General features: G+C 63.6%; 53 protein-coding genes (2 of these 53 only partly in view). 23 read left to right on the plus strand and 30 right to left on the minus strand.

The features are described 5' to 3' along the window. Window positions 1-965, minus strand: the beginning of a protein-coding gene (locus KFF05_05130) for an NADP-dependent malic enzyme (GenBank protein ID UTW52747.1). It extends 1,315 nt beyond the left edge of the window; 965 of the gene's 2,280 nt are visible here — the first part of the coding sequence; its start codon is at window positions 963-965; its stop codon lies beyond the left edge, outside the window. A gap of 139 nt (window positions 966-1,104) precedes the next feature. Here KFF05_05130 and ugpQ point away from each other — a divergent pair, with 139 nt between their 5' ends. From ugpQ to KFF05_05150, 4 genes are read left to right on the plus strand one after another with little or no spacing between them, the layout of a single operon-like run. Further along, complete coding sequence (gene ugpQ, locus KFF05_05135) at window positions 1,105-1,827, plus strand: glycerophosphodiester phosphodiesterase (protein ID UTW53593.1); 723 nt, start codon at window positions 1,105-1,107, stop codon at window positions 1,825-1,827. Window positions 1,828-1,861: 34 nt separating this feature from the next. Next, window positions 1,862-2,809, plus strand: a complete 948-nt coding sequence (locus KFF05_05140; protein UTW52748.1) for a DMT family transporter — start codon at window positions 1,862-1,864, stop codon at window positions 2,807-2,809. Next, a complete protein-coding gene (locus KFF05_05145) occupies window positions 2,806-4,101 on the plus strand; it encodes a spore maturation protein (protein UTW52749.1) in 1,296 nt (431 codons plus the stop codon). Before KFF05_05140 ends, KFF05_05145 begins: the two co-directional genes overlap by 4 nt. A gap of 34 nt (window positions 4,102-4,135) precedes the next feature. Next, complete coding sequence (locus KFF05_05150) at window positions 4,136-5,077, plus strand: DMT family transporter (protein UTW52750.1); 942 nt, start codon at window positions 4,136-4,138, stop codon at window positions 5,075-5,077. Between the two features lie 8 nt (window positions 5,078-5,085). Here the strand turns inward: KFF05_05150 and KFF05_05155 are convergent, their stop codons facing one another. The 3 genes from KFF05_05155 to KFF05_05165 form a co-directional block, all read right to left on the minus strand. Next, on the minus strand, window positions 5,086-6,324 hold the full coding sequence (locus KFF05_05155) for an SEL1-like repeat protein (GenBank protein ID UTW52751.1): 1,239 nt from the start codon (window positions 6,322-6,324) through the stop codon (window positions 5,086-5,088). Between the two features lie 128 nt (window positions 6,325-6,452). After that, window positions 6,453-8,138 (minus strand): thiamine pyrophosphate-binding protein, encoded by a 1,686-nt coding sequence (locus tag KFF05_05160; protein ID UTW52752.1) that lies wholly within the window; start codon window positions 8,136-8,138, stop codon window positions 6,453-6,455. A 33-nt stretch (window positions 8,139-8,171) separates the two neighbouring features. Next, window positions 8,172-8,375: a hypothetical protein gene (locus KFF05_05165; GenBank protein UTW52753.1), complete on the minus strand. Its 204-nt coding sequence runs from the start codon at window positions 8,373-8,375 to the stop codon at window positions 8,172-8,174. 167 nt (window positions 8,376-8,542) lie between these two features. Between KFF05_05165 and KFF05_05170 the strand changes: the two genes are divergently transcribed. The 5 genes from KFF05_05170 (at window position 8,543) to KFF05_05190 (ending at window position 13,578) form a co-directional block, all read left to right on the plus strand. After that, window positions 8,543-9,238, plus strand: a complete 696-nt coding sequence (locus tag KFF05_05170) for a dienelactone hydrolase family protein (GenBank protein UTW52754.1) — start codon at window positions 8,543-8,545, stop codon at window positions 9,236-9,238. Between the two features lie 228 nt (window positions 9,239-9,466). After that, window positions 9,467-9,829, plus strand: a complete 363-nt coding sequence (locus KFF05_05175) for a hypothetical protein (GenBank protein UTW52755.1) — start codon at window positions 9,467-9,469, stop codon at window positions 9,827-9,829. A gap of 358 nt (window positions 9,830-10,187) precedes the next feature. Next, on the plus strand, window positions 10,188-10,622 hold the full coding sequence (locus KFF05_05180; GenBank protein ID UTW52756.1) for an acyl-CoA thioesterase: 435 nt from the start codon (window positions 10,188-10,190) through the stop codon (window positions 10,620-10,622). Window positions 10,623-10,936: 314 nt separating this feature from the next. Further along, window positions 10,937-12,880 carry a hypothetical protein gene (locus KFF05_05185; GenBank protein ID UTW52757.1) on the plus strand — a complete coding sequence of 648 codons (1,944 nt, stop codon included), beginning with the start codon at window positions 10,937-10,939 and terminating at the stop codon, window positions 12,878-12,880. Between the two features lie 68 nt (window positions 12,881-12,948). Next, the gene (locus KFF05_05190; GenBank protein ID UTW52758.1) at window positions 12,949-13,578 is read left to right on the plus strand and encodes a flavin reductase family protein; all 630 of its coding nucleotides are present in this window, start codon (window positions 12,949-12,951) and stop codon (window positions 13,576-13,578) included. Window positions 13,579-13,608: 30 nt separating this feature from the next. On the opposite strand, the gene KFF05_05195 is transcribed toward KFF05_05190, so the two are convergent. The 3 genes from KFF05_05195 to KFF05_05205 form a co-directional block, all read right to left on the minus strand. Beyond that, the gene (locus KFF05_05195) at window positions 13,609-16,518 is read right to left on the minus strand and encodes a hypothetical protein (protein ID UTW52759.1); all 2,910 of its coding nucleotides are present in this window, start codon (window positions 16,516-16,518) and stop codon (window positions 13,609-13,611) included. A 204-nt stretch (window positions 16,519-16,722) separates the two neighbouring features. Next, window positions 16,723-18,336: a GMC family oxidoreductase N-terminal domain-containing protein gene (locus tag KFF05_05200; GenBank protein ID UTW53594.1), complete on the minus strand. Its 1,614-nt coding sequence runs from the start codon at window positions 18,334-18,336 to the stop codon at window positions 16,723-16,725. Between the two features lie 91 nt (window positions 18,337-18,427). Next, window positions 18,428-18,826, minus strand: a complete 399-nt coding sequence (locus KFF05_05205) for a PilZ domain-containing protein (protein ID UTW52760.1) — start codon at window positions 18,824-18,826, stop codon at window positions 18,428-18,430. A gap of 181 nt (window positions 18,827-19,007) precedes the next feature. Here KFF05_05205 and KFF05_05210 point away from each other — a divergent pair, with 181 nt between their 5' ends. The 4 genes from KFF05_05210 to KFF05_05225 all read left to right on the plus strand — a co-directional run bounded on the left by KFF05_05210 (window position 19,008) and on the right by KFF05_05225 (window position 21,769). Continuing rightward, window positions 19,008-19,529, plus strand: coding sequence for a glycine cleavage system protein R (locus KFF05_05210; GenBank protein UTW52761.1), 522 nt, complete (start codon window positions 19,008-19,010; stop codon window positions 19,527-19,529). Between the two features lie 26 nt (window positions 19,530-19,555). Continuing rightward, window positions 19,556-20,332, plus strand: coding sequence for an SDR family oxidoreductase (locus tag KFF05_05215; GenBank protein ID UTW52762.1), 777 nt, complete (start codon window positions 19,556-19,558; stop codon window positions 20,330-20,332). 125 nt (window positions 20,333-20,457) lie between these two features. Next, window positions 20,458-21,153, plus strand: coding sequence for a hypothetical protein (locus KFF05_05220; protein UTW52763.1), 696 nt, complete (start codon window positions 20,458-20,460; stop codon window positions 21,151-21,153). Window positions 21,154-21,187: 34 nt separating this feature from the next. Continuing rightward, on the plus strand, window positions 21,188-21,769 hold the full coding sequence (locus KFF05_05225) for a 2,4'-dihydroxyacetophenone dioxygenase family protein (GenBank protein UTW52764.1): 582 nt from the start codon (window positions 21,188-21,190) through the stop codon (window positions 21,767-21,769). A gap of 128 nt (window positions 21,770-21,897) precedes the next feature. Here KFF05_05225 and KFF05_05230 read toward each other — a convergent pair whose 3' ends face one another. From KFF05_05230 to KFF05_05240, 3 genes are read right to left on the minus strand one after another with little or no spacing between them, the layout of a single operon-like run. Further along, window positions 21,898-22,572 (minus strand): acetate--CoA ligase family protein, encoded by a 675-nt coding sequence (locus KFF05_05230; GenBank protein UTW52765.1) that lies wholly within the window; start codon window positions 22,570-22,572, stop codon window positions 21,898-21,900. Next, window positions 22,569-23,984: a CoA-binding protein gene (locus KFF05_05235; protein UTW52766.1), complete on the minus strand. Its 1,416-nt coding sequence runs from the start codon at window positions 23,982-23,984 to the stop codon at window positions 22,569-22,571. Before KFF05_05235 ends, KFF05_05230 begins: the two co-directional genes overlap by 4 nt. Before the next feature lie 5 nt (window positions 23,985-23,989). Further along, window positions 23,990-24,805: a crotonase/enoyl-CoA hydratase family protein gene (locus tag KFF05_05240; GenBank protein ID UTW52767.1), complete on the minus strand. Its 816-nt coding sequence runs from the start codon at window positions 24,803-24,805 to the stop codon at window positions 23,990-23,992. Between the two features lie 102 nt (window positions 24,806-24,907). Between KFF05_05240 and KFF05_05245 the strand changes: the two genes are divergently transcribed. Beyond that, window positions 24,908-26,059: an acyl-CoA dehydrogenase family protein gene (locus KFF05_05245; protein UTW52768.1), complete on the plus strand. Its 1,152-nt coding sequence runs from the start codon at window positions 24,908-24,910 to the stop codon at window positions 26,057-26,059. Next, window positions 26,059-27,120 (plus strand): acyl-CoA/acyl-ACP dehydrogenase, encoded by a 1,062-nt coding sequence (locus KFF05_05250; protein ID UTW52769.1) that lies wholly within the window; start codon window positions 26,059-26,061, stop codon window positions 27,118-27,120. Before KFF05_05245 ends, KFF05_05250 begins: the two co-directional genes overlap by 1 nt. A gap of 4 nt (window positions 27,121-27,124) precedes the next feature. Here KFF05_05250 and KFF05_05255 read toward each other — a convergent pair whose 3' ends face one another. From KFF05_05255 to KFF05_05265, 3 genes are read right to left on the minus strand one after another with little or no spacing between them, the layout of a single operon-like run. After that, window positions 27,125-28,264: a low specificity L-threonine aldolase gene (locus KFF05_05255; protein UTW52770.1), complete on the minus strand. Its 1,140-nt coding sequence runs from the start codon at window positions 28,262-28,264 to the stop codon at window positions 27,125-27,127. Next, window positions 28,203-28,637: a M67 family metallopeptidase gene (locus KFF05_05260; GenBank protein ID UTW52771.1), complete on the minus strand. Its 435-nt coding sequence runs from the start codon at window positions 28,635-28,637 to the stop codon at window positions 28,203-28,205. The genes KFF05_05255 and KFF05_05260 overlap by 62 nt, the downstream gene beginning before the upstream one ends. Before the next feature lie 21 nt (window positions 28,638-28,658). Further along, window positions 28,659-29,009 (minus strand): hypothetical protein, encoded by a 351-nt coding sequence (locus tag KFF05_05265; protein ID UTW52772.1) that lies wholly within the window; start codon window positions 29,007-29,009, stop codon window positions 28,659-28,661. A gap of 132 nt (window positions 29,010-29,141) precedes the next feature. On the opposite strand from KFF05_05265, the gene KFF05_05270 reads away from it, so the two are divergent. Further along, the gene (locus KFF05_05270; protein UTW52773.1) at window positions 29,142-29,465 is read left to right on the plus strand and encodes a hypothetical protein; all 324 of its coding nucleotides are present in this window, start codon (window positions 29,142-29,144) and stop codon (window positions 29,463-29,465) included. On the opposite strand, the gene KFF05_05275 is transcribed toward KFF05_05270, so the two are convergent. Then, window positions 29,462-30,055, minus strand: coding sequence for a hypothetical protein (locus tag KFF05_05275; protein ID UTW52774.1), 594 nt, complete (start codon window positions 30,053-30,055; stop codon window positions 29,462-29,464). The genes KFF05_05270 and KFF05_05275 overlap by 4 nt on opposite strands. Window positions 30,056-30,183: 128 nt before the next feature. Between KFF05_05275 and KFF05_05280 the strand changes: the two genes are divergently transcribed. Both KFF05_05280 and rpoH read left to right on the plus strand, forming a co-directional pair. Further along, complete coding sequence (locus tag KFF05_05280) at window positions 30,184-31,152, plus strand: RluA family pseudouridine synthase (GenBank protein ID UTW52775.1); 969 nt, start codon at window positions 30,184-30,186, stop codon at window positions 31,150-31,152. Between the two features lie 139 nt (window positions 31,153-31,291). Further along, the gene (gene rpoH / locus KFF05_05285) at window positions 31,292-32,182 is read left to right on the plus strand and encodes an RNA polymerase sigma factor RpoH (protein ID UTW52776.1); all 891 of its coding nucleotides are present in this window, start codon (window positions 31,292-31,294) and stop codon (window positions 32,180-32,182) included. A 54-nt stretch (window positions 32,183-32,236) separates the two neighbouring features. Here the strand turns inward: rpoH and KFF05_05290 are convergent, their stop codons facing one another. The 5 genes from KFF05_05290 to KFF05_05310 all read right to left on the minus strand — a co-directional run bounded on the left by KFF05_05290 (window position 32,237) and on the right by KFF05_05310 (window position 38,446). Further along, window positions 32,237-32,875 carry a hypothetical protein gene (locus KFF05_05290; protein ID UTW52777.1) on the minus strand — a complete coding sequence of 213 codons (639 nt, stop codon included), beginning with the start codon at window positions 32,873-32,875 and terminating at the stop codon, window positions 32,237-32,239. A gap of 2 nt (window positions 32,876-32,877) precedes the next feature. Further along, complete coding sequence (locus KFF05_05295; protein ID UTW52778.1) at window positions 32,878-34,980, minus strand: hypothetical protein; 2,103 nt, start codon at window positions 34,978-34,980, stop codon at window positions 32,878-32,880. 174 nt (window positions 34,981-35,154) lie between these two features. Continuing rightward, entirely contained in the window at window positions 35,155-36,447 is a 1,293-nt protein-coding gene (locus KFF05_05300; protein ID UTW52779.1) for an adenylosuccinate synthase, read from the minus strand. Window positions 36,448-36,489: 42 nt separating this feature from the next. Next, complete coding sequence (locus KFF05_05305; GenBank protein ID UTW52780.1) at window positions 36,490-37,665, minus strand: ATP phosphoribosyltransferase regulatory subunit; 1,176 nt, start codon at window positions 37,663-37,665, stop codon at window positions 36,490-36,492. Window positions 37,666-37,831: 166 nt separating this feature from the next. Next, window positions 37,832-38,446, minus strand: a complete 615-nt coding sequence (locus tag KFF05_05310; protein ID UTW52781.1) for a hypothetical protein — start codon at window positions 38,444-38,446, stop codon at window positions 37,832-37,834. A gap of 364 nt (window positions 38,447-38,810) precedes the next feature. Between KFF05_05310 and KFF05_05315 the strand changes: the two genes are divergently transcribed. The 3 genes from KFF05_05315 to KFF05_05325 all read left to right on the plus strand — a co-directional run bounded on the left by KFF05_05315 (window position 38,811) and on the right by KFF05_05325 (window position 41,464). Next, window positions 38,811-39,509, plus strand: coding sequence for a Crp/Fnr family transcriptional regulator (locus tag KFF05_05315; protein ID UTW52782.1), 699 nt, complete (start codon window positions 38,811-38,813; stop codon window positions 39,507-39,509). A 164-nt stretch (window positions 39,510-39,673) separates the two neighbouring features. Continuing rightward, the gene (locus tag KFF05_05320; GenBank protein UTW52783.1) at window positions 39,674-40,039 is read left to right on the plus strand and encodes a response regulator; all 366 of its coding nucleotides are present in this window, start codon (window positions 39,674-39,676) and stop codon (window positions 40,037-40,039) included. A 21-nt stretch (window positions 40,040-40,060) separates the two neighbouring features. Next, the gene (locus tag KFF05_05325) at window positions 40,061-41,464 is read left to right on the plus strand and encodes a PleD family two-component system response regulator (protein ID UTW52784.1); all 1,404 of its coding nucleotides are present in this window, start codon (window positions 40,061-40,063) and stop codon (window positions 41,462-41,464) included. 107 nt (window positions 41,465-41,571) lie between these two features. Here the strand turns inward: KFF05_05325 and rpmG are convergent, their stop codons facing one another. The 7 genes from rpmG to KFF05_05360 form a co-directional block, all read right to left on the minus strand. Beyond that, window positions 41,572-41,739: a 50S ribosomal protein L33 gene (gene rpmG / locus KFF05_05330; GenBank protein ID UTW52785.1), complete on the minus strand. Its 168-nt coding sequence runs from the start codon at window positions 41,737-41,739 to the stop codon at window positions 41,572-41,574. Between the two features lie 101 nt (window positions 41,740-41,840). Continuing rightward, window positions 41,841-43,430, minus strand: coding sequence for a PDZ domain-containing protein (locus KFF05_05335; GenBank protein ID UTW52786.1), 1,590 nt, complete (start codon window positions 43,428-43,430; stop codon window positions 41,841-41,843). 98 nt (window positions 43,431-43,528) lie between these two features. After that, complete coding sequence (gene rnr, locus KFF05_05340; protein ID UTW52787.1) at window positions 43,529-45,829, minus strand: ribonuclease R; 2,301 nt, start codon at window positions 45,827-45,829, stop codon at window positions 43,529-43,531. A 15-nt stretch (window positions 45,830-45,844) separates the two neighbouring features. Next, window positions 45,845-48,526 (minus strand): type I DNA topoisomerase, encoded by a 2,682-nt coding sequence (gene topA, locus KFF05_05345; GenBank protein ID UTW52788.1) that lies wholly within the window; start codon window positions 48,524-48,526, stop codon window positions 45,845-45,847. A 50-nt stretch (window positions 48,527-48,576) separates the two neighbouring features. Further along, the gene (dprA, locus tag KFF05_05350; protein ID UTW52789.1) at window positions 48,577-49,719 is read right to left on the minus strand and encodes a DNA-processing protein DprA; all 1,143 of its coding nucleotides are present in this window, start codon (window positions 49,717-49,719) and stop codon (window positions 48,577-48,579) included. A 77-nt stretch (window positions 49,720-49,796) separates the two neighbouring features. Further along, window positions 49,797-51,359, minus strand: a complete 1,563-nt coding sequence (locus tag KFF05_05355) for a DHA2 family efflux MFS transporter permease subunit (GenBank protein ID UTW52790.1) — start codon at window positions 51,357-51,359, stop codon at window positions 49,797-49,799. Then, window positions 51,349-52,509, minus strand: a complete 1,161-nt coding sequence (locus KFF05_05360) for an HlyD family secretion protein (GenBank protein ID UTW52791.1) — start codon at window positions 52,507-52,509, stop codon at window positions 51,349-51,351. The genes KFF05_05355 and KFF05_05360 overlap by 11 nt, the downstream gene beginning before the upstream one ends. Before the next feature lie 517 nt (window positions 52,510-53,026). Here KFF05_05360 and KFF05_05365 point away from each other — a divergent pair. Beyond that, window positions 53,027-53,371 (plus strand): hypothetical protein, encoded by a 345-nt coding sequence (locus KFF05_05365; GenBank protein ID UTW52792.1) that lies wholly within the window; start codon window positions 53,027-53,029, stop codon window positions 53,369-53,371. Here the strand turns inward: KFF05_05365 and plsY are convergent. The 4 genes from plsY to ruvX all read right to left on the minus strand — a co-directional run bounded on the left by plsY (window position 53,368) and on the right by ruvX (window position 57,102). Then, entirely contained in the window at window positions 53,368-54,012 is a 645-nt protein-coding gene (gene plsY, locus KFF05_05370) for a glycerol-3-phosphate 1-O-acyltransferase PlsY (GenBank protein ID UTW52793.1), read from the minus strand. The genes KFF05_05365 and plsY overlap by 4 nt on opposite strands. 3 nt (window positions 54,013-54,015) lie before the next feature. Continuing rightward, on the minus strand, window positions 54,016-55,332 hold the full coding sequence (gene pyrC, locus KFF05_05375; protein UTW52794.1) for a dihydroorotase: 1,317 nt from the start codon (window positions 55,330-55,332) through the stop codon (window positions 54,016-54,018). A gap of 19 nt (window positions 55,333-55,351) precedes the next feature. Continuing rightward, complete coding sequence (locus KFF05_05380; protein ID UTW52795.1) at window positions 55,352-56,323, minus strand: aspartate carbamoyltransferase catalytic subunit; 972 nt, start codon at window positions 56,321-56,323, stop codon at window positions 55,352-55,354. A 320-nt stretch (window positions 56,324-56,643) separates the two neighbouring features. Then, window positions 56,644-57,102 carry a Holliday junction resolvase RuvX gene (ruvX, locus tag KFF05_05385; protein ID UTW52796.1) on the minus strand — a complete coding sequence of 153 codons (459 nt, stop codon included), beginning with the start codon at window positions 57,100-57,102 and terminating at the stop codon, window positions 56,644-56,646. Between the two features lie 339 nt (window positions 57,103-57,441). Here ruvX and KFF05_05390 point away from each other — a divergent pair, with 339 nt between their 5' ends. Beyond that, window positions 57,442-57,671, plus strand: partial view of an SH3 domain-containing protein gene (locus KFF05_05390; GenBank protein UTW52797.1) — the start only. 460 nt of this gene lie beyond the right edge of the window; 230 of the gene's 690 nt are visible here — the first part of the coding sequence; its start codon is at window positions 57,442-57,444; its stop codon lies beyond the right edge, outside the window.

A 57,671-nucleotide genomic window follows, 5' to 3' on the forward strand; every position in this document is an offset into this window, starting at 1 on the left:
CAGAGCACGTTGTTGACCTGGTTGGGATAATCCGATCGGCCGGTGCAGATGATGGCCTGCGGGTTTGCGGCGCGCGCATCCTCGGGCAGGATTTCCGGATCGGGGTTGGCCAGCGCCATGATGAACGGCCGCTCGGCCATGGTTTCGACCATTTCCTTCTTCAGGATGCCGGGGGCCGACAACCCTAAGAACACGTCGGCGCCACGCACGGCCTCGGCCAGGGTGCGGGCATTGGTTTTGGCCGCGTATTCGGCCTTTTGGTCGGTCATCTCCTCGGTGCGACCCTCAAACACCACGCCGACATGGTCGACCAGGGTGATGTTTTCGCGCTTCAGGCCCATGGAGACCATCAGGTTCAGGCAGGCGATACCGGCGGCGCCGCCACCCGTGGACACCACCTTGACCTTCGAAATGTCCTTGCCGACCAGGCGCAGGCCGTTGGTCAGCGCGGCGCAGACGACGATCGCGGTGCCGTGCTGGTCGTCGTGGAACACGGGAATCCCCATGCGTGCCTTCAGTTTCTGTTCCAGGATGAAACAGTCGGGCGACTTGAAGTCTTCCAGATTGATAGCGCCGAAGGTCGGTTCCATGGCGGCGATGATGTCGACCAGCTTTTCCGGATCGGTTTCGTTCAGTTCGATATCGAACACGTTGATCCCGGCGAACTTCTTGAACAGGACGGCCTTGCCCTCCATCACCGGCTTGGACGCCAGGCCGCCGATGTTGCCCAGGCCCAGAACGGCGCTGCCGTTGGAGATCACGGCAACCAGGTTTTGGCGGCCGGTCAGCTTGGCGACCTGTTCGGGGTCTTCCTTGATGGCCAGGCAGGCAAAGGCGACGCCCGGCGAGTAGGCCAGAGCCAGATCGCTCTGTGTCGCCAAGGGTTTTGTGGGGGTGATTTCCAATTTTCCGGGTACGGGCTCCGCGTGAAAACGAAGCGCCCGTTCCTTCAGGGTGTCATCCATCCCAAACCTCTTTTCTTATTCATTACGTGTTGATTGCGAGAAAGGTCTTGTAAGACTGCTCGCTGATCGGCAGAAAGACAACGAATTTCATGTTAGGGGTCCTCCCTTGAACGCCGACCACCGCCTTGAGCCCAATGCCGTGCTGCCAAAGGTCATCGGTCACCGTGGTGCTGCCGGCCATGCGCCGGAAAACACCCTGTCCAGCCTGCGCAAGGCCCATGAACTGGGCGCGACTTGGGTTGAATTCGACGTCATGCTGACGGCCGAAGGCACCCCCGTCTTGATCCACGACGAAACCCTGGGGCGCACGACCGATGGTAAGGGGCGCCTGACCGATCATCGCTGGGAAGACCTGCGCGGCCTCGACGCCGGGGCTTGGTTCGGTTCGGCGTTTCGGGGGGAACGCGTGCCGTCCTTGCATCAAGCCCTGGCCGTGCTTGGGCATCTGGGGCTCGGCGCCAACGTGGAAATAAAGCCGGCCAACGATCAGGACGCAACCACGGGTGTCATCGTTGCGAAGACCCTGCAGGAAAGCTGGCCGGCGAATCTTCCGGCCCCCTTGTTGTCGAGTTTTTCCGAAAAGGCCCTGACCGCGGCCGCCGATCAGGCGCCGGAATTTCCCCGCGCCCTTTTGGTGGGCAAGGTTCCTGACGATTGGCAGGCACGCTGCGATTCGCTGGGGGCCACGGGGCTGCACGCCGGCGCCCGGCATCTGATCGAGAAACAGGCGCGGCGCGTCATCGACGCGGGCTATGCGCTCCGCGTCTATACGGTCAACGACCAGGCCCTGGCGGACCGTCTTTTCGCCTGGGGCGCGGAAAGCGTGTTCAGCGATTATCCGGATAGGATAACCCCACCATGACGGTCGGCGGCTGGGTGTCGGCGGGGGTCTGCTGATGGCGATCATGTCGGCCATGCAGGGTTCCACGGCGCCAGGCCGCGCCATCGCGCTGGCGGTCGCCGGCGGCGCGCTTCTGACCATTTCCGATGCGGGCCTGAAGTATCTGGCGGGTGATCTGCCGCCGGGTCAGATCATGTTCATCCGCGGCGTCATCGCCGGGTTTGCCTTGATCATGGCGACTTTGGGAACACGCGGGGCGGCGGCGCTCAAACCCCAGAAATGGGGGCTGCACGCGGCGCGGGGCCTGATGGCGGCCGTGGCAACCTTCACCTATCTGGTCGGCATCGGCAGCCTGCCGCTGGCCACCGCAACCTCGATCCTGTTCGCCAGCCCGATCCTGCTGACGGCCATGGCGCCGGTGTTTATCGGCGAGAATGTCGGCTGGCGGCGTTGGTTGGCGGTCATCGTCGGGTTCATCGGCGTGCTGATCATCGTGCGGCCGGCGGGCGACGCCTTCCAGTGGGCCGCGGTGATGATCCTGCTGGCGGCGTTCGGCGAATCGGTCCGCGACCTGATCACCCGGGGGGCATCCGGGCGCGAGACGACGCATTCGATGCTGTTCTCGATGATGGTGGTGGTCGGCCTGGCGGGGCTGTTCGTGCCACCCTACGACTGGCCGCCGCTGTCGGGCGAACACTGGCTGATGATCATCATGGCCAGTCTGATCTGGACCTCGGCCCATTTCCTGTTGATCGAGGCGTTTCAGTTTGGTGAGGCGGCATTGCTCGCCCCCTTCCGCTACTGCAACCTGTTCTTCGCGGCGATTCTGGGATTCCTCATCTGGGGCGACCTGCCGGATTGGCTGACCTGGGCGGGCAGTGTGGTGATCATTTCCTCGGGCCTGTACATTCTGCACCGCGAGGTTCTGCGCAGGGCCCCGGTGATGGCCGCCGACCCGGTGCACGACACACCGACGGATGACGACGGAGTGCCGCCGCGATGAACGTCATCTTCCTTGCCATCGTCGCCGTCGCCTTCGTCATGGGTGCCGTGCGCCAAGTCGTCTGGGACGGTGTTGGCGAAGCGCCCATGGCGCTGCTTGGAAAATCCATGATCGACGCCGCCGGCGGCGCGGTGACCCTTGCCATCGGTTTGGTCGGCGTGATGGCCCTGTTCCTAGGCCTGATGAAGGTGGCGGAAGAAGGCGGCCTGCTGCGCATCATCGCCAAGGTCCTGCGCCCGCTCATGGTCCGCCTGTTTCCCGAGGTGCCCGCCGACCATCCGGCAATGGGCTCGATGATCCTCAACATGTCGGCCAACGCGCTCGGCCTCGGCAACGCGGCGACGCCGTTCGGCATCCGCGCCATGCAGCAACTGGATGAACTCAATCCCCACAAGGGCACGGCGACCAACGCCATGGCCCTGTTCCTGGCCATCAACACCTCGTCAGTCACGCTGTTGCCCACGGGCGTCATCGCGCTGCGCGCCGCCGCCGGGTCCACGGATCCAGCCGGGATCGTGCCGACCACCCTGTTCGCGACCATCTGTTCGACCGCCATTGCCATTATCACGGCCAAACTTTTGGCCCCTTATTTCGCCGTGTCGGCCGTCGCCGGGGACGGGGGGGAAGCCTCCGCACCGACCGAGGAAGCGATGCTGGAGGCGACGGAAGACATGGGCGGTGCCGGGTCGGATGCCTATCCGCTTTGGGTGTCGGTGACGGCGCTGATGACGGTCGGTGCCCTGGTGCCGCTGACCGTCGTCTATGGACGCGAGATCGCGCCCTGGATCATCCCCGGCCTGATGGTGGCGCTGCTTGGTTTCGGCGCGGCCAAGCGGGTCGCGGTCTATGAATGCTTCGTCGAGGGTGCCAAGGACGGCTTCAACGTGGCGCTACGCATCATTCCCTATCTGGTGGCGATCCTGACCGCCGTCGCCATGTTCCGGGCGTCCGGCGCCATGGACGCGGTCGTGGGGCCGCTCGGTGGTCTCACCGAAATGATCGGGCTGCCGGCGGAAGCCCTGCCCATGGCGCTGCTGCGTCCGCTGTCGGGCTCGGGGGCCTACGGCGTGCTGGCGTCGATCATTCAGGACCCGGCCCATGGTCCGGACAGTCTCGTCGGTTATCTGGTGTCGACCTTCCAGGGGTCGACGGAAACCACCTTCTACGTCCTTGCCGTCTATTTCGGCGCGGTCGGCATCCGCCGCATCCGCCATGCTCTGTTCGCGGCCCTTGTGGCCGATGTGGTGGGCATCGGCGCCGCCGTGTTCATCGTCAATCAACTCTACGGTTAGCGGAATACGCCGAACCCAACGAAGGGTCCCGACCATGCCTCTCATGACTGCCGTCCAAGGTGCCAGTGCGCCCGGCCGCGCGATTTTGGCGATGATCGGGGGTGGTCTTCTGGTCACCGGCAACGATGCGGCCATGAAGTGGCTGGTGTCGGGATATCCCGTGGGACAGCTTCTGTTCATTCGCGGCATGTTCGCCTTCGTCGCCATCGCCTTTTTCGTGCGATTTTATGGCGGGCTCGCCAGCCTGCGGATCATCAATCCACGGTTCCACGTGATGCGCGGCCTGTTGGTCGTGTTCGGCACCGTTGTTTTCATTACCGGCCTGGGTCACCTGACCCTCGCCGACGCAATCGCCGTGGTCTATGCCGGACCGATGTTCGTGACGGCGCTGGCACCGCTTCTGATCGGCGAGGCCGTGGGCTGGCGGCGTTGGCTGGCGGTCATGGGCGGGTTTATCGGCGTCATGATCATCATCCGGCCGGGGACCGAGGCCATGCAATGGGCCGTGATCTTTCCCCTGGCGGCGGCCTTGGCAGGGGCGCTGCGCGACCTGATTACCCGCAGCGCCGCGGCGACGGAACATTCCAATGCGTTGTTGGCGACCAGCACGGCGGCAGCAACGGCCGCGGGCCTGTGCACCCTGCCGTTCGGCTGGATGCCGGTTCCCTTCGAGGATCTGGCGTTGATGGCCCTATCCGGCCTGCTGCTGGGCTCCGCGCATTTCCTGATGATCGAAAGCTTCCGCTATGGCGAGGCCGGACTGGTCGTGCCGTTCAAATACCTCAACATGGTCTTCGCCGTGACGCTGGGGTTTGTCCTGTGGGGCGACCTGCCCGATGCCTGGACCTGGACGGGATCGGGCGTGCTGATCGCCAGCGGGCTTTACATCCTGCACCGCGAGCGCATCCGCCATCGGATGCCGACGCTGCCGTCGGATGCGCATGGCGCGGGGCCGGCCGGACGGCGGCCCGACTAAAATTCTGATTACTTCGCGGGGGCGACTTCGACCGGCGATCCTGCGGGCAGGCCGCCGGAGAAGGTCGGCGCCGCCGGCTTGGTGACGTCCGCCGGCAGGGCCTGCTTCAAGGCATCACGGGCGACAATCGCCTTCTGGTCGCCGTTTTCAGCCGCCGCACTGATCCATTTGTAGGCCAGACGGTCATCCTTCGGCACGCCCTGGCCGTTGTAATAGAGGATGCCCAGATTGTACTGGGCGGCGGCGTTGTTTTTCTCGGCCGAGCGGCCGAACCATTCGGCGGCCTTGGCATAGTCCTTGGCCACGCCGGTGCCGTTGTAATGCATGACGCCGATGGAATACTGGGCTCCCGGATGGCCGCCGATGGCGGCCTGGGCGAACAGTTTGGCGGCTTCGGCCTTCTGCTCCTGGGTCTTGGCATCAGCGAACAGGGACAGGGCGCGCTTATAGGTCAGATCGGCGGTAGCCTCGCGTTCCTCGGCCGATGCCGGCGGGGCTTCGGCTGGCGCGGCGGGCTCGCGCACGGCGGCGGTCTCCGTGGCCGGGGGGGATGGTTCCGGCTTGGCTTCCTCGGCGGGCGGATTGGCCAGCACCATGGGCTTGTCCGTCGCGGCGGGCGGCGGCGGAGCAGGCGGTTCCATGGGTTTTTCAGGCTGGGAGGCCTCGGCCGTGGGTTTATCCGCCGGGGCGGCTTCGGCCATAGGTTTTTCCTCGGCCGGTGGCGGCGCGATTGACGGTTCCTGGGACAACGCCTCGGCGGGCTTGTCCGTCACCGCAGGGGCGTCCGCCGGGGCGGCAGCGGCTTGTTCACCGCCCTCACGCTGCAGGTCCGGCGGCAACTTGTCTTCAGCCATTTTGTCTGCGGCCATATTGGCCTCGCCGGCCGGTTCCTTCGGGTCGTCGGGACGAGCCATGGGCTCCATCTGGGTGACGTGGCGGACCGGCGGCAGGTTCTGCGTGTACTGGGCGGTCAGGTCCAGGTCGAAGCGGTCGCGCAGGTCCCACCAGATCGACCGCGCGGTGAAAGCCAGATCATCGCCGCTGAAATCGGCCTTGTCCTTGATGGCGCCCTTCAACTCCATGACCTTGGCGACCTGCGCGTCCGGCACACCGGCGCTGCGCAACTGCGCGGCAAAGGCGTCATCTTCGTAGGCCACGGCAAGCCCGACCCCCGCGCCGGCCGCGACGATCAACAGCAGAATGAAACCTGTAAACAGTTGCCCTAAGGGGCCTCTGCGCTTCGCCATGCGGCGAGCCCTCCTTCGCCGAAGCACCTAATCAATTTAATCTAATGTGTTTTTCCGCTTCGTGGAACCCGCCAATAGGCATAGCCCGGTCGTGCCACACGGCGATACGCAACGGCCGGGCTTGTGCATCAGGGATTTCCTTTCTCCCGGGCTTCGGCTTGAGCCCGCAGACCCGATAGGGTTGCGGACGGCGTAATCGCTTCCGGATCGGTGCGCAGTTCGATCAAAGCGGGCGAATCGGCGGCTTTGGCGCGGGCAAAGGCGTCGGCGAACTGGGCTGTTTCCGTGACCACTTCGCCGGTGGCGCCGTAGGCCTTGGCCAGGGCCGCGAAATCCGGATTGACCAACTGCGTGCCCGACACCCGGCTGGGATACTCCCGTTCCTGATGCATGCGGATGGTGCCGTACATGCCGTTGTTGACGACGATGAAGATGACGTTGGCGCCGTACTGTTTGGCCGTCGCCATCTCCTGGCCGGTCATCAGGAAGCAACCGTCGCCGGCAAAGCAAACCACGTCGCGTTCCGGATGGCGCAGCTTGGCCGCGACCGCTGCCGGTACGCCATAACCCATGGACCCGGAGGTCGGCGCCAGCTGCGTGGCATAGCCCCGGTAGCGGTAGAAGCGGTGGACCCAGGCCGTGTAGTTGCCGGCGCCGTTGCAGATCATGGCGTCGGCGGGGAGTTCATCGCGCAGCCAGGAAATGACCTGGCCCATCTGCACGTCGCCGGGGGTTTCCGGCGGCTCGGTCCAGGCCAGATATTCGTCGTGCGCCGTGCCTGCCCAGTTGTCCCAGCGCCCCGTGACCGGCGCCATGGCCTTGGCGGCGGCAGCGAAGCCGGGCATGCCCGAATTCATGGCCAGTTCGGCGCGGTAGACGCGACCCAGTTCCTCGGCCCCGGGGTGGATATGGACCAGGCGTTGCTTCGGCACCGGGATGTCGAACAGGTCATAGCCGCCCGTGGTCATCTCGCCCAGGCGCGGGCCCACGGCCAATATCAAATCGGATGTTCGAACCCGTTCAGCCAGCTTCGGGTTGATGCCGATGCCGACGTCCCCGGCGTACAGCGGGTGGTCGTTGGGCAGCAGGTCCTGGCGGCGGAACGACACGCTGGTCGGGATGTTGTTGGCTTCGGCGAAGGCGCGAATGTCCTGGGACGCCTGTTCGGTCCAACTGCCGCCGCCCAAAATCATCAGCGGGCGTTCGGCGGTTTCCATCATGGCGCGCAGTTCGGCCATGGCGTCCGGTCCCGGATGGGCCTGCACCACATGGGCCGGCCCGGGGATGGCGACCTGTTCCATCACTTCCTCGGTCAGCATGTCTTCCGGCAGGGCCAGAACGACCGGGCCGGGGCGGCCCGACATGGCCGTGTGGAAGGCATGGCTGACGTATTCGGGCACGCGGGCGGGGTCTTCGATCTGGGCGACCCACTTGGCCATCTCGCCGAACATGCGGCGGTAGTCGATTTCCTGGAACGCCTCACGCTCGACCTGATGGCGGGCGACCTGGCCGATGAACAGGATCATCGGCGTCGAATCCTGGAACGCGATATGGACCCCGGCGGAGGCGTTGGTGGCCCCCGGGCCGCGGGTCACGAAACAAATGCCCGGCTTGCCGGTCATCTTGCCGTCGGCATCGGCCATGATGGCGGCCCCGCCTTCCTGGCGGCAGATCACCAGATCGATGTCCGGTGCGTCGACCATGGCATCAAGCACGGCAAGATAGCTTTCCCCCGGCACGCAGAAGGCACGGTCAACCCCGTTGGCAACCAGCGTTTCGACCAGGAGCCGCGCCCCCGTTTGACCCTGTGGCATGATGATGTTCCTCTTGTCGGCGGTGGTCTTTTGTTACTCCGCCGGGCCGGCGGCCCTCTGTCTTAGCGAAAGATCGGGGCCGGGGGAAGCCGTCTCGACCTCGCAGGCGGTCTCGCCGGAACAGCAGGGATCGACGTTCTGGCCGCAGGTTCGGCACTGCACATGGCCGTGCACGGATACGGGTTCGGACGGCTGATGGCATAGCGGGCAGCGCCAGGGGGCGGACGAGGGAGACATGGCGGGCTCCGGCAGTCTGGAATGAAAATTGTGTACAATCGTCGCCCCAAGCGGTGACAGAGGCCAGCCCGGAATTTAAGATGCCCGCATGGGGGGGGCTTGGGCCGTCTGTCTTGCGCCGCTGAGGCGCGAAAACATTACGAATCGATCAGGGAGGCACGCAAAACATGAGCGGCAAGGACATCACCATTCAGGCCAAGGACGGCGGCAGCTTCACGGGCTATCTTGCCCTGCCCGAAGGCGGCAAGGGCCCCGGGGTCGTGGTCATTCAGGAAATCTTCGGCGTCAACGCGGTGATGCGCGAAATCACCGACGGCATGGCGGCGGCGGGCTATGTGGCGCTTTGCCCCGACCTTTTCTGGCGCCAGGAACCGGGTATCCAGATCACCGACCAGACCGAGGCCGAATGGGCCCGCGCGTTCGAACTGTTCAACGGCTTCGACCTGGACAAGGGCGTCGACGATCTGGAATCGACGATCCAGGCCCTGCGCGCCGTGGACGGCTGCAGCGGCAAGGTCGGCACCATGGGTTTCTGCTTAGGGGGGCGGCTGGCCTTCCTGACCGCGACCAGGACCAGCGCCGACGCGGCCGTCAGCTACTATGGCGTGATGCTTCCCGATCATACGGACGAGACGTTGAAGGCACCCTGCATGCTGCACATCGCAACCGAGGACGAATTCGTGCCCAAGGATCAGCAGGCTGCCGTCCACGCGGCGCTCAAAGGCAACGCGAAGGCGGTGCTGCATGACTACGAAGGTCAGAACCACGCCTTCGCGCGGGTCGGCGGCAAGCATTACGACAAGGCTTCGGCCGACTTGGCGCGGCAAAGGACGCTCGATTTCTTCAAAAACCACCTAGGCTAATGAATTGATTTCCCAGGTGCTTTTTCGCCGGGGACTCGTTTTATTAGAAAAATCAGACCGGAGTGACTCCGATCACATCATTTGCCGCCGTCTTTTTCTATAAAGGGTGCAGATGAGATCCACTCTTACTTGATCCACACCGGGCCGGTTTCGCCGCCCGGTGTTTTTTTGTCCGCGTGCCGACCAGCAGGCGTGATTAAATGGCCCGTCTCGACGGAGGGGCCTCCCATGAAAAATCTCGTAATCGCAGTCTCTCTTCTCGCCTTTGGCGGCATTCTCGGTGCGGCGGTTGCCGCGCCGCGCGGACCGCTTTGGACCTATCACAACGGCAACACCCTGCAGGGGCAGACCGCCCAATACCGGCAGGGTTTCATGATCGGCGTCATCGACGGCTATCTGCAGGGCCAGCGCGCCCGGGCGGAAACGGGCGATGACGGCCTGTGGCTGGACAACTGCCTGACCACCGGCTGGACCCTGAAGCGCGCCGACCGGGAATTGGCCGACCGGTTCGAGGCGTCGGTTCCCCTTTATGCCAATCCCGCCGCAGCCATCGTGCTGGACAACCTGAAGGATGCCTGCGCGAAGAAATAGCCGTTAAACCGGACTATCGCAGGGATGTACGTGCGCGTAGACTGTAACCATTCGTTAAGCATAATCATCACGAGGCACCGCATGCGCCCGCCGTCCCCCACGCTTTTCGAGAGCGAGCCCGACTTCACGCCGACCATCCACATTCGGCCGCGTGTCGATAGGGTGGACCCGCGGTTGAGCGCGCATATCCATCACTTGGTTGAAACCTATCCGCAGGACTCCGTGCGGGTGATCCGCGAATGGATGGCCGAAGGGCCCGCCCGGCATCTTCGTCATTGAGCGTTTGCCTGCGGGCGAAAACCTTTTACAAATCCCCCCAAATCACCACGACCACCCGCCCGACCAGGAGCCTATCCCCTTGCCCGACATCGACCTGAAAGACGCCGCCAGCTTCGACTGGTGGACCGACGTTTCGATCCGCTTTTCCGATCAGGACCCCAACCTGCATGTCAATAACACGGCCTTCGCCCAATATGCCGAGGCCGGGCGGGTCGATTACCTGAACGCCATGCGCCGGCATCTGGGGATCGAGCCACGCTCGGCTTTGGCCAGCGTGCAGATCAGCTATGTTAATCAGCTGCATTATCCTGGCAACGTGCGGGTCGGCACGCGGCTGCTGCGACTCGGCAACAAGTCCTACACCCTGGGTCAGGGGCTGTTCGCCGGGGACACGGTGGTCGCGACCTCGGAAGCGGTCCTGGTGTTCTTCGATTATGCCAAGAACGCCAGCCGTGAGGTGCCCGCCGAGTTGCGCCAAGCCTTTGAAAGCGGCGCGCGCCTGGTATCCGACTGATCTGTCCGTTACGGCAGGAATGCTTGTGAAGGGTGCGTTGCAACATATTTGCAATGAGTCTGTCACAAAAACTTAAATCCAAAAAATATATATTAAAAACAATTATTTAAATGAAATAACAGGCCATTTTCAGATGGCCTGATCAAAAGGCATATTGTGCAATTGCGAAGGTGACGGCAATTTCAGAAACGATGAATTTTGCCAAAGGTCGAAGGGAGCCTGCGGCTAAACTGAATAAGGGTTGAGCCATGCTGATCGGCCGCACATCCATCCGGTTCCGCACATTTCTGGGTTTTACGTCGGTGATTGCTTTGATGGCGATGCTGACAGGATTGTCCGTATACCGGTTCGGCAATTTTGCCCACACGGGGGAAACCTTAATTTCTGGCGTCGAACAGGTCGGGATCGCCAACAACTTCGCCTTTCGGCTTTATGAACTGTCGGCTGCGGTGAATGTCTTCCGTGATTCGAAAAGCGAGGCCGATATTCCGGCGATTACTCAGGCTCTCGAGATGTCCCAGCAGGCCGGAGCCGCGGCTGTGGGCGTGCTGGCCGAGCGTGGGGATGAAGAGAGCCTCGCGATGCTTGAGATGGAGCAGGCACGCTACAAAGATCAACTTGCCGACGTCATCCGGCGCATCAGCGGCGACAAGGAAGGAAGCGACGTGATCCTGCTGGCCGCGGAAAAACTGCCGGCCTCCGCGGACCGGTTGGTTGCGTGGTTGAAGAACTACGAGGACGGGCGCGCCGCGGATCTGGCCAGGGCGGTTGAGAGCGGCGCGCAGCAGGCCTTGAAGGCCGGCCTGAACCTTGCGGTGTCCCGTGATCTGTCCATGGCGCAAACGGCTGCTGATGCCGTTTCGGCCCTTAACGGCACTGTTGTCGCTGTCCGTGCGATGATGAAGGAAGCCGGCTTGCCACGAAGCGATCAGCGGCTCGCCAAGTTCGCGGGACGGGATGTGGATACTCTGCGCCAAGGCGTCGCGTCATTCGCGGGGTCCATCCAAGGGACGGCGGATTCCTGGAATTTGTTCCGAACCACGATGGATACCCTGCAGGCCAGAATCGAAAATCTGCGTGGGGAGGCGATCGCACGGCAGTCCGTCGACTTGGCCATCCTGTCGGGCGATTCGCGTCTGGCCGTGCAGCAGGGTGTCCTGTTCGGTGCCGCTGGTGTTCTGCTGGCGGTTATCCTCGCATGGTTGTTGGGGCGCAGCATCGTGCGGCCCCTGAATCGCCTGCGCGACGACGTGTCGGCCATGATCCCCGCGCATGCAGCGGAAACATCGGTTCGGTCCCGCGACGAAGTGGCGCAGCTGGCCCAGGCCTTCGACATCTTCCGCCGCGAGCACGAAGAGGCCGAACGCCTGCGTCTGGAGCGCGATGCGGAACAGCAGCGCCAATCACAGCGCGCATCCACAATCGCCGGTATGACCACGGAATTCGACAACCAGGTTAAACAGGTGTTCGACGCATTCGGTATTTGTATCCAGCGCATGGGCAATACGGCCCATAGCATGAACGAAAACGCCGAACGCACGACGGAACAGGCGGTCACCGTATCGTCGGCGACGGAACAGGCGGCCACGAACTTCCAGTCGGTCGCGGCGGCGGCGGAGCAGATGTCCATGTCCTTCGCCGAAATCGACCAACAGATCCGCCTGTCCTCGGAAAAGGTCAACGCAGCCGTCGCCGACAGCCGCGAGGCGGGAGGGCGCATTTCCGAACTTGCGCGTTCCGCCGACCGCATCGGCGACGTGGTTAGCCTGATCACCGACATCGCCGAACAGACCAATCTTTTGGCGTTGAATGCAACGATCGAGGCGGCACGGGCCGGAGACGCGGGCAAGGGCTTCGCGGTGGTGGCGGGCGAGGTCAAATCCCTGGCCCAGCAGACGGCCAAGGCGATCAGCGATATCGAACTTCAGGTCGGCGGCGTACAGTCAGCCACCCGCGATACCATCCGAGTGATCGAGATGGTAACAGCGAAGGTCGGCGAGATCGCCGAGGTTGCGGATACGATTTCATCCGTTATCGAGGAACAGGTCCGCGTAACCGCCGATATCGCGCGCAGTGTCGAGGACGCAACGGTGGGCGCGTCATCGGCGGCGGAAAACATCGCCACCGTGTCCGAGGCGGCCAAGGCGTCGGGTGCCGTCGCCAACGACGTACTCGACACCTCGCGCGAATTGGAACAGATGTCGGGCCGTCTGCGCACCGTTATCCAGGGCTTCCTGACCGACGTGCGCGCGGCCTGACGTTGACGGCTCCCGGCGGCGTGGTGCAGGCTCCGGCCAACTTTCAACAACGCACCGGGAAACCACCCATGTTCTGGAACATCAACGAAACCGCGGACCACGGTCTGCCTCGCAACCCATGGAAAGCCTGTGTCGTGCCGCGCCCGATCGGCTGGATCACCACGATCTCCGATGACGGCGAGGTCAATCTGGCGCCCTACAGCTATTTCAACGCCTGCGGCGAGAACCCGCCCATGGTCATGTTTTCCGGCGGTCCCCGTCCTGAAGGTCCCAAGAAGGACACGGTGGCGAATTGTGAGACCCAGGGCGAATTCGTCTGCAACATGTCGACCTGGGCGCTGCGTGATGCCATGAACCAGTCGAGCGCGTCCCTTCCCGCAGGCGAGGATGAAACCCGTTTCGCGGGACTGGAAACGGAGCCTTCGACCCTGGTCAAGCCGCCTCGTATCAAGGCGGCCCCGATCCATATCGAATGCGTCTATCACCAGACCGTGGTCATGCCCCACAACGTCCGCGAGGAAGGCAACCGCGTGGTGTTCGGCCGCGTCGTCGGCCTCCACATCAAAGACGAGGTGCTGACCGACGGCTTCGTCGACATGGCCAAGGTGCAGCCCATCGCGCGCCTGGGCTACATGGATTACGCCCGCGTCGACACGGTGTTCACCATGGATCGGCCGACCTTGAAGGCCGCCGAATAGCCGGAATCCAATTTTTCGGGGTGGGGCCGGTCAGCCGGTGCGTTTCAGGCGCATCAGTTCGTGAACGGAAACCTGCGGGAAGATGCCCGGCGTGCCTTCGCGGTACAGCATCATCACGCCGTTGCGGATGTCGGGAAACCCGTCGCGGGTATCGTCGAAATGGCGGATTTCCAGGGACACGGTCTTCTGCGTCACCTTGTCGACGGCCCGCCAAATCATGGTCGGGTTGTCGCGGCGCGCCTGTCCGAAGGGCGCGACGGAGCGGGTTACAGTCGCCGTCGGCGGCCCGAAGCGGCGGACCAGCCAGTCGGCGATCTCACCGAAGCCGTCGGAGTTGAACACGGTATGGATGCGGGTCGGCGCCCCGTCGTCGAAGCGCACGACGGACCCGGTGCCCGTATAGAGGATCGTCGAGACCAGGAACTTGGGCTCGAGGAATGCCGGCCATTGCAGTTCCTTGATGCAGAATTGGGTGCGGCCGCCGGTCTTTTCGATACATTCGGGTGCCAGGCCTTCGCCGCCGCGTGCGTTCTCGGGGACGAAGGTGTTGTAAAGGCTGGTGCCGGCACCGACCGACAAGGTAACCCCATCAAGTGCCCGGCCCTGGTTGGCGAGCGCCGCTTGCGGGGATGAACCGTCGGCCAAGGCGGCGTTGGCGGGCGGGTCGATGACGGCACCATCGGCCATCTGGACCTTGGTCACCGGCCAGGCGCTGGCGGCGTTGGCGCCGGAGGGCAGCGGTCCCAACTGGGCGGCGTCCTGCGCGGCCTTGTCAAATCCGGCGCGGAAACTGGCCGGCGTCACATAGGCGCTGGCCAAATCCTGCACGGGCGGGGCCTGACCAGGCAACACCACGGGCAAGGTCCAGGCGGCGGGCAGTACCGGGCGGCCTTCGACATCCAGGCGGACCTCCGACCCCGGGGGAAGGGCGGCCAGGATTTCCTGTGACGTCGCCACCGGCGGTTCGGCATCGAGGGGATTGGTGGACGGTTTGTCGCTGTCGAGCAGACTGGACAGGTCGCCGAGCGCCTGGGACAAAGGATCGTTGGCCTCCGCCGTTTTCTGACCTCCCTCAGGTGGGGCGCCGATGCCCAGTTCGGCGGCCAAGGGGTCGTCGGCCGGTAATCCGCCGGCACCGCCCAATCCAAGTTCGGCAGCCAGCGGGTCGGCCGCCGGGGCCGTCCCGGCAGGAGTGTCCAGGCCCAGTTCAGCGGCCAGCGGGTCGTTCGCGGGCGCGGGGCCGCCGAATTCCTTTTCCAAGGCATCCAGGGAAGCATCAGCCGGCGTTGCGGGGGTCGCCGCGGGCGTGGCCGGGCGCGGGGTTTCGCGGATCGGCGGCGCGTCGGGCATGTTGACGGCAAGTTTCTGATCGGAAGCCTTCGCCTTGCCGTCCGGCAGGTTGGCAAGCTGCGGCACCTTCGGTGTCGGCTTCGGCGGCGTGCCGCGTTCCGGCGGCGGCGCCTTTAGGGAGCGATGGGCGGCGCGGATGTCCGGTTCATCCGGCGATACGTCGCGGAACCAGGGGTCGCGGGCGAAATTCTTGCGGCCTTTGGGGTCGGGTGGCGGCAGCGGGATTTTCAGACGACGGGACAGATTTGTGCCCGGCGGCGGTCCCTCGACGGCGGAGGTATCGGTTTTGAGGTTCTTTTTCTCGGCCGCGCTCAGGGCAGCCTCTGCCGCGTCGGCTTCGGCCGCCTTGCGCTTTGCCTGGTCGCGCAGATGGCTGAGCGCCTCGTCCCGGCTGTCGGACAGGGATTCTTCCGCGTCGCGGGCAATCGGCTTGGCAAGCAGGGAATCGAGCCAGGCCAGCCGGTCCTTGGGCGCCAGGGCCATCAAGTCGACCTTGGCGGGGCTTTTCGTCGCAGCGGCTGCCTGAGGAAGGGCCGATTTGTTGTCCGTGGGCGCGTCGAGCATCGACAGCAGCGGGTCCAGGCCACCATCGGGCAAGGGGTCCGTGCCGCCGTCAGGCTGGGCCAGGGCTTTGGCCAGGGGATCGGCGGGGGCGGGGCTGCGGGCCAGGGCGCGCGGCAGGTCCGCTTCCGGCAGGTCCGGGTTAGCGGCCTCCATGGCCGGGTTGTTTTGCGCCGCCAGCTTGTCCAGGTCGGGCAGGGTGTCGGTCGGGTCTCCCGGCGCGGCGGAGGGGCTGGCTTCCGTGGTTTCGATTGGGGAGCCTGTTTCCGCCGGGGGCGGTGTCAGGACGACGGGCGCTTGGGCCTCGCGCGCGGGGTCCGTGCCCTCGGCCGTCGCCGCGTCGTCGGGGTCGAATCCCATCATCTTGCGGGCCCAATTGCCGAGCCGCGTGACGAACGTCGGTGACCACGGACGCGCCGTTTCGCTGCTGGGAAGGGGGTTTTCCGGTTGGCCGGCTGGGGCGGCCTGGGGGGCGGTCTGTGCGGATTGCGGGCGGGCGTGATCGGGGGCGTCCACGCCGCCGAGAATGGGAGCCAGAACTTTGGTGTCCTTGTCGTCGGGGGGCACCGGAGGGTGCTCGCGCCGGTCGGCAACATCAACGGCGGCGGGGGCCGGTTCGGGCAGGGTCACCGGGGCGTCGGCGGCTTCCGTCTGCGGGGGCGCGGCCTCGGGGATCGGGCCCACCGTCTTTTCCGTTTCGGCGACGGCGCGGTCAAGGGCCTGGTCAATGGCCTGATCGAGGGGCGGGTCAACCTTGGGCCGGCGGTAGGCCAGCAGGTAATGGGCGATGACGTGATGACCCAGGCGGACGGCCGCCTGCGGGGCGGACAGGCCCTCGGCGTCGCGCGCCCGCGGATCGGCGCCAGAGGCAACGATCTGTTTCACCGCGTCCAGGTCGTTGGCGCGGATGGCGGCAAACAGGGCGCCGGCGCCGCTGTCCTGAGCCTGGGCCGGGATGCCGATCAGAACGGTTGCCCCCAGGCACAAGGCCAGGGCTGCCGCACGGATCGTGGCATGTCTATTAACCAATTGATTCAAATGGCGTTTCGCCATCATCCCTTGCCCAAATTTCCAACCGCGGCGGAACCCCATCCGCGCGTGTCGGCCCCAACAGCTTATCATGGACTGCGCCCCCGGCGGGAGCCCGCAGCCACGACCCCGAATCCATCACGGAAATATGGCGATTTAGGGTAAAAATCCAGTTAAGCGGTTGATTAGGAAGGAAATGCGTTCTTATGCGGCGGCCCGAGCCTTGGCATCCGCCAGGATCATGTCCGAGGCCTTTTCCGCGATCATGATGGCCGGCGCGTTGGTATTGCCCGAAGTGATCGTCGGCATGATCGAGGCATCGACCACGCGCAATCCGGTCATCCCGTGCACGCGCAACCGGTCGTCGACCACCGCATCCGGGTCCGAGCCCATCTTGCAGGTGCCGACGGGGTGAAAGATCGTGGTGCCGATCTGCCCCGCCGCGTCGGCCAGTTCGTCGTCCGTGGTCAGGTGGGCGCCGGGCTTGTACTCCTGAGGCTTGAATCGTGCGAGCGCCGGGTGGGACACGATGTGACGGGTCAGGCGAAGCGCATCGGCCGCGACCTTGCGGTCGCCGGGTGTGGACAGGTAATTGGGCTGGATCGCCGGCGGGGTGAACGGGTCCGGCGAGGTGATGTGAACCGTCCCCCGGCTTTCCGGGCGCACGTTGCACACACTGGCCGTGAAGGCGGGGAAGGGATGCAGGGGTTTGTCCCAGGAATCCAGACTGAGCGCCTGAATGTGATATTGCAGGTTGGGCGTCTCCCGCGACGGGTCCGACTTGGCGAAAGCGCCCAGGGTCGACGGCGCCATGGACATGGGGCCGGAACGGAACAGCGCATATTCCAGGGCGATGCCCATCTTGCCGATCAACGATCCTGCCCGCTGGTTGAGCGTCTTGGTTCCCTCGACCCGGTAGACCGGGCGGACCTGCAAATGGTCCTGTAGGTTACCGCCGACGCCTTTCAGATCATGGCGGACCTCGATCCCCAGACCTTGCAACAAGTCTCCCGGGCCGATGCCCGAGACCTGCAAAATCTGCGGTGAGCCGATGGACCCGGCCGACAGGATCACCTCGCCCCGGCAGGCCACACCCGCATCCTCGTCGGCGACACGAAGGTCCAGGCCCGTCACGGTCTTGCCCGAGAGACGCAGGCCCTTCACATGGGCATGGGTGACGATGTCCAGATTGGCGCGGTCTTTGGCCGGCCCCAGGAACGCCTTCGACGTGTTCCAGCGCACGCCGGACCGCTGATTGACGTGGAAATAGCCGCAGCCTTCGTTGTTGCCCTTGTTGAAGTCGTCGACCTTGGGGATGCCGGCCTCGGCGGCGGCGTCACGGAAGGCGTCCATGATTTCCCAGGTCGTGCGCACGTTCTCGACCCGCCATTCGCCGCCTGATTGGTGAAAGTCGTCAAGCGGGATGGCGGCCTGATCCTCGGATTTCTTGAAATAAGGCAAAACGTCGTCCCAGGACCAACCGCGGTTGCCCATCTGGGCCCATTGGTCGTAATCGCGGGCCTGACCGCGCATGTAGATCATGCCGTTGATGGACGAACAGCCGCCCAGCACCTTGCCGCGCGGATAATTCAGTGCACGCCCGCCAAGCCCGGCCACGGCCTCGGTCTTGAAGCACCAGTCCGTGCGCGGATTGCCCATGCAGAACAGATAGCCGACGGGAATGTGGATCCAGTGGTAATTGTCTTTGCCGCCCGCTTCCAACAGCAGGACCCGGTTAGCCGGATCGCTGGACAGGCGGTTGGCCAGAACGCAGCCGGCGGTACCCGCACCGACGATGACGTAATCGTATTCTCCCAGATCGCGCATGGGCTGTTCTTTCGCCTTTCCTGGAATTGATCCCTCGGTCGGTGGTCCGCTCTTTCCTTTGACAGGAGGGCGGTTTCCGCAGTCAGTCGCCGAACAGGCCGAAAAAGCCTTTGCGTTTGGCCGTGGTGCTCAGGGTACTCAACGGTCGGCGCATGGCAATAGCCTCGATGATCCGGAACTGCCCGCCCGTCAGCTTGGTGAACCGGCAGCCCAGGCTGGTTTCCGCATAATCGATGCGCATGACCTCGCCATTGGCGCCCAGCGGCACACGACCGTCGTCCTCGGTCACGACATGGGTGACGGTGAAGCTTTGTCCCGGGCGCATCTTGCCAATGGCCGATTTCAGCCGAAAGCCGCCGACGCTCATGTCGCCGACGGGGAATTCGTGGCCATTGATGACGAATTTGACGCCTTTGACGTCCAGACGCACGTCGCGGCGTCTGTTGTCATCCTTGAATCCGACGATCTTGCGCCCGCTCATTCACCGAGTCCTGTTTTTCTTATCCTGTGAATAATACTCTCGAATGCGGGCGCGGGAGAACCAGGCTTTTGATCTTTTTCAAGGGCCGGAAATGCCAAGGCCGGGCGCGGGCGTTGAAATTGTGGCCGCATCCTGCCGTCGTTGTTAGAGTGGCCGCCCGCGATTGCCTGAAAGCGCCGCCATGCCAAAGACCCTGATCTTGACCTTCATCGCCGACGACCGGCCCGGACTGGTGGAGCGCATTTCGCAAACCGTGGCGGATGCCGGCGGCAACTGGCTGGACAGCCGCATGGCGCATCTGGCGGCGAAGTTCGCCGGCATCGCCAAGGTTGAGATCGCCGAGGATGGGATCGCCGCCCTGGAGGACAGCCTCCGGGCGCTCGACGCCGAGGGTTTTCATTTGGTGGTGGAGGAAGCAGTCGAGACCGCATCCGCCATGGGCCCGGTGTTCGAGATCGAGCTTCTCGGGCCGGATCATCCGGGCATCCTGCGCGATATTTCCCATTGTTTGGCGGAGCGCGGCGTCAGCGTCGAGGATATGGAAACGGACATCCGTGAAGCACCCCATTCCGGCGGCACGCTGTTCCACGCCCACGCACGGGTGCGCGCGCCCCAGGACCTCGGCGACGAAGACCTGCGGGAAAGTCTGGAAATATTGGCCGGCACCTTGATGGTTGATATTACAGTCGGCAAAATTCTCTGACACCAACACCCCTCGGGAGGACATCCATGGAAATGAAAATGACAGGGCGCAAGGCCCTGGTGACCGGCGGTAGCCTGGGTATCGGCCGGGCCATCGCCCAGGCCTTCTGTAGCGCCGGAGCGGAGGTCGCCATCGTCGCCCGCCGCGCCGACGTATTGAACGAGGCCAAGGCCGCGATCGAGGCCGCCACGGGCGGGCGCGTGGTCGCCGTGGTCGGCGACGTGTCGACCGCCGAAGGCTGTCAGGCCGCCTGGGACGCCGCCATCGCCGGTCTGGGCCAGATCGACGTGCTGGTCAACAACGCGGGATCGTCGCACCGCGCCCCCTTTGTGTCCGTGACCGATGCGGAATGGCAGGCGGACCTGGACCTCAAGCTGTTCGGCGCCATCCGCCTGTGCCGCCTGGCCTTTCCCGGCATGACGGAGCGTAAATGGGGACGCATCATCAACGTGCTGAATTCGGGCGCCAAGGCGCCGCCGCCGTCGGGCGCGCCGACGGCCGTGACCCGCGCCGCCGGCATGGCACTGACCAAGGTTCTGGCCGGTGAGGGAGCGCCCTACAACGTGCTGGTCAATTCCCTGCATGTCGGCAAGATCGAAAGCGACCAATGGGTGCGCCGCGCCGCCAAGGACGGCAAGGACCTGGACCAGTTGTATGACGAGATGGGCAAGGAACTGCCCATGGGGCGCATGGGCAAGGCCGAGGAATTCGCCGCCGCCGCTTGTTTCCTGGCGTCGGACGCGGGCTCCTACATCTGTGGTGCGGCGATCAACGTCGACGGCGGCCTGTCGCCGGTGGTTTAGACAGCCAAGCGATCATCCATGACGGGTTGTGCGACTTTCAGACTCAACGGTCTGTAGGCAGCACGCCCGTGATGGCTTAAACTCACCCGGGCTGGGGTTGGGAAGATCAAAGGAGGCAGCGGTACATGCCCGCAGACGCCGAACACATGCTCGTCCGCTACATTATCGACAGCGAAGACGGATCGCGCGAGGTGTTCAACCTGGATATCTCCCTGCCCGAGGTCGCGTTGAAGCAGCCGCAAGGCGTGGATCTGCCCGATTGGACGCGCCTGGATTATCACAAGTGTCAGCATTGCCCGCTGACCAAGCAGACCCATCCCCATTGCCCGGTCGCGGCCCTGTTGGTCGATTACGGTCAGAGGGTCGGGCGTATGGTGTCTTATGCTCAGGTCGATCTCACGGTCGAGCAGGGGACGACGACGACCAAGGCCAAAGTATCGGCGCAGGAGGCCCTGCGTTCCGTCCTGGGCTTGGTCATGGCGACCAGCGGCTGTCCGCACATGTCGTTTTTCCGGCCGTTGGCCCGCTATCACGTGCCGCTGGCGGATATGGAACTGACGATCCTGCGGGCCATGTCGTTCTATCTGGTCGGCCAGTACTTCGGCGGTAAGGAAAAGCCCGATTGGGACACCAGCTTCGACGGCCTGCTCGAAATCTACCAAAACGCGCAGGAGGTCAACAAAGGCATGGCGGACCGGCTGCGCAATGCCCAAGTATTTTCGGAACTTAATTGGTTGGCGGCGCTGGACACCTTCGCCGGGATGATGCCGCTGACCATCCAACGCTCGCTTTTGAAGGCCAAGGCCTACTTCCTGAACTAGTCCCCCACACTGACGTAAAGCAGACGAGACCACCATGAGCCCAGACAGCACGTATACCGAACAAACCCTGCCCGCCGGTGCCCGGTCGGACGGCCGTGTCGCCGTCGAAGACCTGCCGGCCCCTTATGACGGTCCCCGGCCGCAGGACGCCCTGCCGGAACTGTTCATTCAAGACGGCTATGCCAACGACGACCCTCGTCTGTGGGTGCCGCTGGCACCGGGCCGCTGGTCGCGGCCGCTCTGCCTGAACGTGTCCAACGGCTATTGGGTGCATCTGACTAAGGTGGTCGGCGGCGGCCTGCTGTCGCGCCACCGTCATCCGGCCCCCGTGCACGGCTTCGTCATCAAGGGCCGCTGGCGCTATCTGGAACGGGACTGGATCGCCGAGGCGGGATCGTATCTGTACGAGCCGCCGGGCGACATCCACACCCTGGTGGTGGAACCGGATTGCGACGAAATGATCACCCTGTTCCACAATACGGGTGCGCTGATCTATTGCGACGCGGACGGCAACACGGTCGGCACCACGGACGTGTTCGACCGGGTTGATGCCTGCCGCAAGCATTTCACCGAGGTCGGCCTGGGTGCCGATTACGTGGAACAGTTCATCCGCTAACGCCGGTCGTCCCCCTCACCCTGTCCCTCTCCCCCGTGGCCGGGGGCGAGGGGACTCACGGATGATCACTCCCTCTCCCCGCGGGGGGGAGAGGGTTGGGGTGAGGGGTGTTCCCTCGAAATCTTCGGCTAAGCCAAAACCACCAACGCATCCACGGCGACCGGGTGGTCGCCCGTGATGATCACTGGATTGACGTCGATCTCGGTAATCTCGGGATGGGCCAGGGCCGCCTGCCCCACGCCCATGATGGCCTGTGCCAGGGCGATGCGGTCGACGGCCGCCATGCCCCGGTAAGGGCCGAGCAGCGCCTTGGCGCGGATGCCATCCATCATCGCCAGGGCGTCACGTTCACTGACCGGGGCCAGACGCAGGACCGTGTCGTTCAGGGCCTCGGCGAAGATGCCGCCGAGCCCGAAGGTGACGCAGGGGCCGTACTGCGCGTCCCGGGTCATGCCGATCAGGAATTCCCGCTTGCCGGACGCCATTTTCTGAACCAGCAGAGTGCCGCCCGGGGGCAGCTTGGCCATCAGGCGTGCCGCCGCCGCCCGGACCTCGTCCGCGTCGGCCAGGCCGATTTCGACCAATCCGGCTTCCGTCTTATGGGCGAGATCCGGGGCATTGCCCTTGAGCGCCACGGGAAAACCGATTTCGGCGGCGGCCTGTGCCGCCGTGTCCGCATCGCCGGCAAGGCGTTCCGCCGTCACCGGCACGCCGTAAGCGGCCAGGACCTGCTTGGATTGGTGCTCCGACAGGGTGCGGGAGCCCTGGGCGCGGGCGTTCTTGATGATTTCGGCCGGGGTCATCGGTTGTCCTCCCCACGGGCGTCCAGAAAGCGCTGGTAGTCCAGCAGCGCCCGCATGGCGCGCACGGCCCCCCGGGCCGAAAAATACAACGGCATTTGATTGCGCTTGATCTGCGGGATCGCCTGGGCGGCCAGGGACTGGGCCCCAGTCCAGGCGATGATGACGGGCTTGTCGGTCGCCCGCGCGGCTTCGGTGAAAATGTCGCAATAGAAACTGGCGCGCGGCTCACCCACCATGGTGACCAGCAGGAACACACCGTCGATCGTGTCCTGTTCCAGCACCGTGCGGATGGTGTCCTGATAGCCCGTGGGAGAACTGCGGATCTGCTGCGTCACGTCGATGGGGTTGCGCAGCGCGCCGAACGGCGGGATGAACTGTTTCAGCGTTTCCTGCGCCGCTTGCGGCAGTTCCGGCACGTCGAGCCCGAAGCGGTGGCATTCATCGGCGCAGACGCCGCAGATACCGCCGGACGGCCCGATCAGGCCCATGCGCGGCCCCTTCGGCAGCTTGTCCAAAAGGCGGGAAAAGGTGATCGCCGTGGGCAGCAGGTCGGCCGCGTCGTCGACCCGGACAACGCCGTACTTGCGGCACACGGCGTCGAACACGGCGTCGGAGCCGACCATGGCCCCGGTATGGGACGCAGCGGCGGCGGCGGAAACCTCGGACAGGCCGATCTTGTAGACCACCACGGGCTTGCCCGCCCGGGCTGCCTTGGCGCAGGCGCGGGTGAATTTGTCCGGGTCGCGGATGCCTTCGATGAACATCGCGATCACCTTGGTGTCCGCATCATCGGCCAGATAATCCAGATAGTCCGCGACCTGCAGGTCGGCCTCGTTGCCGACGGAAATCCAATGGCTGAACCCGCCCTGTTCTTCATTCCCGGTGCCGAGCATGGAGCCGCCGACGGCCCCCGATTGCGTCAGGAAGGCGATGTCGCCCTTGTTGAAACGCGGCATGGCGCAGACCATCGAGGTGCAGCAGACCATGTCGTTGGCGATGGAAATCATGCCGTTGGTGTTGGGCCCGCAGAACCGTACGTCGCCCGCTTTTGCGGCGGCGATCAGGTCGGCTTCCAATTGCGGCTCTCCGGCTTCGGAAAACCCGGACGCCAGCACGATGGCCGTCTTCACGCCCTTGGCGCCGCAGTCCTTCATCACGGCGACGCTGGCCTTGGCCGGCACGGCGATCAGGGCCAGGTCGATATCGTCCGGGATGTCCGTCACGCTGGCATAGCAGGCGAGGCCCCGGATTTCCGTTTCCTTGGGATTCACGGGATAGACCTTGCCCGGATAGTTATGGGCGAGCAGATAATTCAGCGCGACCGTGCCCAGTTTATCGCCGCCCACTTCATTCTTTTGTTGGGAGGCGCCGACGATGGCGACGGAGCGCGCCCGGATCATGGCGTCGAGCACAGACGTTATTCCTTGTCGTTGCCTTTGTTTTTGGATTTCGCCTCAAGCATCTCGGCCATGGCGTTGACGGCTTCCTCATGCTCGGGCGTGTTATGGGCCAGCGCCTGGAACGCCGCCGACATTTCCAACAGAGTGTCCAGCCGGGCGTGATGGCTTTCCCGCAACAGCCGCTTGGTCAGGCGCAGGGCATGGCCCGGATTGCAGGCGATGCGGTCGGCCAACTCGTTGGCGGCGGTCATCAGATCGTCCGCCGCGACGACCTTGGACACCAGCCCGCAGCCGAGCGCTTCCTGCGCGTCGATGGTGTCGCCGGTGAAGGCCATTTCATAGGCCTTGGAAAAGCCGACGGCACGGGGCAGGAAATAGGCCCCGCCGTCACCCGGAATGATGCCCAGCTTGACGAAGCTTTCCGCGAACTTGGCGTGTTCCGAGGCGATACGGATGTCGCACATGGTCGCCAAGTCGCAACCGGCCCCGATGGCCGCGCCATTGACGGCGGCGATGGTCGGGACCTCGATGTTGTAGAATGCCTTGGGGATGCGCTGGATGCCCTTCAGGTAGTTGCTTCTGATCTCGGCGGGGATGCCCTGGGACAGCCCGGTCCTGTTTCGCATAGCGAAAATATTCCCACCGGCGCTGAAGGCCTTTCCGGCACCCGTCAGGATCACGACCTTGACGCTGGGGTCGTTGTTGACCCGCTCGCAAGCGTCGACGAAATCCTGGGATTGGATTTTCCCCGACAGGGAATTGCGCTTTTCCGGGTTGTTCATGGTCAAAGTGACCACGTTGTCCCGCTGTTCATAAAGTAGGAAGTGTTCCATTTTTTCGACCCAGCTGTTTCCTTATGGTCTTGTTGTAAACCATCCTGTGGCGTTATAAAACGATTGTATACAATCTGAATCAAGAAAAATAGGATTTAAGTCTTGGAGGACATTCGTTTCACGCCTGGCCTTCTGCCGCCCGAGGCCGAGGCCCTTCGCGCCGAAGTCCGCACCTTCATCGCGGATCATCTTAAGGGCTATCCGGGCGTCAAGCGCGCCAAATCCTGGTCCGGGGCCGACCCGGAATTTTCCAAGGCCATGGGGGCCCGTGGCTGGATCGGCATGACCTGGCCCACGGAATACGGTGGCGGCGGGCGAAGCTTCCTGGAACGCTATGTCGTGCTGGAAGAAATGCTGGCCGCCGGTGCACCCGTCTCGGCCCATTGGGTGGCCGACCGGCAGAGCGGCCCGTTGTTGTTGAAATTCGGGACGGAGGACCAGCGCCGCAAATACATCCCCGCCATCACGCGCGGCGAAAGCTATTTCTGCATCGGCATGAGCGAGCCCAATTCGGGCTCGGACCTGGCCTCGATCCGCACCCGGGCGGAGAAGACCGCCGACGGCTGGCGCATCAACGGCCAGAAGATCTGGACCTCCAAGGCCCATACGGCCCATCACATGATCGCCCTGGTGCGCACCCGGCCGCAGGACCCCAAGGACCGCCACGCGGGCCTGTCCCAGTTCCTCATCGACATGAAGGAAACCAAGGGGGTGACCATCCGCCCGATCCGCAACATGGCGGGGGAGCAGATGTTCAACGAAGTGTTCTTCGAGGACGCGGAAGTGCCCGCCGATGCCCTGGTCGGGACCGAGGGCGGCGGCTGGGGGCAGGTGACGACGGAACTGGCGTTCGAGCGCAGCGGGCCGGAACGCTACCTGTCCAGCTATCAATTGCTGTTCGAACTGGTGCGGGAAATCGGCGCCGACGCGGGGCCGGCGGAAGCCGCCGGCATCGGGCGGCTGGCGGCCCATCTGTCGACCTTGCGCCAAATGTCGATCTCCATCGCCACCATGCTGGAACGCGGCGAGACGCCCAACCTGGCGGCCGCCATCGTCAAGGAACTGGGCGTCGCTTACGAGCAGGACATGCCGGGCAAGGCCCACGACATTGCCGGTATTTCGCCGCGCACGGGCGGTGGCGACTTCGATCAGGTCATGGCCTACATGACCATGGCGGCGCGGTCGTTCTCCCTTCGCGGCGGCACACGGGAAATCATGCGCGGCATCATCGCGCGCGGACTGGGGTTGCGCTGATGACCGGTACAAGCGAAATGGCCAACATCCTGGCGGAAGCCGCCGGGCGTCTGTTGGAAGATCATGTTACCCGCGGCGTTCTTGGTGCTGCCGAGGACGGCACCTGGCCCAGTGACCTGTGGCAAGTGCTGGAAGACAACGGCCTGACCCAACCCTTGGCCCCGGAAGACCGGGGCGGCAGGGGGGCGTCCTTCGCCGATGCCTTCGTCATCGCCTTCGCCGCCGGGCGCCGGCGTGCCCCCGTGCCCCTGGTGGAAACCATGGCGGCGGGCTGGCTGCTGGGCCGGGCCGGGATCGAGGTGCCGGCGGGGCCGCTCGCCCTGATCGACGGCGGCGGCGACCTGACGTTCAAGGATGGTGCCCTTTCAGGTGTTGCCGAGGGCGTGCCCTGGGCGGCCCAGGCCGGACATCTTGTCGCCGAAATCGACGGCACGGTGGCGTTGATCCCCACCGATGCCGTAACCATCACGCCCGACCGCAACATGGCGGGCGAGCCTCGCGACACGGTGACCTTCGCCAAGGCCAAGCCCTCGGGCACGGGGACCCTGGACCTGACCGCGACCCTGCCGGTCGCCCGCACTCTGGGGGCGCTGATGCGCGCGGCCCAGATGGCGGGGGCGATGGAGGGGGCGGTGACCCTGGCCGTACAGCATGCGGGCGACCGTGAACAGTTCGGCCGGCCCATCGCCAAGTTCCAGGCGATCCAGCAGATGCTGGCCCGCGCCGCCGCCCGCGCCGCCCAGGCGCGCAGCGCCGCCGAAACGGCCTTCCTCGCCCTCGACCGGGCGGGCGACGATCTGACGGACGCGGAATGGGATGTGGCGGCGGCCAAGGTGGTTGCCGGGGAAGCGGCGGAAATCGTCTATGACGCGGCCCATCAGACCCATGGCGCCATCGGCTTCACGTATGAGCACGAACTGCATTTCACCACGCGCCGTCTCTGGGCCTGGCGGGGTGAGTTCGGGGCGGAAACGTTCTGGGCCCAGGATATCGGGCGGCGCGTGCTGGCGCGGGGCGCCGATAATCTGTGGCCGGACCTGACGGCGCGGCAGATGGGCTGAGCGGTCAGACCGCCGCCGTCGCCGCCGTTGCCAGGAACGCGTCGACGTCGTCTTCCGGCGTGTTGAAGGCGGTGACAAGGCGGGTTTTGCGCCGGCCCTGATCATCCGCACCCCGGTCATAGAATAGAAAGCCCTTGGCCTTCAGGGCTTCGGCGCTGGGGGCGGGCATGCGCGGGAACACCTGGTTGCCGTCGACGGACCCGATGATCTCAACGCCCAGGGCCGTGAGGCCGTCCGCCAACTTTTTCGCCATGGCGTTGGAATGGCGCGCGTTCTCCAGCCACAGGCCGTCCGCCAGATAGGCTTCCATCTGCGCCGTCATCAGGCGCATCTTGGACAGCACATGGCCGGCGCGTTTCTGGCGGTAGAGGAATTCGTCACCGAGGGCGGGGTTGAAGACCACCACGGCCTCCAGCGCCAGCGCGCCGTTCTTCGTGCCGCCGAAGCTGAGCACGTCGACCCCGGCCTTCCAGCTCATGTCGGCGGGCGAACAGTTGAGCCCGGCCAAGGCATTGGCGAAGCGTGCGCCGTCCATATGCAGGGCGAGGCCGTATTTGCGGCAGACCGCGCTGATGGCGGCAATCTCGTCGACCCGGTAGGCCGTGCCCTTTTCCGTCAACTGCGTGACGCTGACGGCGCGAACCTGGGAATAATGCTCATCCCCCCGACCTTCCAGGGTCGCGGCCTCGACGGCGTCCGGCGCGATCTTGCCGTCCGCGCCCGGCAGGCCGATCAGCCGCGCACCACCCGAATACATCACCGGGCCGTTGCCTTCGTGGTCGAAGATATGCGCCGTCTCATGGCACACCAGCGCGCCCCAGGACGGCGTGATTGAGGCGACGGCCAGGCCGTTGGCCGCCGTGCCCGTGGGCACGAAGAACACCTTGGCCTCGGTCTCGAACACCTCGCACACGCGTCGGCGCGCGGCTTCCGTGCCGTCGTCATGGCCGTAGGGCATGGTCCGCCCGTCGTTGGCGGCGACGATGGCGGCCATGATGTCCGGATGGGCGCCCGCCGTGTTGTCGGATGCGAAGTTCATGGGCGGGGGCTCCTTGGGGTTTGGATTACTTGGGGGGTTGGGATTAATCGGCGACGAGGTTGAGCTCGATGGCGTGAAAGGTCGAGCGGTCGGGGGCGACGCCATGGGCGCGGGCATCGATGGCCTGACCGTCCTTCACCGCAACGATGACCCAGATCAGATCCGTCTCATAGGCCATTTTCAAATCCGTGGCGCTGGGCAGGGCCGGGCCGCCGGGATGGGAATGATAATGGCCGACGATGCGCTCCTCCGTGCCGTCGAGGGACCGCATCAGGTCGAAGCGCACCTGGGGGTCGACCTCGAACGAATCTTCGGCCCGGGATTCCGTGACGTTGGGTGAGGGCACCATACGGGTGACCAAAGTTTCGCCCGGTGCCGAACCGTCCCGGCCCGCCAGCAGGCCACAGCACTCGTAGGGAAAGGCGGCCTCGGCGGCTTCGGTGATGCGCTCCAGCAGGGTTTGGGGGATGGTCAGCACGGGGGCAGTCCTTCCCGCGGCTTAAGGATTGATTCGGCCCGTGACGCGGCCTGCGGCCGGATCGACGATCAGCACCTGACCGCACACCCCGGCGGGCTGGGTCAGGACATAGATCTGCCCGCCCAGTTGGGTGACGGACTTGATCTCGCAGCCCGTCGGCAGGTTCAGCTCGATATCGCCGGACACAGCCAGGGGCGGGGCCAGATGGGCCGGTGGCGGTGTGCCGGCAGCCGTGGCGGCGGGTTTGGCGTCGCCGAACAGGCGCCAAGTCGGGTCCTGGCTGGTCTTGAAGAAGCCATAGACCAATAACCCGAGACCCAGGGCGATCAGAACGCCCAGGCCGATCACCAGTGATTTCAATGCCGCATGCATGGAGGCTTAAGTGCATTGGGCGAAGGCAGATGTCAACAACAGGGGATGAACAATAATCTCTATTTAGTACCAGTTATTTAGACTCGCACTCGTAAAAATTTAAATCTAATATAAAATTCTTTGGAGGAGAATATGGCCAAATTACCAAATCGAGTTACAGAAACCGAAGTTGGGATTGGGATACTTCAGGTTGCAGCAGCAAGTCCAGATGGGATTGCGACATTCTATCGCCTTAAAAGAGAGATTCCGAAATATCTGAAGCTCTCGCCAGGAGATAAAGTCCAATCAACCACTAGACCGAATGAAGAGATGTGGGAGCAGCAAATTAGAAACATTAAGTCCCATTCAGATTCAGAAGGGAACATCATTTGTGAGGGTTATGCGAAGCATTTAAAAAGAAGGGGCTATCAAATTACAGATAGTGGGCGAAGGTTGCTAAAGCGGCGTGGACTCTAAGAGTATTTTGCTTTGTACCCAGGCTTAAACCAATGCAATTCTGTGGCACCTGTAGCCTCTTTGTCCCATACGTACCATGCATATGCAGTTGTTCCTGAACCAGCGCGCTTTGCTCCCTTCGCATAGAATGTAATTCTCTCGCTGAATACCCAAACCCGTGACGGAGGATGGACATGGAAAATAGTTTTGGTGCGGCGCGCGCCCTCTAAGAATGCCAATCGCAACAATAGCGCAAATTTCTTGTCCGCTTTCTCAAGAGCTGCGGCAACAAAACCTTCGGCGCTGTGAAACGGAGGATTTGTTACAATGTTGTTTGCCCGGTTATTTGAGCTTAAAAAGTCTATCCCTGCGTCGCCGAATCCTCGGTCATACAGGTCAGAACTGTAAACTTGGTTCCCGGCCTCGCTGATGACCTCGGTCATCGCGCCGTCACCGCAGGCACATTCCCAGACGTCACCGTCGAACTTTTCATTGTCCATCAATGCGTACGTTGCCCATGCCGGGGTCGGGTAAAAATCCGCTCCGCCTAGGTCAGCGTTCCGTTTTGTAGTCGGCTTAAACCCGCCGTTCAAATAGTATGTAGTGTCCATGCTCTATCCTTAATCGTTGTAAGTACTTTAAAATCAATTGGTTATCGAGGGGTTAATATTGGGCGTTTGATTGCCCGCCTTAGAGAGTCTCAACGCATTTCAAGTCATTGCCTTGTGTGAATCGAAATATGGCAAATCGGTATGATCTGACTATCCCCGCCGCGCAGGCGGGCGAACGCCTGGACAAGGCCCTGACGGCGCTGCTGCCGGACCTGTCGCGCGCGCGCCTGCAGGCGTTGCTGGCCGAGGGGCAAGTGGCGGACGGCACCGGACGGCCGGTGACCGAGGCCAAGCGCAAAGTCCGTGCCGGCGAGGGCTATACGGTCACCATCCCGCCGCCCGTTCCGGCCACACCCGAGGGTCAGGCGATTCCCTTGGACGTCGTCTACGAGGATGACCAACTGATCGTCATCGACAAACCCCAGGGCCTGGTCGTGCATCCGGCGGCGGGTAATGCGGACGGCACGCTGGTCAACGCGCTGCTGGCCCATTGCGCGGGCTCGCTGTCGGGCATCGGCGGGGTCGAGCGGCCGGGCATCGTGCATCGGCTCGACAAGGATACCTCGGGCCTCATGGTCGCGGCCAAGACGGACATCGCGCACCGGGGGCTCGCCAAGCAGTTCGAGGACCATTCCATCGACCGCGCCTACCGCGCCCTGGTCTGGGGCGTGCCGCGCCCGGCGGCGGGCGAAATTACCGGCGCTATCGGCCGGGACCCCCGGAACCGCAAGAAAATGGCCGTGCGTCCGGACGGGTCCGGTAAATGGGCCAAGACGTTCTACACGGTGCTGGAACGGTTCGGCGACCGGGCGGCCTTGGTCGAATGCCGGCTCGCCACCGGGCGCACGCATCAGATCCGGGTGCATATGGCGTCGATCGGCCATCCGGTGATCGGCGATCCTCTTTACGGAGGCCGGCGGGCGCGGGTTTCCGGTCTGCCGCCTGAGCTGAAAACCCCACTATCCAACTGTAAAAACCAAGCTCTTCACGCGAGTATTCTGGGATTCACCCATCCAGTGACGGGAGAGAGGCTCAGCTTTTCATCTAATAAATATAATTATATCAATGAGATATCTGACATTCTGCGGTCGATCTAAAATTTTCTGTACCTGAGTAAATCCCTCGGCTAATATCCGACCAAATTGGTATGAATTAACGCAGTGCATCATAACCCTCCGTTCTGGCCGTCAGGTAGACGGCGGGTCAGCTGCGTTCGGATATGAGGGAAACCGCACCATGGGATACATGGCCCCTGAAAAGGACTTGAGTTTTGCCCCGGAAGACAATCTGTCGCGTTATCTCTACCGCATCCGGGATTTCCCCATGCTGGAGCCGGAGGAAGAGGTCTCCCTCGCTCGGCGCTGGCAGGAACACGGCGACGAAGCGGCGGCCCGCCGCCTGGTAACCAGCCACCTGCGCCTCGTCGCCAAGATCGCCATGGGCTATCGCGGCTACGGCCTGCCCGTGGGCGAGCTGATCTCGGAAGGCAACGTCGGCATGATGCAGGCGGTCAAGCGGTTCGATCCGGAGCGCGGATTCCGTCTCGCGACCTATGCCATGTGGTGGATCCGCGCGGCGATCCAGGAATACATCCTGCGATCATGGTCGCTGGTCAAAATGGGCACGACGGCGGCGCAGAAGAAGCTGTTCTTCAACCTGCGTCGGATGAAGGCTCAGATGTCGGCCATCGACGAGGGCGATCTGCACCCGGAACAGGTGGCAGAAATTTCCCGCAAGCTGGGTGTGTCCGAGGTCGAGGTCGTCAACATGAACCGGCGTTTGGCCGGCGGCGACCAGTCACTCAATGCGCCCTTGCGTCAGGACGCCGACGGTGAATGGCAGGACTGGTTGGTTGAGGATTCGGAAGATCAGGAATCCCGTCTGGGCGACGACGAAGAACTGTCGGAACGGCGCGGTATGCTCAATGCGGCGTTGAAATCGCTCAGTGAGCGGGAACGCCATATTATCGAGGAACGGCGTTTGAAGGACACACCGGCAACCCTGCAGGACCTGTCGGCGGAATACGGAATTTCCCGTGAACGTATTCGCCAGATCGAAGTCCGGGCCTTTGAGAAGCTTCAGAAGTCGGTCAAGAACGCGGTCATCGAGCGCCACATCTCGCATTGAGGCCACATCTCGGATTGAAGAATGCGGACGGCGGCGGTTCGTGGGGCGGCGAGGCTATCGCGCCGTACCCATGGGGGCGTCTCCGTCCGCCTCTTCCTTTGCTTCGATGGCTTCCATCGCCGCCATGGCTGCCTGAACGCCTCCGCCCGGTCCACCACCCGAAGCGGGGGCGCCCGGCCGTGGCGCGGGCTTGGCGGGGCCGTTGCCGGGGGCACGGATCCCCAGGGTGACCTCATCCCCCCATTCGTCAACGATGCGGCGTTGGTTGGCGCGTAAGGCCGACAGGCGCCGTTCGGTCAGCACCGTCATGAACGATGTGATGACCGGCGGGATCACCGTATAAACCATCCAGCCGGCCATGGCCGCGCCGTACATGACGGCAAGGGCGAACACGTCCGTGACGATGTCGAGCGCACCGGTGATGTTGTGGTTGCCTGACCACAAATCCATCAGGTAGGGGAACATGCCGGCGAAATTCAGGCCGCCGATGCAGAAGAATCCGTATTTCTGATCCGTGCGGTCGGTGATCCAGGACGCCATCGCCGGCAGCATGCCAATTCCGACGACGATGATGGTCGGAAAGGCTACGGCAATCATCGTCACCGAGATCAGCAGGAAATACAGCCAGAATTTGCCGCGCCGGCGGGGCGGCGGCGACGGGATCATGGCGCGGCTCATCGGCGGGCGGCCCATGCTCAGAACACCTTGATCATGAACAGGATCATCACGATGCACATGGTTACCAGGATGGAGCCCATGGCGGCGGCCTGCTGACCGGTGCGCTCGGCCTTGGTCAGCTGTTCTTCGCCGCGGCCCTCGATATCCTGAATTTCCAGTTCGGCGGCGGTAAACTCCGCGACAGCATCCTCGAAGCCTTCGATGTCCTCCCGCCGGCGGTCGGCGTTGTCCATCAGGTCGAACAGTTCGGGCAACGACCCACGGCGGACCAGACGGGGAATTTCCCGCTCTATCTCCTTACGGGTGCTGCGCGAATGATACGCGTTGATGGCCGGGCCGAGATGCCCGCCGACCCAGCTTGCCAGACCGTAGACAGGTTCGACCCGCAGCTTCCACTGAATGAAGGCAAGCAACGACAGCATGCCGATGGTCTGGGTATCGGGGTTTTCCGAGGCCAGGGCCTTGAGGTGGGGGTTGATGTCTTCCTTGAAGCGCGCGGTGATGAAGGCGGCGACATGGCGGTCGAGCGGCTTGGACTTCAGATCCTGCGTGTTGGCGGCGCGATCCAGCGCCGGCAACAGGTGGTCGGTATCCAGCACGTACTCTTGCAGCAGAAGCGGACTTTGGCAGGGCAGAGACGGATTGCTTTCATACAGGCAGCGCTCGATGCCGAAGCCCGGGTCCTTGTTGTTGAGAACGATCTTGAGCTGCGAGAAGTTCTTCTGATGGATCGAGGCTTCCGGCGCATAGGCCAGTTGTGATTGGAACCACAGGTCGGGAATGTCCTTGGCGATGATTTCCGCCGGGATCTGCGGATCGCCCGTGCGCAGCAGGTCCATGGCGAAGGCGGCGCCGAACCCGTCGACCATGAAGGAAAACCCCTTGAAGCGGATGGGGCCCAAGGGATCCATGAGAATGGCGACACGGGTTACGATCATTTCGTCCGAGCCGGCGAAGGATCCGGCCTGGGCATTGGCCACGTCGAGCACGTTCTTGATGGCGTTGGCCAGGTTGACGTCCTCGACCGAACGCCGGAGCCAGGTATCGAAACTGTCGTGGCGGATCGCCTTGGCGGCGTCGGGTACGTGTTTGCTGAAGGCGTCGGCCAGTTGCCGCACGCTCTGATACGGGCGGCCCATAAAGGTCAGGGGAGTCTGTCCGCGCTTGCCCGCGCGTTTCTGCTGTGGCGACATCTTTCGGCCCGATAGCCACAGGTCGATTTCCTCGGGCCCCCAGCGTTGCTGGGGGTCGTCGCCGAGCATGCCGCGCAGCGGCTCCAGCAGGGATAGGGGCAGGTTCTCGTTGCCGGTAATCGCCGCGTAGGACCCCAGTTCCAGCTTCTCTGCCAGAATTTTTTCCGAACCTTCGACGGCCCCCGGTTCCTTGTCCAGAATAAGACCGACGATGGCGACGGCGAAAGCATAGGCGTCGTCGCGGGAATTGCCGACGCCGCGCCCGGCCGGGGGCGCCATGGCGCGTTCCGCCGGCTCATACACCGCCGGCTGGTCGTAGCCTGGGGGTGACGAATAGCATTCGCCGAAGGCGATCTGTTGCCGCCCGGCATCCATGAAGAACAGATTGTCACGGCGGATTGCCCGGTGCGCGACGCCGATCGAGGCCATTTCCTGCAATGCGCCGGCCAGCGGCTCGATCACCTTGCGCGGCAGGTCGTATTCGGAAATCCGGAACGTGCCTTTCTGCAGCACGCGTCCGCCAAGGGGGCGTTCGAGGATCAGGATCATGGTGCGCTGGCGGATCAGAGGCCAAAACTCGACCTCCCATTCCAGGACGCCGACCAACGCCTTGATGCCGGAGCCGCGCAACGACGTCATGGCGCCCAGCCGCGTCGGCAGTCCCGGGTTGCAGATCAGCGCGAACACGGGACGGTCGATGTCGCGGCGGTCCTCGGCCATGAAGGCCTTGGCGGAAGGAGAATCGAGATCGGGCAGCGGCGTTTTGGGGTCGACGGCGAAGCGATCTTTAATCAGAACAGGGCGCAGGCTTTCCGCGGACGGGATGCCGTCGCCGGGTTCCGTGTCGGCGTTCATGCCTTCCGGTGGCGCGCCCTCTTCGGGCGGCGGTCCCCCGGGGGCGGCCTGTGCTGTGGCGGTTTCAGCCATCGATTGTCGTCTTCAGCCCCAACAGTCGCGAATGGAAAAGGCCCGCAGCACGGTTCTTACCGCCTGCGTGCCTTGAATTTCCCACACTTTCACGCCCTGATGGTACCCGCCATTCCCTTGACAGACAATTAATGCCGGGAACCGGGTCAGGCTGGCCGAATCAGGTCGGCGCGATCAGTCGGCGAAGGGATCATGGACGAGAATCGTGTCCTCGCGCTCCGGGCTGGTGGACAGCAGAGCCACGGGGGCTTCAATCAGTTCCTCGATACGGCGGATATACTTGATCGCCGTGGCCGGCAGTTCGGCCCAGGACCGCGCCCCTTGGGTGCTTTCGTCCCAACCTTCCATTTCCTCGTAGATCGGCTCGACCCGGGCTTGCTCGATCTGCGACGCCGGCAGATGGTCAATCTCCTGCCCGTTCAGACGGTACCCTCGGCACACCTTCAGGACCTTCTGGCCGTCAAGAACGTCCAGCTTGGTCAGCGCGATACCGGTGATGCCGTTGACCTTGATGGCCTGGCGGACCATGACCGCATCGAACCAGCCGCAGCGCCGGGGCCGTCCGGTTACCGTGCCGAACTCGCGTCCGCGTTCGCCCAGCGTGCGGCCGACATCGTCTTCCAATTCGGTCGGGAACGGGCCTTGGCCGACGCGGGTCGTATAGGCCTTGGTGATGCCGAGGACGTAGTTGATCGCGCTCGGTCCCTGGCCGGAGCCGACAGCGGCCTGGCCGGCCACCGTGTTCGACGAGGTGACGAAGGGATAGGTGCCATGGTCCAGGTCCAGCATGGCGCCCTGGGCGCCCTCGAACAGGATACGCTTGCCCTTGCGGCGGGCCTGGTCTAGCTCCTGCCACACGGTGGCGGCGAAGGGCAGAACCTTGGGTGCGACCTCGATCAGTTGCGCCAGCAGTTCGTCGCCGTCGACCTCGGGCATGCCGAGCCCGCGCAGAAGCGCGTTGTGATGGAACAACAGGCCCTCGACCTTGTCCTTCAGCAGGCCGTGGTCGCTCAGGTCGCCGACGCGGATGGCGCGGCGTGCGGTCTTGTCCTCATAGGCCGGGCCGATGCCGCGGCCCGTGGTGCCGATCTTCGCCTTGCCGGCGGCTTTTTCGCGGGCAAGGTCAAGGTTGCGGTGAAGCGGCAGGATCAGGGGACAGCCCTCGGACAGGCGCAGGCTGTCCGGCGTGACCTCGACGCCTTGGTCCCGGATCTTTTCGATCTCGGACAGCAGCGCCCAGGGATCGACCACGACGCCGTTGCCGATCACGGACAACTTGCCCTTGCGCACAATGCCTGACGGCAACAGGGACAGTTTGTAGGTGACGCCGTCGATGACCAGCGTATGGCCGGCGTTGTGCCCGCCCTGGAAACGCACGACCACGTCGGCGCGTTCCGAAAGCCAGTCGACGATCTTACCCTTGCCTTCGTCGCCCCATTGCGAGCCGACGACAACCACGTTCGCCATTTTCAGTGTCCGTTCTTGTCCGTGAAAAGGGGTGTTTTCCGGTCACGCCTCGCCGATGGGGGCGGGGCGGCCGTCGTGAAGCCAGTGGGTACAGCCGAGGCGCTGGGCCTCGGCCTGGGCGTCGGCGCCGTCGTCCAGTGCGGCGACGGTGATCCATCCCTCGGCGCGCAGGGCGGCCATGCGGTCCGCCGCCGTGCCTGTGGGCACGAACAACCGGCGGCCCTGCGCCGGGCGCGGCAGGGCGCGCAGCAGGGTGTCGGTAAACAGGGTAAAGCCCGTTGCCGGTTCACCCGCGCCGGCGGTCGTGCCGCCGTTGCCGGCCAGATAGCGCCCGCCCGAACCCAATTCGCCGCGCACGCCGGCGGCATACAGGGTGAAGGTCGCTCCGGCATGGTATTCGAAACCGCGGTGCTCCACCGGATCGATGGTCAGCGGCAGGGTTGGCGCCAGGGCGCGGACCTTTGCGGCAATGGCCTTCAGCATATCCCATTCGGCGGCGGCAGCGGCGGGCAGATCGATGGCATCGATGGCGGCAAGGGTATCGTCGGCGGGGCCGGCGGCAAGCACCAGGCGTTTCAGCAGGTCGGTCAGTTCGCCGCCGATCTGCGTCGCCAGACCGTCGAGTGCCCCTGTATCCTTGTGGTTCAGGGCCTCGCGCAGGGTGCGTTCGGCGGCAGGAGGAACGGCGCCGCCCAGGATTGCCGTGACCAGGGTTGGCACGGCCAGGTCGATGGACACATCGGCAACCCCGATATAGCCGAGCGCGTCGGCGGCCATCACAATGACCTCGGCGTCGGCGGCGGGGGCGGCGCTGCCGATCAGTTCCGCGCCGATCTGTGCGAATTGGCGTTCCGGGCGGATCTGGTCGCCGCGCACGCGCAGGACCTGACCCGCGTAGCACAGGCGAAGCGGCCGAGGGGCGGATTTCAGGCGGCTTGCGGCAATGCGCGCGATTTGCGGCGTGATGTCGGCGCGCAGGCCCATCATGCGCTGCGAGACCGGATCCATCAGGCGGAACACCTGGCGATCCATGGCCGCACCCGTGCCAGACAGCAGGGAATCCTCGAATTCCATCAAGGGCGGTTTCACGCGCTGATAGCCGTGCGCCTGACAGACGTCGATCAGACGTTCGGTCACCGACGCCTCGAACCCCGCATCAGGGGGCAGAAGGTCGGACAAGCCGGCGGGCAGCAGCCCGGGATTGGAGGGGTTTTCCATCTGAGAGGCCGGGTTCAAGCGTTAAGACTGGCCGGCCGCCAATCAGCCGTCCACGGCCCCGTTTCCTAAACGGTTTGACCCGCCTGGGCAAGCACCGTCGCGGTCGTAAGGGGGCGGCGATGCCTGGGCGGGGCCGTGCCGGACAGCAACTGGGGGCTTGGAATGGCTAGTTGGGAAGGGGAAAGACTTCGTTTTTCACGGTCTTGCCCAGGTTCTCAACCAGGGGCACGACCATGGCGCCGATCAAGGTTTCGTTGGTCGCAGCCCCCAGGTTGCCGGTCGCCCAGCCCTGCCAGTACCGTTCGATGCGACCCGCTTCCGCCGGGCCGTCGATGGTCACCTTCAAGCGGTATTTGGTCGGTGTGACGATCTTGGTCCCGCCCTGACCTTCGTTAAGAATGCCGCCGGTCTTGGAATCGAACACGTTGAACCGGGCTTCGGACCCTTCGGTGCCGGAACTGGTGCCCTTGGTCCCCTGGACATCCAGGAAATAGCGTTTGTCGGTAAAGGTAAAAGCGCCCAGCTCGTCCAGAACCTCAAAGGTCAGGATCAGCTCTGCCTTGGGGTCGAGCCGATAGCCACGCGCCTTGAGTTCCCGCGCGAACTGATGGCTCAGTTCCAGCGATTCGTCGGAATCGTCAAGCGCCCGCACGGCCAGAACCTTGCCGGCTGGCAACGGTTTTGACGAGATGGCGTTCAACTGGCCGTCGGCGGCACGGAGCGGGCCGGCAAAGGTGGCCGTCAGTACCAGGGCAAAAAGGGCGATCAGGGGTCTTTTCATCATCGTTTCCGTTTGCGCGCGGGCATATCGGCCGCCCGGCTTTTCAGTCTCACCTTCGCATGTCCGTACAATTACGCCACATCGCAGACCGTGCCGTGTTATGGACGGTGCTGTTGTCCCTATCCAGGCGGTTGACGGTCTGTTTATTGCTCAATTAGAGCATAAAAAAGTTAAAACCGATATAAGGGCGCCAGTGTCGAATGCCAAGTAGGGAAACGCCCATTGGTTCGCACGGCACAAAGCTCGCCGGGCACTTGCCGCGGGAATCGGTGCAATTTCATTTCCTTTGGAGTTGTGCGCGGTTCTTGCATAAGATCGCATTAATAAATCTGCTCTTGATTAATATTAGGCGAAGGGGGTTCGCGTGACGGATGGCAATGCGCGGTCATTGGCGCAGATACATCTGCTGGAAGATTTGAGCGCGGTCGAGATCGAGCGGCTGGAGCAAGCCTGTTCGTGGAAGACCTACGCCGCTCAGGAACAGATCATCGACCGTCAAAGCGATACACAGGACGTCTATTTCGTCGTCACCGGCGCCGCCCGGGTCGTCATCTATTCCCTGTCGGGTCGCGAAATTACCCTGGACGACGTCAACGCGGGCGGCCATTTCGGTGACCTTGCGGCGATCGACGGGGAACCGCGCTCGGCCAGCGTCATGGCGCTTCGGGACACGGTGATTGCATCCCTGTCGCAGGAACGGTTCCTGCAATTGCTGTCGGAACATTTCACCGTCACGTTGCGACTTATGCGGGCATTGACGCGCATTGTGCGAACCTCGACGGACCGCATCATGGATCTCAGCACCCTGGCCGCCAACAACCGGGTTCAGGCCGATCTTCTGCGCCTCGCGCGCAACAACATGGTCGGCGAAAACCGCGCCGAATTGAAACCCATCCCCGTGCACGGCGATATCGCAAGCCGCGTGTCGACGACCCGTGAAACGGTTGCCCGCGTGCTGTCGGACCTGTCGCGACAGGGCATGGTCGAACGTCAGAAGGACCGCTTGGTGATCGACAATGTCGACCGCCTGGAAGACATGGTTGAAGAGGTCCGTGGCGAGTGACATTGGCCCCTACCGTCGTTTGACTTGCCGGGGCGTTTCGGACACTATCTGGGCTAAGCGCGACGGTGACTTCAGTTCCGGTCGGATACCTTTGATCGGGCCAGGGTCGTGGTGCGGGACATGGCGCTGCCAGCGGCCCCAGAAATTGATCGAAAGAATGAAATATGGCGAAAACGATTTTGATTGTTGAGGACAACGATCTCAACATGAAGTTGTTCAACGACCTGCTCCAGGCCAATGGTTACAACACCATTCAGACCATGGACGGCCGCGATGCCATTCAATTGGCCCAGGAACACCGCCCGGATTTGATCCTCATGGATATTCAGCTTCCCGAGATTTCCGGTCTGGAAGTTACCAAGATGCTGAAGGCCGATGATTCCCTGAAGGAAATCCCGGTCATCGCCGTTACCGCTTTCGCGATGAAGGGAGACGAGGAAAAGATCAGAGAAGGTGGGTGTGAGGGGTATATCGCGAAGCCGATTTCCGTTCCCACGTTCCTGGAAACCGTCGCGAAATTCCTCGGCTGACCGCCGCGGGCGGGACAGACCATGTCGGCACGAATCCTCATCGTCGATGATCTTGCCGCCAGCGTGAAGGTTCTGGCCGCCAAGCTCACCAGTGAATATTATGATGTTCTGACCGCCCATGACGGGCCCACGGCGCTGGAAATGGTGGCCCGGGAAATGCCCGATCTGGTGCTGCTCGACGTCATGATGCCCGGCATGGACGGGTTCGAGGTCTGCCGCCGGATCAAGAGAACGGCGCGCACGGCGCATATCCCCGTGGTCATGGTGACGGCGCTCAACGACATGCGCGACCGCGTCAACGGCCTGCAGGCGGGGGCGGACGATTTTCTGACCAAGCCGCTCAACGACATCATGCTGTTCGCCCGCGTGCGCTCGCTGGTGCGCATGAAACGGACCTTCGACCAATGGTCCCTGCATCAGCAGACATCGCGCGACCTGGGCTTTGATGTCGACCCGGATATGACGGATGTCCATGGCCGCGCTGCGCGGGTGATCGTGGTCGATTCCAGCGAAATCCAAAGTGACAATATTCGCGGTGTCCTGGAACGGGATGGTCATGCGGTGACCGCGCTGAATTCCTATGCCGACGCCGCCCCGCAAATTGCCGCCGATCTGCCGGACGTGGCTGTCATCTCCATGGATTTCGAGGGGGACGAGCCTTTGCGGCTGGCCTCACGTCTGCGCTCGCGAGAGCCGACGCGCCAGGTGCCGATCCTCTTGATCGGGGACGCCGAAGACGAAAGCAACCTGATCAAGGGCCTGGAGCTGGGGGTTAACGACTGCGTCGTGCGTCCTGTCGACGAGCAGGAAATCGTCGCCCGCGTGCGCACCCAGGTGCGGCGTAAGCGCTATCAGGGGATGCTGCAGGCGAATTTTCAGCAACACCTGTCGATGGCGCTGACCGACGGCCTGACGGGGCTGCACAATCGGCGCTATCTGGAATCGCATCTGGACGGCATCGTCAAGCGTGCCGGCGAGGGTGGCCACGGGCTGTCCCTGGTGTTGATTGATCTCGACCACTTCAAGCGGGTCAACGATACCTACGGCCATGCCGCCGGCGACGAGGTGCTGCGGGTGATCGCCAAGCGCCTATTGCGCAACGTGCGCGGGTTCGACACGGCGGCCCGCTTCGGCGGTGAGGAATTCATCGTCGCCATGCCCGATACCCCGATCGATATCGCCTTCGCGGTTGCTGACCGTATCCGCGCCAAGGTTGCGGAAGAGCCGATCCCCCTGCCGGACGGGACGCAACTGTCCGTGACGATGAGTGCCGGGGTCGCGGAATCGGTGGAGCCGGGTGAAACGGCGGCCGAGCTGATCGAACGCGCGGACAAGGCGCTCTATATGGCCAAGCACGATGGCCGCGACCGGGTCGTGCGCGCGGACCCGCTGGTCAGAAAGACAGGGGAAACCGCCGTCGATTAGATCGGACGACGGCGGACTGGTTGCTGATTTTTTGTGAAAGGGGCCGCCCCGTCAGGGATGGGCCGGCCAGGGACAGGAAATGGGATCGAGGGGCGCCAGTGGCAGCCTTACTTGATCTTTTCTTCCTTGAAGGCCACGTGTTTGCGGACCACGGGATCATACTTGCGCATTTCGAACTTTTCCGTCGAATTGCGCGGATTTTTCTTCGTCACATAGAAGAAGCCCGTGTCAGCCGTGCTGACCATTTTCACAAGAATTGTGGCCGGTTTTGCCATGGTGCGAAGTTCCGCTTTGGTTTTCTGTCAGGTCGAAGGCGCGAAACATACAGGGCCGGACGCGCAAGTCAAGGGGCACGGCGAAACCGGCGCGTTGCGGCCTATTCCAGGGCCGCCGCATCGGCCCGCGCGGTTGTCGACGTATAGGTCAGGGCACGGGTGTAAAGGGTGCGGTCTTCGATGATTCGCCGCGCCACGTCGCGGTCTTTGGTGTCGTCATGGCGTTCCGGCGGGCAGGTATCGCGCAGCCGCGTGCGTTCCGCTTCGCCCAGCGGTCCGCCGCGCCGCCAATGCGCCAGGATATCGGCCTGATAATGCTCGCCGCCGATGCCGGCCAGGATCGGATCCTTGGCCTTGGCGTCCTCGGGAATTTCCGCCAGGGACGACGTGCACACGATGGGGTGTACGCCCAGGCCGTGCAGGGTATAGCCGGTCGGTGTGATCAGCTTCGACCAGGTGATGGTCAATTCGCCGTCGTTGGGCAGGCGGATCACCGTCTGCACGCTGCCCTTGCCGTAGGACGAAGTGCCGACGACCACGGCGCGCCCGCGATCCTGCAGGGCGGCGGCGGTGATTTCCGCGGCCGAGGCTGACTTCCCGTCGATCAGGATGACCAGGGGCAGGCCGTTCAGGATGTCGTCGCCGTCGGCGTTGTAGTGATGGACGCTGTCCGGATGGCGGCCCCGCGTGGTGATGATATGGCCCTGGGTCAGGAACAGGTTGGCCAGTTTGACCGATTGCCGCAGCAGCCCGCCCGGGTTGCCGCGCAGGTCCATGACCATACCCTTGAGCGGGACCTTGGTCTCGGCCTTGGCGGTCAGGACGGCCTTCTTTACGGAGGCTGCGGTCTTCTGGTTAAAGCTCTCGACCGCCGTGTAGATGATCCCGTCCTTGACCATGTGACTGACCGTGACCGGCACGATGTGGGCGCGGACCAAGTCGAGGGACCAGCCGTCGGGCCGGCCTGATCGGGCCAAACGCAGGCGCACGGCGGTGTCGATGGGACCGCGCAGCAGCCGCACGACCTTGCGCGCCGACAGGCCCTTGAGCGGCACGCCGTCGGCCGACACGATGACGTCGCCGACCTTCAGGTCCGCCTCCGCCGCCGGTGTGCCGGGGGTGATGCGGTAGACTTCGGTGATGTCGCCGCGTTGCCGGAAGCGCACGCCGATGCCGCCGAACCCGTCACGCCGGGCGCGGTTGCGTTGTGCCTCCTCGCGCCCGGAATAGCGGGAATAGATGTCCAGTTCCGTAAGCATCCCGTCGAACACGGCTTCGTAGATTTTTTCCGCACTGGCCCGGCGCATTTCCTCGGACCAGCCGCGTGCGGCCAGGGAGGCCCGTGCCGTCAGCATGGCCCAGCCATAGGTGTCATCGCCCTTGGGTAGGGCTTCGCGGATGATTTCGCGGCCGCTGTCGGTCAGGCGGACCTCGTTCTTGCCGGTATCAATGTCGATGGCAATGGCCGGGTCGATGGCGCCCAGGCCGCGCAGCCCTTCCATGCCGATTTCCTGAACCGGCAGGGCTTCCAGGTATTTTTCGGCGATGTTCTCGTATCCCGCCGCGATGACCTCGGCCGCCGCCGGCATGGAAAAACCACTGTCCTTGGCGGCAGTGTCCCGGGGCGTTGGCGTTGCCGCGCAAGCGGCGAGCAGAAGCGCCGCCGAAACGGCGGCAAGGCCCGGGGTCAACCGGATTCCGGGAATGAAGGAACCCATGCGGATCATAGTTACGGATTGTCTGCGATTTTCAAGCCGCCGTCATTATGAAAACTTTGCGGTGTCCGAGGTCAGCCGCGCGCGGACTTGCCGGGTTTCTTGCCGCGGCCCTTCTTGGATTTGTCTTTGCCGCCGCTGCGTCCGCTTTTTTTCCGCCCGCCGCCGGTCGGCCGCGCACCGGGAGTGAACCGCCCGCGGGCACTGCCGCCACCACTTCGTCCGCCACCGTCCATCAGTTCGAAGATCATGCCGCCGGTCAGCGGCCGGGCCTCGACCAGGCGGACCTCGACGGCTTCGCCCAGGACATAGGTCTTGCCGTTGGAACGCCCGCGCAGGCGGTGATGGGCCTCGTCGTGGATGTAATAGTCGTCGGGCAGGGAGCGGATCGGGATCAGCCCGTCGGCGCCCGTGTCGCTGAGGGTGATGAACAGGCCGAAGCGGGTAACGCCATTGATGCGGCCGATGAACGTCGCCCCCACCCGGTCCGAGAGAAACTGGGTGGTGAAGCGATCGACCGACGCACGTTCGGCCGCCGCCGCCCGCCGTTCCGTGAACGACAGATGCTGGCCCATCTCGGCGAAGTCCTTGTGGTCCGTCTCGAGGGCGCCGTCGCCCATCCGGCCGCCGCGGATCAGGGCGCGGTGGACCAGCAAATCCGAATAGCGTCGGATCGGCGAGGTGAAATGGCAGTATCGGCGCAGCGCCAGCCCGAAATGGCCGATGTTGTCGGGCGAATATTCGGCCTGGGCCTGGGACCGCAGGACCAGTTCCTGGACCATGCGCTCGAACGGCCCGCCCTTGGCCTTGGTCAAAATCTGATTGAAGATGCTGGACTGCATGACCTGGCCCTTGGCGATCTTCAGTCCGATGGTTTCCAGGGCATCCGACAGGCCCGCGACCTTGGTCGGGCTGGGCTGGTCGTGAATGCGGTACATGCAGGGAAGGCTTTTCTTTTCAAGGGCTTCCGCGGCCGCCACGTTGGCGGTGATCATGAATTCCTCGATCAGCCGGTGACTGTCGAAACGTTCGCGCAGGGCGATTTCGGCGACGTTGCCGCGGTCGTTGATAATCACCTTGCGTTCGGGCAGGTCGAGGTCGAGCACGCCGCGTGCCCGGCGGTTGCGCGACAGGGCTTCATAAGCTCCGTACAGCGGTGCAATCACGTCCTTGGCCAAGACGTCCGTTACGTCGTCGGGCCGGCCGTCCTGGGCCGCCTGGACCTGCTCATAGGTCAGGCGCGCGGCGGACCGCATCATGGCGCGCTCGAACCGGTGGCGCGTCAGGTTGCCGTCGCCGTCGATCCACAGGTGGGCGGCCAGGCAGGGGCGGTCCTCCTTGGGCTTCAGCGAACACCAGCCGTTGGACAGTTCCTCCGGCAGCATGGGTACCACGCGGTCCGGGAAATAGACGCTGTTGCCCCGGTCGTAAGCGCTGCGGTCCAGCGCGTCGCCGGGCCGCACGTACCAGGACACGTCGGCGATGGCGACGATCAGATGCCAGCCGCCGGGATGATCCGGGTCCGGTTCGGCGAACACGGCGTCATCAAAATCACGGGCATCGGCACCGTCGATGGTGACCAACGGCAGGCCGCGCAGATCGACGCGGTCGCCTAGCGGCGCCGGTCCGGCGGCCTTGGCCTGGTCAAGGGCTTCGGCGGGAAATTCGCTTGGCAGTTCGTGTTCGTGGATGGAAATCAGGCTGATCGACTTGGGGTCGTCCATGGCGCCCAGAACGTCGGTCACCTTGGCTTTGCGCAGCCCCAGGTCCTTGCCGGGCAGGGCGGCGGCGCGCACCAGGTCGCCCGCCTTGGCGCCGCCCGATTGTCCCGCCGGGACCACATAGTCCTGTTTGGCGCGGCGGTCGGTGCTTTCGATGCGGCCTTCACCGCCGACTTCCCGGTAAACCCCCATGATTGCCGAAGGGGCCGACGGCAGGCGGCGGATGGTGCGGCCCTGATAGACGCCGCGCCCCGTGCGCTCCAGGCGCGCCAGAACGCGGTCGCCGGTGCCCAATGCGGGTTGCCCCTTGCGCTCCGCTGCCATGTAGATGGCCGGCGGCGGGCCGGCGGCGTCTTCATCCCAGGTTTCCGGGCGGGCCATCAATTCGCCCTCGGCGTCGATGCCGGTGATGTGCAGGACCGTGACCTCGGGCAGGGTGCCCGGCTCGGCAAACCGTTTGCTGCGTCCGCGCTGCAGGGCGCCGTCGCGTTCCAGGTCCTTCAGGATTTCGCGCAGCATGACCTTGCCCTCGGCCCCCAGCTTGAAGGCACGCGCGATCTCGCGCTTGCCGACGCGTTTGGGGCTCGACTGGATGAATTCCAGGATTTCCTCCCGCGTCGGGAAGGGCCGGTTTGATTTCGGGGGTTTGGCCACGGCGGGCGGCTCCGATCAGGCGTCGCTGGCGGACGGCGGCGCATCGCCGTCGGCCGGCGTCTTCTTCGCTGCTTTCTTCTTTGCGGCTGTTTTTTTGGCAGCGGGCTTTTTCTTCGCTGCGGCCTTCTTCTTTGGCGCGGCTTTCTTGGCCGCGGTCTTCTTCGCGGCCGGGGCCGCTTTGCCCGATTTGGCGGCAATCAGCTCCAGGGCCTTTTCCAGGGTCACGGAATCCTTGTCCATGTCCTTGGGCAGGGACGCCATGACCTTGCCGTGCTGGACGAAGGGCCCCCAGCGTCCGGCCTTCTGAACCACCGGCTTGCCATCGGTGGGATGCTTGCCCAATTCCTTGGGCGGGTCCTTGCGTGGCTTGTCGGCGAACAGCACGACCGCACGGTTCAGGCCCACGGTCAGAACGTCATCGTCACCCTTCAGCGACACATAGGTTCCGCCCATTTTCAGGAACGGGCCGAAACGGCCGAGCCCGGCGGTGATCATGTCGCCGGTTTCCGGGTGCAGACCGACCTCGCGCGGTAGGGCAAGCAGGCCCAGCGCCATCTCAAGGTCAATGGTCGCCGCACTGACGCCCTTGGGCAGGGATGCGCGCTTGGGCTTGGGGCCGCCTTCTTCGGCATCGCCCAGTTGCACATAGGCGCCGTAAGGCCCCTTGCGCACGGTAATCGGCAGGCCGGTTTCGGGATCGTTGCCGAGCAGGCGGGGGAAGATTTCCGCTGCCGCTTCCGCGCCGTCGCCGTTCTCGCCGTTCGGCACGGCCAGGGCCTGGGTATGTTTGCATTCGGGATAATTCGAGCAGCCGATGAAGGCGCCGAACTTGCCCAGTTTCAGGCCCATGCGGCCATCTGCGCAGACCGGACACTTGCGCGGGTCGCGACCGTCTTCGCCCATGGGGAAGAAATGCGGGCCGAGGAGTTCGTCAAGCGTGTCCAGAACCTCGCGCACGCGGAGTTCCTTGGTGCCGTCGACGGCCTTGGAGAACGCTTCCCAGAAATCGCGCAGCACCTGTTTCCATTCGCGCCGGCCGCCGGAAATATCGTCGAGCCGTTCTTCGAGCTCGGCCGTGAAGCCGTATTCCACGTAGCGTTCAAAGAAACTGGAGAGGAAGGCGGTGACCAGTCGGCCGCGGTCCTCGGGCATGAAGCGGCGGCTTTCCAACTTCACGTAATTGCGGTCCTGCAGGACCGAGATGATCGAGGCATAGGTCGACGGGCGGCCGATGCCCAGTTCTTCCAGGCGCTTGACCAGACTGGCTTCGGTATAGCGCGGCGGCGGCTGGGTGAAGTGCTGATCGGCGTCCACTTCCTGGCGGGCCAGGTGTTGGCCTTTCTTGACGTCGGGCAGGATGCGCAGCTTGTCGTCATCGTCGCTGTCGGCAGAGGCGTCCTCGTCCTTGCCTTCCTGATAGACCTTGAGGAAACCGTCAAAGGCGATGACCGATCCGGTCGCGCGCAGGGCGGCGGAGCCGTCGGCGGCGGCAATGTCGACGGCGACCTGGTCGAGCACCGCATTTTCCATCTGGCTGGCAACCGTGCGCTTCCAGATCAGGTCGTAAAGCTTGCGCTGATCGTCGTCCAGGTACTGGGCGACGTCCTCGGGCCGGCGGGACACGTCCGTCGGGCGGACCGCCTCGTGGGCTTCCTGCGCGTTCTTGGCTTTGGTCTTATAAATACGTGGCTCACCCGGCAGATAGGGTGCGCCATAAGATCCCCTGATCAGGTCGCGGCAGGCGTTGATGGCCTCGTTGGCCATGTTCACGCCGTCGGTTCGCATATAGGTGATCAGGCCGACCGTCTCGCCGCCGATGTTGACGCCTTCGTAAAGGCGCTGGGCAACCTGCATGGTGCGCTTGGCGCCGAAGTACAGCTTGCGTGCGGCTTCCTGTTGCAGGGTCGACGTGGTAAACGGCGGCGCCGGATTGCGCCGCGATTGCTTGCGCTGAACGTTGGCGACGGAAAAGGTGCCGGCTTCGACGGTTTTCTTGGCGCGCTCGGCCTCGGCCTGCGATCCCAGGTCCATCTTGGCCAGCTTCTGCCCGTTCAGATGGGTCAGTTGCGCCGCGATCTTGTGCCCGCCTTCGGCGGCGAAGGTCGCCTTGATGGACCAGAATTCCTGGCGCCGGAAGATTTCGATTTCGGCTTCGCGCTCGCAGATCAGGCGCAACGCGACGGACTGCACGCGGCCGGCCGACCGCGATCCCGGCAGCTTGCGCCACAACACCGGCGACAGGGTGAAGCCGACAAGATAGTCGAGTGCGCGGCGCGCCAGATAGGCGTCGACCAGTTCACGGTCCAATTCGCGCGGATGATCGAACGCCGCCTTGACCGCGTCCTTGGTGATTTCGTTAAACACGACGCGCTTTACCTCGACGTCCTTGAGCGCGTTGTTCTTGTTCAGGACTTCGCGGACGTGCCAGGAAATGGCCTCGCCTTCGCGGTCGGGGTCGGTCGCGAGATACAGTTTGTCGGCACCTTTGACGGCACTGGCGATCGCCTTGATGTGCTTTTCCGACCGGGCGTCGATTTCCCAGTCCATCTCGAAGTCGGCGTCCGGGCGTACGGATCCGTCCTTCGACGGCAGGTCACGGATATGGCCATAGCTGGCCAGCACGGTGTAACCGGGGCCCAGGTATTTGTTGATCGTTTTCGCCTTGGCCGGGCTTTCAACGACGACGACGTCGGTCATGCGAGACTTGCCTTTTCTCGGCCGGCCTTCGGGGCCGCTGCCCGGGCCGGCTAGTGGTCCATGAGCAGCGAAACTTTGCTGCCGGGGTGCCTCTCTAACCGTCCTGCCAGTTCAAGTTCAAGCAAAACCGTAGACACCACGGCCTGGGAGAATTGGCAAACGCGGAGCAGTTCGTCAACAGTCGTCGGTGTCGGGCCCAGGGCGGCAATGATCTCATTGCGTGCTGAAATGGTCGCCTCGACGCTTATCGAATCATTAGTAATATATTGATTATCAATGATAATTTTAGGGTTTCCCGGAGCGCGGGCATCGGCCAGAACGGCAAATACGTCTTCTGCGCTTTCCGTCAAGGTTGCCCCTTCGCGAATCAAATGATTGGTCCCGCGAGCCCTTGGGTCCATTGCTGCGCCCGGCACGGCGAACACTTCGCGCCCTTGTTCAAGGGCCATGCGGGCGGTAATCAGGGAACCCGACCGGGGGCTTGCCTCGACCACCACGACGCCGCGCGCCATGCCGGAGATGATCCGGTTACGGCGGGGAAAATGCCGGGCCTGGGGTTGGGTGCCGGGTGCGACCTCAGACAACAGAACGCCGGCCTCGGCGATACGGTCGTAGAGGTCACGGTTCTCGGCCGGGTAGACGGTATCAATCCCGCCGCCCAGTACCGCCGCCGTGCCGGTTGCCAGCGCCCCGTCGTGGGCGGCGGCGTCGATCCCCCGGGCCAGGCCCGAGACGACCATCAGCCCACCGTCCCCCAGGTCGGCGGCCAATTTCTTCGCGAAACGCCGGCCGTTGGTGGAAGCATTGCGGGCACCAACGACACCGATGGTTTTCTTGGTGAGAAGATTCTGCCGGCCGCGCGCATAGATGACCGGCGGCGGATCGTGGATATGGGCGAGAAGCGGCGGGTAGGTGGGCTCCCCCCAGGCGAGAAGCGTCGCCCCGATGCGTTGCGCATCTTCCAGTTCGCGCGATGCCGCCGCCGCCGTGGCGATGCGGATGGTGCCGGCGCGCCCGCCCCGGCGGGCAAGGTCGGGCAGGGCGTCGAGTGCCCGCTGCGCCGTGCCGAAACGTTCCAGCAAATTGAAGAAGGTGCCCGGCCCGACGTTGGCCGAGCGAATCAGGCGCAACCAGGCGATGCGTTCATCGTCGGGAAGGGTTCGCTGGCGGTGATGGGCCAACCTGTCCGGCATGTCTGGGCTCTCCCAGGGCGAATGTCTGTGAAAAGATTACCCGAGGAGATTTATCTATAAAAGGGAAAGATATGTGTTTATGAACCCGTTTTGGTTGTGCATCCCAATATCCAGGCCGGCACCAACGCCGTCGAAAATACGATGGCCGAGACGATGAAGGCATCCTGGAATCCAAGTGTCGTCGCCTGGGCGTGAATGACCTTGGACAGGAAGTTGAGCGCACCGGCCGTTTGCTGGGCATCGGGCAGGCCGCTTTCGCCGAGCACGCGGCCGACCTTTTCGATGAATTCCCGGCTGAGCGGGTTACCCGATGTCTGGGTCGCCGCCATGGCGTCGGCATGGAACGCAGTGCGCTGTTCGATGATGACGACGAACACCAGGGTGCCGAACGCGCCGCCCAATTGGCGGATGAAGTTATAGGTCGCGGCACCTGAATTGATCTTGTGCTCGGGCACGGCGCGGATCGCCGCCGCCCCCATGGCGGGCATGACCAGGCCGATGGCCAGGCGCGACAGCACGGTGAAGAGCGCCATGACGAGGAACGCCGTGTTGACATCGGATTTGGCGATGAACCAGGCGGCTACGACGAAGATCAGCACGCCGGCCGAGATCGGATAACGCGGCGACACGTGGTCGTTCAGGCGTCCGGCCAAGGGGGTGATCATGAATAGGAATATGCCCGCCGGGACCAGCACCATGCCCGCCGCCGTGGCGGTGAAGCCCTGGACCTGTTGGGTGAACACAGGGATGGCGTAGTTGGTGGCGAAGTTGCCGGCGCCGAACAGAAAGGCAATGACCATGGCCGACGCGAAAGCCGGGTTCTTAAACAGGCTGACGTCAAGCATCGGGTTTTTCGAATGGGTCTGATGCCACAGAAAGGCGATCCCCACCGCCGTCCCGCCGATCAGGAGGGCCAGGGTCTCATTGGAATGCCAGCCCCAGCGCTGGCCGTTGGCAAGGCCGCTCATGACGGTGAAGCAGGCGGTGACGACAAGCGCCAGGCCGGTCCAGTCAAAGGGCGGTTTGGGGCCTTTTTTCCGTTCCTGCGGCATGAAGCTGAGCCCCAGCAGAAAGGCGAGGAAGGCCAGGGGCATGGGCACGATGAAGATATGCCGCCAGGTCAGGGCGTCCAGGATGGCGCCCCCGACCACGGGCCCGAAACTGGGGGCCAGGGTCACGCCGACCGAATACATGCTGACGGCGAATCCGCGCCTTTCAAAGGGGAACACGGAAATGATGGTCGAGAGCACCAGGGGTTGAACAATGCCGGCGGAAATCCCCTGCATGACCCGCCCGACGATCAGGGTGCCCATGTTGGGCGCCATGGTGCAAACGACGGCGCCCGCGGCGAACAGCACCAGGGTCATGGTATAGGCGTTGCGCTGCCCCAGATGGGCAACGACCCACACACTCATGAGCTGGCTCGCCACCATCGTCGTGATGAAGGCGGTGGACGCCCATTGCGCGACCGTCTGGTCGATCCCATAGGCCCCCATGATCGAGGGCACGGCGACGTTGACGACCGTCGCCGACAAGATCATCGAAACTGCCCCCAACAGGCCCGATAAGGTTACCGACCAGCGGCGAAATTCGCTGATGGAATGGGGGTCGATGGGCGAGACGGCGGGGTTACTGGTCAACGTCGATCTTTATTTCGACCATCATCCCGGGGCGCAACAGGCGTTCTTGCTGGTCGATGGCGATACGGACCGGCAGGCGCTGGGTGATCTTGGTGAAGTTGCCGCTGGGGTTCGGGCTGGGCAGTAGGGCGAATTCCGCCGTGGTGGCGTTCCCGATGACCTCAACCTTGCCGGTGAATTCGCGGTCCGGATAGGCATCGACGGAAACCTGAACGACGTCGCCGACTTTGGTTTTGCGAATATCCGTTTCCTTGATGTTGGCATCGATCCAGATCACCTCCGGATCATGGATCAAGGCCAGACGTTGGCCGGGTGTGACGTATTCGCCGACTTCGACAAAGGTCTTGTCGACGACACCGTTGATGGCGCTGCGGATCGTGCGGTCGGAATGGTCCAGGCGCTGTTCGTCCAATTTCGCCTGTAATTCCTGTTCGCGGTGGATATACACGGCAACGGCGCTGTCCAGCACGCGTAGGCGTTCACGTTCGGCCTCGACTTCGGACAGTTTGGCCTCGGCCGAGTGAAGGTCGGCAACGGCGATGCGATGTTCGCGTTCGATCTTCTTCAATTCCGTTTCGGCCTGATCCAGTTGGCGGCGGGATACGACGCGCGTCTTGAACAGGGATTTGGACCGTTCGTGTTCACGTTTGGCCAGTTCAAGCTGCGGTTCAAGGGAAGACACGGTCACCTGGGCGCCGACCAGACGGGCCTGCTCGGACTTCAATTTCGAGGCGGTTTCCTTATCGACCAGGCGCTTTTCCGCCAGCGTGCGCTCTTTCTCCGCGCGCAGGCTGGCGATCTGGGCTTCCAGTTCACGGGCCTTGAGCGCTGATTCGCGGGAATCGATGGTCATCAGGACCGTTCCCGGCTTGATGTCATCGCCTTCCGTGACGCTGATCGACGTGACCCATCCGGCAACACGGGACGACACGGTGATCAGGTCACCGCCGATGCGGGCATCGACTTCATGAATGTTGGTGACGCGGTCGTGAATTTCCACGCCACCGAAAATGGAGCCGACCACGCCGATGACGAGCGCGATCGCGAGGCGGCGCTTCCGAGATTTCAGGCGAGCGGCTTCTTCGGCAATTTTTTCGTTAGTTGACGCAGTTGCGTCCGACCTCGGATCGATATCCGTGGTGTCCGGCATGGATTTTTCCTCTACTCATCGGCGACGGTTCTTAATTAACACGTATTGTATACAATTAGCAGTAATTGGAAAGTAGGCCATTCGCCATGGACCGCTGGCCAATGTGCTCAAGTTTACATCAGGCAGGGGGCGTGAAGTCGGCTGTTTCCGTCACGGCCGGGGTGCGCGGATGGACGTTCCGGGTTTACCTGGGGGTGTTGACCCTGAGCGACAAGACAGTGGCAGTTGATTGAACTCATTGACCGTATATTTAAAATAAAACAATATAAAAAATTATAATTACTTTAATTTAAATTAGTTTATTGAAAAAATATGATGCAAGAATTTAAATAAATATAACATTTAAAATATATCTGTATTAAATTATATTTGAAAAATATACAGCGTTTTATCTAAAGTTAATTTCCTGCGCCGGCTGGCGCCTGACGGCGCAGTTAATTTTCATCCCATTGAATTGTGTTTGCGGTCGGCATGCCGGCGGAAGCGCTGAATTTCAATCGATCTACAGGAGCAATGTATGACACTGCCGAAAATGACGAGCCCCTTTTTGCTTGGTGCGGGCACGGGCGCATTCGTCCTTGCCGTCCTGGCCTTCAGCAATAATTGGGTGGTCAGCGCGAGCACGAATCAGAGCGAGGTGCAGGATGCCCGGATCAATGCGCAGGCTTCCATTTGCGCCGCCCGCGCCGTCGATCATATGAAGAAGATGGCGAAGGCGCCGGACCTGCAGGGCTATCAATCAGAAGCCCGCGCGGTGCGTGAAGGTCTTGCGAAGGATTTCGCAACCGCCCTGCCGGGCACAAGCGAGCCGGAATCCGGCGTGGTTTCCGCCTGCGCGCAGATGCTGAACAGGGACCTCTAACGCAATTCAGTACTAGGTGGCGTGTCCGTCGGGTCGGATTTTTGGCCGATCTTGCTTTCCTGGCCGGTGATCAGTCGCTGGATGTTCGCCCGGTGTCGGATGACCGCCAGGATAGCCAAGCCGCCCGCCATCCAGGCCATGGGCATGCCGTCGATCCAATAGGCATAGGCCGGGGCCGCGACCAGGGCGCCCAAGGCGGCCAGGGATGAATAGCGGAAGACGCCGGCGACCAGCAGCCAGGTCGCGCAGGCTGCCAGCCCGACCATGATATTCACCGCCAGCAGCACGCCGAGCGTGGTCGCCACGCCCTTGCCGCCCTTGAAGCGGAGCCAGATCGGGAAATTGTGCCCGACGACGCCGGCGAACCCGGCGATCATGCCGGCCTCAGCACCCCATAGATGGGCCGCCGCAAGTGCCGCCGCCGCCCCCTTGCCGCAATCACAGATCAGCGTGGCGAAGGCCAAGCCCTTGCGCCCGGTGCGCAATACGTTGGTCGCCCCGATATTGCCCGAGCCCATGGTCCGGATGTCGCCCAGGCCCGCCATGCGCGTGAAGACCAGGCCGAAGGGCACCGACCCCAGCAGATAGCCGCCGAGGGCGGCCAGGGCGAATGCGAGATTGCTGTCCAGTCCGCCGGCCATGGGTCAGGCTCCGTGGGTGTGGACGGTGCGACCGTCGATCACGGTGCGCAGGACCATGCCCTGTACGGGCCGCCCGTCGAACGGGGAATTCTTTGATTTGGAGAGCAGCACGTCGGAGGAAACCTTCCAACTGCGGTCGGGATCGAACAACACCAGGTCGGCGGGGGCGCCGGGTTTCAGGCGGCCGGCATCCATCGCCATGAGCGCGGCCGGTGCCCGGGTCACCAGGTCGAGCGCTTGGAGCAGGGACAGGTGGCCGTTGTGGTAGAGCTCCAGCGTCATCGGCAGCAGGGTTTGCAGGCCGACGCCGCCCGATGCGGCCTGGGCGAAGGGCAGGCGCTTGGATTCCTCGTCCTGCGGCGTGTGGTCGGATGCGACGCAGTCGATGACCCCGTCGCTGATTGCCTGCACGATGGCCTGGCGGTCGTCCTCGTCGCGCAGCGGCGGGGTCAATTTGGCAAAGGTGCGGTAGTCGCCGATGGCATGTTCGTTGAGCGAGAAATAGGGCGGGGCCGTGTCACATGTGACGGCCAGGCCCCGGTCCTTGGCGCGGCGAATAACCTCGACGCTTTCCGCCGTCGACACGTTGACGAAATGCAGGCGCCCGCCGGTCATCTCGACCAGACGGATGTCGCGTTCGATGATGATGATTTCGGCCTCGCGGGGGATGCCGGCAAGACCCAGGCGGGTTGAGTTTTCGCCCAGGTTCATCACGCCGCCCTCGGCAAGCGACGGTTCCTCCGCTTGGTGGCAGATCACCAGGCCGAAGGTCGCGGCATAGGCGAGGGCCTGACGTAGAACCAGGGGGTCGGCGATCGTCCGGACGCCGTCGGTGAAGGCAAGCGCGCCGGAATCCCTGAGCAGCTTCAGTTCGGCGAGTTCCTTGCCGGCCAGTTGTTTGGTCACGGCGCCATAGGGGTAGACCTTGGTCAGCCCCAGTTGGCGGGCCCGGCGGGCGACGAATTCGACCACCGACATGTCGTCGATGCAGGGATTGGTGTCGGGAAGGCAGAGCAGCGAGGTGACCCCGCCCGCCGTCGCCGCGCGCCCGGCGCTGGCCAGGGTTTCCTTCTGCTCTTCGCCCGGTTCGCCCAGATGGGCGCGGATATCGACCAGCCCCGGCGGCAGGCAGGCGCCTTGGCAATCAATGATCTTGGCGTCCTCGGGGGGGCCCGCGTCGAACAGCCCCGGCCCGGCGGCGGCGATCTTTTCGCCGTCGGTCAGCACGCCGCCGGTCCCGTCCCAGCCTTCGGCCGGGTCCAGGATGCGCGCGTTGACATAGGCCACGCGGCCGAGGGGTTCGTCGAGTTTTACCGCCATATCTTAGGTTCGGGTTCCGTCACAAGTTGGTTTCGGCGAGGGGTTCCAGATTGTGGGCCAGAATCTCCAGCGCGGCCATGCGTACGGCAACGCCCATTTCGACCTGTTCGCGGATGACCGAACGATAGAAGTCGTCGGCCACTTCCGAATCGATCTCGACCCCCCGGTTCATGGGGCCCGGATGCATGATCAGCGCATCGGGCTTAGCATGAGCCAGCATTTCGTAGTCGAGCCCGAAATAGGTGAAATATTCCCGTACCGAAGGGAAATAATTGGATTTCATGCGCTCTTGCTGGAGGCGCAGCATCATCACGATGTCGCAGTCCTTCAGACCCTCGGCCATGTCGTGGAAGACTTCCACGCCGAGGCGTTCGGCAGCGTAAGGGATCAACGTCTTGGGCGCGATCAGGCGCACCCTGGCACCCATGGTCGTCAGCAGGTGAATGTTCGAACGCGCGACCCGGGAATGCAGGATGTCGCCGCAGATGGCGACTTGCAGCCCGGCCAGGCGGCCGAGCCTGCGGCGGATGGTCAGGGCATCCAGAAGGGCCTGCGTGGGATGTTCGTGGCTGCCGTCACCGGCATTGATGACCGCGCAGTTGACCTTTTCCGACAGCAGCTTGACCGCGCCGGAATCAGCGTGCCGGACGACCAGCACGTCCGGGTGCATGGCGTTCAGGGTCATCGCCGTATCGACCAGGGTTTCGCCCTTTTTAATCGAGCTTCCCGAGATCGACATATTAATAACGTCGCCGCCCAGCCGTTTGCCCGCCAGTTCGAACGACGTGCGGGTTCGGGTTGAGGCTTCGAAGAAAAGGTTGATGACCGTGCGTCCGCGCAGCACCGACCTTTTCTTGTCAGGTTGGCGGTTTTGTTCGACGTAGGTCTCGGAGCGGTCCAATAGGAAAGTGATTTCCGCCGGTGTCAAACCCTCGATACCAAGCAAATGGCGATGGGGGAAATCTGTCGTTGCCGTGTCGCCGGAAATCATGGTGCCGGAATATAGGCTGGAGTGTCCGGCGGGTCACGAAAAATTGCGGGCCCTGAAGGCCGGCGGTCGATGGCGGCATGATTGGCGGCCTGATCGGCGGGGGTGAGCGAATAAACACAAGGGTTTTTGCCGTGTCCTCCCGGAATTCGATCACAGGCCCGGGGACGGGCCAAATCGACATGGCCGCGGTTCTGGACCGCCTGCATGTCGGCGTCGCGGTTTTCGATTCGGATGACAGCCTGATTTTCGCCAACGACGCCTGCCGTGACCTGTTTCGGCAGATTGCGGAAAATTTCACGCCGGGCCCTAAGGGCCCTCGGTCACCGGGCGTCCAGCGCCCCTTGTAATATATAAGCCGCCGCCAGCTTATCGACGACCTGCCCGCGTCGGGCGCGGGTCATGTCCACGTCATCGACCAGCATGCGTTCGACCGCCACGGTCGACAGCCGTTCATCCCAGAAGGCGATGGGCAGGTCACGCTTTTCCAGCAGATTGGCGGCGAATTGGCGGGTCGACTGACAACGCGGCCCTTCGGTCCCATCCATGCTGATTGGCAATCCGATGACCAGGGCCCGGACATCCTCGGCGTCGATGGCGGCAAGCAGGGCCTGGGCATCGGCCGTGAACTTGGTGCGCCGGATCGTGTCGTAGGGGGTTGCGATCGTGCGCATGACATCCGACAGGGCAAGACCGATTGTCTTCGAGCCCAGGTCGAGCCCCATGACGCGGCCGTGCTGGTCCAGGGCCGTTTTCAATTCCGTCAGTGTCATGACCGCCATGGCATTGTCCTTACGATATCCACCGCAGATCCATCCGCCCCGCCGGAAAACCCGGCGCGGGAAAAGTTAGGTGGTGCTAACTTGTTGATAGAGGTAACATATATCCTCTTCTGAGGGGCACTAGTTTACTTCGGCGCGGGGGCCCCGCGGGCTGATGAGGGCGGTTCGGCGATGTATGGGGCATTGCATTTTGTCACTCCAATTTTGCGGGGCGGGGGTTGCACGCCGTCTGCCGGTCACCGTGCCTTTTGTTTGTGCATTGCCGGGGGGCTGGTTGTTTTTGCCGCCTTCGGGGCTGCTGCTCAGGACAAATCGGAAAAGACCTTTCTTGGGCAAACCGTGACGCCGCTTGCGGGCACCTATGTGGTGACCAAGGACCTGAACGTGCGGGGCGAACCCGACACCAACGGCAAGAAGGTCGGCAGTTTCCGCGAAGGCGACCGCGTGAAGGTGGTCGCCAAGGCCAAGGGAAGTTGGCTGGCCGTGCGTGCCGACGGCAAGGATCTGGGCTTTGTTTATAGTCCGGTTCTGATGCCTTTGATCGATGCCGTGATTAACGAGCCTTTGAC

Source organism: bacterium SCSIO 12827 (genome assembly GCA_024397995.1).
GTDB lineage: Bacteria > Pseudomonadota > Alphaproteobacteria > Rhodospirillales > Casp-alpha2 > UBA1479.

Coding starts and splice junctions, on each gene's coding strand:
- KFF05_05320 (UTW52783.1), top strand. CDS start 39,674: ATGGCGAAAACGATTTTGATTGTTGAGGACAACGATCTCAACATGAAG.
- KFF05_05140 (UTW52748.1), top strand. CDS start 1,862: ATGGCGATCATGTCGGCCATGCAGGGTTCCACGGCGCCAGGCCGCGCC.
- KFF05_05185 (UTW52757.1), top strand. CDS start 10,937: ATGGCGATGCTGACAGGATTGTCCGTATACCGGTTCGGCAATTTTGCC.
- KFF05_05190 (UTW52758.1), top strand. CDS start 12,949: ATGTTCTGGAACATCAACGAAACCGCGGACCACGGTCTGCCTCGCAAC.
- dprA (UTW52789.1), bottom strand. CDS start 49,719: ATGCCGGACAGGTTGGCCCATCACCGCCAGCGAACCCTTCCCGACGAT.
- KFF05_05305 (UTW52780.1), bottom strand. CDS start 37,665: ATGGAAAACCCCTCCAATCCCGGGCTGCTGCCCGCCGGCTTGTCCGAC.
- KFF05_05240 (UTW52767.1), bottom strand. CDS start 24,805: ATGGAACACTTCCTACTTTATGAACAGCGGGACAACGTGGTCACTTTG.
- plsY (UTW52793.1), bottom strand. CDS start 54,012: ATGGCCGGCGGACTGGACAGCAATCTCGCATTCGCCCTGGCCGCCCTC.
- pyrC (UTW52794.1), bottom strand. CDS start 55,332: ATGGCGGTAAAACTCGACGAACCCCTCGGCCGCGTGGCCTATGTCAAC.
- KFF05_05365 (UTW52792.1), top strand. CDS start 53,027: ATGACACTGCCGAAAATGACGAGCCCCTTTTTGCTTGGTGCGGGCACG.
- KFF05_05270 (UTW52773.1), top strand. CDS start 29,142: ATGGCCAAATTACCAAATCGAGTTACAGAAACCGAAGTTGGGATTGGG.
- KFF05_05225 (UTW52764.1), top strand. CDS start 21,188: ATGAGCCCAGACAGCACGTATACCGAACAAACCCTGCCCGCCGGTGCC.
- KFF05_05170 (UTW52754.1), top strand. CDS start 8,543: ATGAGCGGCAAGGACATCACCATTCAGGCCAAGGACGGCGGCAGCTTC.
- KFF05_05300 (UTW52779.1), bottom strand. CDS start 36,447: ATGGCGAACGTGGTTGTCGTCGGCTCGCAATGGGGCGACGAAGGCAAG.
- KFF05_05310 (UTW52781.1), bottom strand. CDS start 38,446: ATGAAAAGACCCCTGATCGCCCTTTTTGCCCTGGTACTGACGGCCACC.
- KFF05_05215 (UTW52762.1), top strand. CDS start 19,556: ATGGAAATGAAAATGACAGGGCGCAAGGCCCTGGTGACCGGCGGTAGC.
- topA (UTW52788.1), bottom strand. CDS start 48,526: ATGACCGACGTCGTCGTCGTTGAAAGCCCGGCCAAGGCGAAAACGATC.
- KFF05_05290 (UTW52777.1), bottom strand. CDS start 32,875: ATGGGCCGCCCGCCGATGAGCCGCGCCATGATCCCGTCGCCGCCGCCC.
- KFF05_05145 (UTW52749.1), top strand. CDS start 2,806: ATGAACGTCATCTTCCTTGCCATCGTCGCCGTCGCCTTCGTCATGGGT.
- KFF05_05275 (UTW52774.1), bottom strand. CDS start 30,055: ATGGACACTACATACTATTTGAACGGCGGGTTTAAGCCGACTACAAAA.
- KFF05_05165 (UTW52753.1), bottom strand. CDS start 8,375: ATGTCTCCCTCGTCCGCCCCCTGGCGCTGCCCGCTATGCCATCAGCCG.
- KFF05_05255 (UTW52770.1), bottom strand. CDS start 28,264: ATGGCGTCGCCCCCGACCGCTCGACCTTTCACGCCATCGAGCTCAACC.
- KFF05_05160 (UTW52752.1), bottom strand. CDS start 8,138: ATGCCACAGGGTCAAACGGGGGCGCGGCTCCTGGTCGAAACGCTGGTT.
- KFF05_05150 (UTW52750.1), top strand. CDS start 4,136: ATGCCTCTCATGACTGCCGTCCAAGGTGCCAGTGCGCCCGGCCGCGCG.
- KFF05_05280 (UTW52775.1), top strand. CDS start 30,184: ATGGCAAATCGGTATGATCTGACTATCCCCGCCGCGCAGGCGGGCGAA.
- KFF05_05230 (UTW52765.1), bottom strand. CDS start 22,572: ATGACCCCGGCCGAAATCATCAAGAACGCCCGCGCCCAGGGCTCCCGC.
- KFF05_05380 (UTW52795.1), bottom strand. CDS start 56,323: ATGATTTCCGGCGACACGGCAACGACAGATTTCCCCCATCGCCATTTG.
- rpmG (UTW52785.1), bottom strand. CDS start 41,739: ATGGCAAAACCGGCCACAATTCTTGTGAAAATGGTCAGCACGGCTGAC.
- KFF05_05155 (UTW52751.1), bottom strand. CDS start 6,324: ATGGCGAAGCGCAGAGGCCCCTTAGGGCAACTGTTTACAGGTTTCATT.
- ruvX (UTW52796.1), bottom strand. CDS start 57,102: ATGGCGGTCATGACACTGACGGAATTGAAAACGGCCCTGGACCAGCAC.
- KFF05_05175 (UTW52755.1), top strand. CDS start 9,467: ATGAAAAATCTCGTAATCGCAGTCTCTCTTCTCGCCTTTGGCGGCATT.
- KFF05_05220 (UTW52763.1), top strand. CDS start 20,458: ATGCCCGCAGACGCCGAACACATGCTCGTCCGCTACATTATCGACAGC.
- rpoH (UTW52776.1), top strand. CDS start 31,292: ATGGGATACATGGCCCCTGAAAAGGACTTGAGTTTTGCCCCGGAAGAC.
- KFF05_05325 (UTW52784.1), top strand. CDS start 40,061: ATGTCGGCACGAATCCTCATCGTCGATGATCTTGCCGCCAGCGTGAAG.
- KFF05_05265 (UTW52772.1), bottom strand. CDS start 29,009: ATGCATGCGGCATTGAAATCACTGGTGATCGGCCTGGGCGTTCTGATC.
- KFF05_05205 (UTW52760.1), bottom strand. CDS start 18,826: ATGAGCGGGCGCAAGATCGTCGGATTCAAGGATGACAACAGACGCCGC.
- KFF05_05360 (UTW52791.1), bottom strand. CDS start 52,509: ATGCCGGACACCACGGATATCGATCCGAGGTCGGACGCAACTGCGTCA.
- KFF05_05210 (UTW52761.1), top strand. CDS start 19,008: ATGCCAAAGACCCTGATCTTGACCTTCATCGCCGACGACCGGCCCGGA.
- KFF05_05295 (UTW52778.1), bottom strand. CDS start 34,980: ATGGCTGAAACCGCCACAGCACAGGCCGCCCCCGGGGGACCGCCGCCC.
- KFF05_05250 (UTW52769.1), top strand. CDS start 26,059: ATGACCGGTACAAGCGAAATGGCCAACATCCTGGCGGAAGCCGCCGGG.